A 56,647-nucleotide genomic window follows, 5' to 3' on the forward strand; every position below is an offset into this window, starting at 1 on the left:
ACCAGTGGATGTTCCTCAAGATGCTGGAAAAAGGGATCATCTACCAGAAGACCGGCACCGTGAACTGGGACCCGGTGGACCAGACCGTGCTGGCCAACGAACAGGTGGTGGACGGCCGCGGCTGGCGTTCGGGCGCGCTGATCGAGAAGCGCGAGATCCCGATGTACTACGTGCGCATCACCGAGTACGCGGACGAGCTGCTGGACTACGTCGACAACAAGCTGCCGGGCTGGCCGGAGCGCGTGCGCGTGATGCAGGCCAACTGGATCGGCAAGTCGACCGGCGTGCGCTTCGCCTTCCCGCACGATATCAAGGACGCGTCGGGTGAACCCATCAACGACGGCAAGCTGTACGTCTTCACCACCCGCGCCGACACCATCATGGGCGTGACCTTCTGCGCCGTGGCGGCCGAACACCCGCTGGCCCAGCACGCCGCACAGAACAACCCGGAACTGCAGGCCTTCATCGCCGAGTGCAAGCTGGGCTCCGTCATCGAAGCCGACATGGCGACGATGGAGAAGAAGGGCATGCCGACCGGTCTCACCGTCACCCATCCGATTACCGGCGAACAGCTGCCGGTCTGGGTCGGCAACTACGTCCTGATGACCTACGGCGACGGCGCCGTGATGGGCGTGCCGGGCCACGACGAACGCGATTTCGGCTTCGCGAAAAAATACGATCTGCCGATCAAGCAGGTGGTCGCTGTCGAAGGCCAGGAATTCTCGCTCGAGGGCTGGCAGGAGTGGTACGGCGACAAAGAGAACGGCCGCACCATCAACTCCGGCAAGTACGACGGTCTCGATTACATCGCCGCCGTCAACGCGGTGGCGGGCGACCTTGCCGCGCAAGAACTGGGCGACAAGAAGGTGACCTTCCGCCTGCGCGACTGGGGCATCTCGCGCCAGCGCTACTGGGGTACCCCGATCCCGATGATCCACTGCGGCGACTGCGGCGCGGTGCCCGTGCCCGAGCAAGACCTTCCGGTCGTGCTGCCGGAGCACCTGGTCCCGGACGGCACCGGTAACCCGCTGAACAAGGACGAAGCCTTCCTGGCCTGCTCCTGCCCGAAGTGCGGCAAGCCGGCGCGCCGCGAGACCGACACGATGGATACGTTCATCGATTCGTCCTGGTACTACATGCGCTATACCTCGCCGGGTTCGAACGACGCGATGGTCGACGCGCGCAACGATTACTGGATGCCGATGGACCAGTACATCGGCGGCATCGAGCACGCGGTCATGCACCTGCTGTACGCGCGCTTCTGGACCAAGGTGATGCGGGACTTCGGCCTGTTGAAGTTCGACGAGCCCTTCGTCAACCTGCTCACGCAAGGCATGGTGCTCAACGAGACCTACTATCGCGAAGACGCGTCCGGCAAGAAGACCTGGTTCAATCCAGCCGATGTCGAGCTCACTTTTGATGACAAGGGCCGTCCGCAGAGCGCCGTGCTGAAATCGGACGGCCAGCCGGTGAACATCGGCGGCACCGAGAAGATGTCGAAGTCGAAGAACAACGGCATCGACCCGCAGGCCCAGATCGAGCAGTACGGCGCCGACACCGCGCGCCTGTTCACCATGTTCGCCTCGCCGCCGGAACAGACCCTGGAGTGGTCGAACAGCGGCGTCGAAGGCGCGAGCCGCTTCCTGCGCCGCGTCTGGGCCTATGGCTACGCGCAGCGCGAGCGTATCGCCGCGGCCCTGGCCGGCCAGAAGCAAGGTTCCTTGGACGACGCGCAGAAAACCCTGCGCCGCGAAGTGCACAAGGTGCTGCAGCAGGCCGACTACGACCTGAAGCGCATCCAGTACAACACCGTGGTGTCGGCCTGCATGAAGATGCTGAACACGCTGGAATCGAGCAAGCTGGCCGAAGGCGTCGCATCCGACGCCGTCATCGCCGAAGGCTTCTCGATCTTCCTGCGCCTCTTGAACCCGGTGGCGCCGCACATCACCCACGCGCTGTGGCAGGAGCTGGGCTATGCCGCCGTCTACGGCGACATCCTCAACGTGCAGTGGCCCGAGGTCGACCCGCAAGCGCTGGAGCAGTCCGAGATCGAGATGATGATCCAGGTGAACGGCAAGCTGCGCGGCTCGGTCAAGGTGGCCAAGGATGCCGACAAGGCGAGTATCGAAGCGGCCGCGCTGGCCGAGGAATCGGTGCAGAAGTTCATCGAAGGCACGCCGAAGAAAGTCATCGTCGTCCCCGGCAAACTCGTCAACATCGTGGTGTAAGCGATGAAGACCATCGTGGTGCGCCTCCTCATGGCGGTCCTGGCGGCGGCAATCCTCGCGGGTTGCGGCTTCCAGCTGCGCGGCTCGAACGGCCAGTACAACATGCCCTTCAAGAGCATCTACCTGGCCTTCCCCGAGACCTCGCCGCTGGGCACGGAGCTCAAGCGCAACCTGCGCGCGGGCGATTCCGTGCGCATCGAGGACGATGCGTCGAAGGCGGAAGCGCTGTTCGACGTGCTGGGCGAATCGCGCGGCAAGGCGATCCTGTCGCTGAACAGCCTGGGCCGGGTGCGCGAATACGCGCTGAGCTACACGCTGGTGTTCCGCGTACGTGACGCCAACAACAAGGAGCTGCTGGGACCGACCGAGATCACCCTGCGCCGCAACATCGCCTTCGACGAATCGCAGGTGCTGGCCAAGGAATCGGAAGAAGCGCTGCTGTACCGCGACATGCAGGCCGACCTGGTGCAGCAGATCCTGCGCCGCCTCGCGGCCATCAAACCAGCCTGAGACAGAGTTATGCAACTGCGGCCTGAGGCCCTCGACGGCCACCTGGCCAAGGGCCTCGCGCCCTTGTACGTGATTACCAGCGACGAGCACCTGCTCGCGCTGGAAGCGGCCGACCGCATCCGCAAGACGGCGCGCGCCCAGGGTTACACCGAGCGCGACGTGCTCACGGTCGAGCGCAGCTTCAAGTGGGGCGAGCTGCTGGCGGCGAACCAGGCCATGTCCCTGTTCGGCGACAAGAAGCTGATCGAGCTGCGCATCCCTGGCGGCAAGCCGGGCAAGGACGGCAGCGCCGCCCTGCAGGCCTACGCCAAGGACCTCAGCCCCGACAACCTCACCCTGATCACCCTGCCGAAACTCGACTGGCAGACCGCCAAGGCCTCGTGGGTGGCGGCGCTGCAGGCGGCGGCGGTCTATATCGAGATCCCGAACGTCGAGCGTCCCGCCTTGCCGGGCTGGATCGGCACGCGCCTGGCAAGCCAGGGGCAGAGCGCCGAGCGCCAGAGCCTGGATTTCATCGCCGACCGCGTCGAGGGCAACCTGCTGGCGGCGCACCAGGAAATCCAGAAGCTCGGCCTGCTGTACGAACCGGGCAAGCTGAGCTTCGAGCAGGTGCACGACGCGGTGCTGAACGTGGCGCGCTACGACGTGTTCAAGCTGTCCGAGGCGATGCTGCACGGCGACCCGGCGCGCCTGGCGCGCATGCTCGACGGACTGAAAGGCGAGGGCGAGGCGCTGCCGCTGGTTTTGTGGGCCGTCAGTGAAGAAATCCGCACGCTGCTAAAATTGAAATCCGGGATGGCGCAGGGCCGTCCGCTGGGCGCGCTGCTGAAGGAATACCGCATCTGGGGGCCGCGCGAGCGGATGATGGAACCGGCGCTGCGGCGCGTCTCCAGCGCCACGCTGGAAGCGGCGCTGCAGGAGGCGGCGCAGGTGGACCGGATGGTCAAGGGGCTGCGTGCCAAGGCGTTCGCTGGAGATGCCTGGGATGCGATGCTTCAATTAGCGCTCCGTGTTGCACGGTAGGGTGGGCGGGTCTCCCGCCCACGCGTTCAACTACACCGTGACTTGATGCACCTCGGCCATTCCCCCGCTGGCTGAACGCGTGGGCGGCGGAGCCGCCCACCCTACGAAAATCGCACTACGGGAACGACGACGATGGACATCACCGAACAACTGCACTCCATGGGCCGCAAGGCCCGTGCCGCTTCACGCGCCATGGCGCGCGCCGACGGCGCCACGCGCAACCGCGCGCTGCTCCTGATCGCCGAGGCCATCGAGCGCGACGCCGACGTGCTGCGCGCCGCTAACCAGCAGGACATGGAAGCGGCCCGCGCCGGCGGCCTGGAACCGGCAATGCTGGACCGCCTGGCACTGTCCGACGGCGCCATCAAGACCATGGTCGAGGGCCTGCGCCAGATCGTCACCTTGGCCGATCCGGTCGGCGAGATCACCAACATGAAGTCGCGTCCGAGCGGCATCCAGGTCGGCCAGATGCGCGTGCCGCTGGGCGTCATCGGCATCATCTACGAAGCCCGCCCGAACGTGACGGTGGATGCGGCCGGCCTGTGCATCAAGAGCGGCAACGCGGCGATCCTGCGCGGCGGCTCGGAAGCGATCCACTGCAACCGCGCGCTGGCCAGGCTGGTGTCCGAGGGCCTGCAGGGCGCCGGCCTGCCGCTGGATGCGGTGCAGGTGGTCGACACGACCGACCGCGCCGCGGTCGGCGCAATGATCACGATGCCGCAGTACGTGGACGTGATCGTCCCGCGCGGGGGGAAAAGCCTGATCGCGCGCCTGATGGACGAGTCCACGGTCCCGATGATCAAGCACCTGGACGGGATCTGCCACGTCTACATCGACGACAAGGCCGACATCGCCAAGGCGCTGCCGGTGGCCTTCAACGCCAAGTGCCACCGCTACGGCACCTGCAACACCATGGAAACGCTGCTGGTCGCCCGGTCGGTCGCGCCCGTCGTGCTGCCGCAGCTGGCGGAGCTCTACAAGACGAAAGAGGTCGAGCTGCGCGCGGACCATGAGGCGCATGCGATCCTTGCCGGCTACCCGTATCTGGCGCACGCCACCGAACAGGACTGGAGCACCGAATACCTGGCGCCGATCCTGGCGATCCGCGTGGTGGAAGGGCTGGATGGGGCGATCGACCACATCAACACCTGGTCGTCGAAGCACACCGAATCGATCATCACCGAAGACTACAGCGCCGCGCTGCGCTTCCTGCGCGAGGTCGATTCGGCCTCGGTGATGGTGAACGCCTCGACCCGCTTCGCCGACGGCTTCGAATACGGGCTGGGCGCGGAGATCGGCATCTCGAACGACAAGCTGCACGCGCGCGGTCCGGTCGGGCTGGAAGGACTCACTTCGCTGAAGTACGTGGTGTTCGGGCACGGCGAAGTCCGGGCATAACAAAAGGAAACGCATGTACCTCTGGATCAAGGCCCTGCACATCGTCTTCATCGCGTCCTGGTTCGCCGGGCTGTTCTACCTGCCGCGCATTTTCGTGAACCTGGCCCAGGAAACCAATCCGGCGGCGCTCGAGCGCCTGCTGGGCATGGGCCGCCGGCTGTACCGCTTCACCACGATCCTGATGGTGCCGGCACTGGTGCTGGGCGTCTGGCTGTGGCTGGGCTACGGCATCCGGGGCGGCTGGCTGCACGCGAAGCTCGCGCTGGTGGTTTTGGCGATCGGCTACCATCATGCCTGTGGATCCTTGCTGAAGAAATTCGAACGCGGTGTCAACGCGCGCAGCCACAAGTGGTACCGCTACTTCAATGAAGTGCCGGTGCTGCTGTTGCTGGCGATCGTGATCCTGGTCGTCGTGAAGCCATTCTGAGCGGCTTTACCCGGCATTGAAGCCGCCGGTGCGGACCGGCGGCGCATAACATTTTTATTAACGGACAAAGGGTACCCCTCATGGCCTCATATTTCTGCCCATGCCCGCGCGGCATGGAAGCGGCACTTGCCGAAGAACTGGGCGAAATCGCCCAGCACAGCACCACGATGAAGGTGCACAACCAGGTGCCGGGCGGTGTGCACTGCTCAGGCTCACTGGTCGATTCCTACCGCATCAACCTGCATTCGCGCATTGCGTCGCGGGTGCTGATGCGCATGGGCCAGCGCAGCTACAACAACGAGAACGACATCTACGACCTGGTGCTCGAGCAACCCTGGGAAGACTGGTTTGGCGTCAGCCACACCATCCGGGTCGACGTCACCGCGGTGAAGTCCCCGCTGAAGAGCCTCGAATTCACCACGCTGAAGATCAAGGACGCCATCTGCGACCGCTTCCGCGACCAGTTCAACAAGCGTCCCTCGGTCGACACCCGCGAGCCGGACATGCGCATCGTCGGCTTCCTCGACCAGCGCAACTTCATCATCTACCTCGACACCTCGGGCGAAGCGCTGTTCAAGCGCGGCTGGCGTGAAGAGACCGGCGACGCGCCCCTGCGCGAGAACCTGGCGGCCGGCATGCTGCGCGTGTCCGGCTGGAAGCCGGGCGTGCCGCTGTTCGACCCGATGTGCGGATCCGGCACCATCCTGGTCGAAGCGGCGCAGATGGTACAGGGCATCCCGCCGGGTGCGCGCCGCCGGTTCGCCTTCGAGAAGTTCGCCGACTTCGACCGCGAGGCCTGGGCGGCGATGAAGGCCGAGATCAAGCCGAACCCGCTGCCGAGCGAACCCACCATCTTCGGTTCCGACATCTCGGGCGACATGGTCGCGATGACCCGGCACAACCTGAAGATCGCCGGCATCCTGTTCGAGGTGCCGCTCAAGCAGATCGAGGCCCAGCATGTGTCGCCGCCGACCGAGCAAGCAGGCGTCCTGCTGACCAACCCGCCCTACGGCGAGCGGATCGGCGTGCGCGGCGACTCCACCGTGCCGCAGGACGAGATGGCGGTGTCCTTCTACTCGGCGCTCGGCACCACGCTCAAGCAGCGCTTCGCCGGCTGGACCGTGTTCCTGTTCACCGCCGACCTGACCCTGCCCAAGCTGCTGCGCCTGAAGGAATCGCGCAAGACCCCGTTCTTCAATGGCGCGCTCGAATGCCGCCTGTTCCGCTTCGACATGGTGGCGGGCTTCAATCGCCGCGAGGAAGCAAAACCAAAACAGGAGCAATAAGCCCTCCATGCTGCCGCCGACCGACCCCGACGACCTGCCCAAGGATCCGGTCATCCCGGTTCCGCTGCCCCCGCCCCACAAGATCGCGATGCTGACCGCGGGCGGACTGGCCACGCTGCTGGCCGGGCTGTCGATGCTGGGGCCGTTCTCGATCGACGCCTACCTGCCGGCCTTCCCGCAGATCCGCGCCGAGCTGAACGCGTCGGCGGTGGAGGTGCAGCAGACCCTGACCGCCTACATGCTGGCCTTCGCCGGCATGGTGCTGTGGCATGGTGCGCTGTCCGATGCGTTTGGAAGGCGCAACGTGGTCCTGTTCGCGCTGGTCGTGTTCGCGATCGGCACCTTCGGCTGCGCGGCGGCCAGCTCGGTGCATTACCTGTGGGTGTTCCGCATCATGCAGGGGGTGTCGGCGGGGGCGGGCGTGGTGGTGGGGCGCGCCATCATCCGCGACCTGTATTCGGACGCCGAGGCGGCGCGCCTGCTGTCGATGGTGACGATGATCTTCTCGATCGCGCCGGCCATCGCGCCGGTGGTGGGCGGCTGGATCGTGAGCTTCTTCGACTGGCGCGCGATCTTCCTGGCGCTGTGCGTGTACACCGTGGCGCTGGGCTGGTTCTCGTGGAAGCACCTGCCCGAGACGGTGCCGAAGGAGCGGCGCCAGCCGTTCAACCCGCGCTTCCTGGCCCAGAGCTACGGCGCCATCTTCAGCTCCTTCCTGTTCCACATGAAGGCGGGCGTGGTGGCGCTCAACTTCGCCGGCCTGTTCCTGTACATCGCGTCGGCGCCGGTGCTGCTGCCCGAGCACCTGGGCCTGGGACCGTCGCAGTTCGCCTGGCTGTTCGTGCCGACCGTGAGCGGGATCTTCCTGGGCGCGCTGGCGGCCAACCGCATGGCCGGCAAGATGACCTTCGCGCGCCAGATCCGGGTCGGCTTCTTCTTCATGCTGGGCGCGATCACCTTCAACGTGGCCTACCACAGCTTCCTGCCGCCCGCGCTCCCGTGGAGCGTGGCGCACATGTTCTTCTTCACCTTCGGCAGCTCGATCATCGCGCCGGGCGCCACCCTGCTGGCGCTCGACCTGTTCCCGCACATCCGCGGCACCGTGGCCTCGTGCCAGTCTTTTGTTACCACGCTGATGGGCGCGATCGTGGCCGGCGTGATTTCGCCGATGCTGTCGCACTCGGTGCTGGCGCTGGCGCTCGGCCAGGCCGGCTTCGCCTTGCTGGCACTGGCCTGCTGGGCAACGGCGCGCCGCTACCGACGCCAGAAGATCCGCGACGGGCATCCGATGCCTTGACTGTCGCGTTCACGCTATTCAACGTGGAATTCGATTGTTCACCATCACTAGGGGGTTAGCAAGACACCGTAGGAATGCCCTGTCCACTGATCAGATTGACCCCAATCCAGCACCGATACCCCGTCCCTGCTGCGTTGGCGTCCTTGACTGTGTACATGCACTGGACAGCACCCTTGTTCCGCTCTCGGTCATCCTTCTCGGGACTGCATTTTTCATGAGCATCAGGGCCAATCGATTCGAATATTTCCTTTGCCGCTAGCCCTTTGACGACGACGGACAATTTTCGATCCTTCGCTGTGGGGGCTTCGCCATAGGCCACGGTCTCGCCGGAAAAGATCTTGTAACGGCTGTCCTGGAGCGGCTGCCACGTACCCAGCGTATCGGCGGCCAAGGCCAACGAAACAACTCCACCTGCGGCAAGAACGGCCGCAATTGTTTTTTTCATATCATCCTCGCAGACCTACGTGGAAATGGTCGTTGTGACCGATGAGGGGCTTCACGAAAGGTATTTTCGGATCGTTGAAGTAGACAACAGTAACTGGCGCGAAGGTGCGGAACAACCCGATCAGCTTTTCAGTGGCCTCCTGGTCATACTCCTTGTCGCCCCACCGTACAGGCAGATGCAAACCATCTTTTCGGAGCGCACGCACGTCGACCTGAAGCCCGTCCAGATGGGATTTGTGTTCATCATCATCAAACTTGTCGGCCCGGCTGATATTCCCCACACCGAAGCGGCGCTTATCGATGGCCTGCCACGCCAGACCTACGCGCAGGATTGCCGTCATCATGATCGGGTGCGCGTACTGGTATCCGCCTCTATCCGGTTTCCCGTCCATCAGGCCATAGGTGTAGTAGCCAGCTTCCATCGGCGCCTGCGGCAGCATGTAGAAGCCGCGCTTGTCCTGGGTAGGCCGGAGCGGGTCCGGTTTTTCATCGGGCACGGTCGCCTCCATCAAGCGCATGACTTGTTGCAGGACAGGTCCCAGCCGCCTGCAGTATTGCCGCCCATGCCACCGCCAATCTTCTGCTGCGCGTACTTCCATTTCACCTTGGCGAACTGCAGGCCGATGCGGTCACAAAGAATGCTTCCCTCGGTCACCATCTGCTCCATGTTGGTGATCAACACATTCTCCAGTTCGAGTTCGTAATACTTCACCCGGTTTCCGTCGCCATCGGCCCGCATGAATTCCATCTTCGCCTTGGGAATGGTTTTACCCGACGAGCAGGTCTGCATCAGTACGGGCGAAGCGAGGTCAACGTGCTTGACGATCGACAGCGTATGGTATTCACTGCGTCCGGTTGTGCGTCCTCCAGCAGCAGAACCTGATGCGATCGTGGGCTGCACGACGCCCCACTGCGCCGAACTGATCTCGATCCATTGCTGATGTTTGGAATCCGCTGATTCGCCCTTGATGCCGTCGATTTGCAGATATACATCGATCGCCATGTCTTCTCTCCGATTGGTTAACGACATCGGCCATTCTTCCTTGGTGCGTTCAGTGACCGATTGGGGACGCGCAACAGAGGCCGTGATTGCTCACAAGCGATCGAGCAGATTCAGATGATGACGTGGCATAGTTCGGTTTGGCACGCCTCAATCTCGGTGCAGCGTGCAAGTGGCGGCGCAGCTGCAGCACTGCAGTATTGGATGCTGTGTGTCGCTCTGCTGACGTTTGGCGAGATCTTCTTCGGATAGCTGCGCGCCGATCACCCTAGATGAAATAAAATTTCATACATGCATGCATATATGAAATAATCTTCCGATTGTTTCGGAATCGTCTGATTACGCCTCTACCTTTAGAGCGACGTCTCGACAACACTTTTTACAGAAAGTATTGTTCCCGATCAGAAATGTCTATATGCTAAGATAAGTTTTTCATGCCCAGAACAAACCCTGAAACATTGTTCTGTTTGGTAGATAAATGAGCAAGACTGTGTGGCATCCCGTCCTGGGCTGCCTCGGACAACCCTCGACAAGCGGCCACGTTTGAGACCATGCAAGCTTCGGATCAAGATATCCGCAATCGTCTGCTGATTGCCCGTCTGCCGGCAATGCCGCAGATCCTCGTGCGTCTCATCGAACACCTGCAGGCCGACGACCTCGGCATGCCGGAACTGGCCGCCCTGATTTCGAAGGACGCCGGCATGACGGGAAAGCTGCTGGCGGTCGCCAACAGCTCCGCCTACCAGCGCCACACCCGCAACGTCAACCTCGAGCAGTCGCTGGTCGCCCTCGGCACCGACATGATCAAGACGCTGGTCATCAGCGATTCGGTGTTCCAGACCTTTAACAACTTCCCGCATTCCGGCAGCACCGACCTGCGCGCCTTCTGGAAGAATTCGCTGAGCACGGCCGTGATCGCGAAGGAAATCGCGCGTGCGGTCGAGTACCCGCACCTGGAAGAAGCCTACCTGGCGGGCCTGCTGCACAACGTCGGCCGCCTGGCGCTGCTGGCCACCGCCCCCAAGGAATACGCCTTCAACTTCACCGCGCGCGATGACGAAGACCTGTGCGCCGTCGAACAGCGCACGCTGCAGATCACCCACGCCGAAGCCGGCGCCTGGCTGATCGAGCGCTGGCAGCTCGACTCCTTCCTGGCAGACGCGGTGCTGTACCACCACGAGCCGAGCGAACGCCTGGAGTCGGCCCATCCCCTGATCCGCATCGTGCGCCTGGCCCACGTGCTGACCAGCCATGCGGACGACGAGCAGGCCGTCGCGCAGGCCGCTGCCCTGTGCGGCATCGACGGCGAGCAGGCCGGCCAGATGCTGGCCGGCGCCGCGCGCCAGGTCGACAAGGCCGCCGCCCATCTCGGCATCGACCTGGCCGGCGCCGACGACATCCCGGCGCCGCCGGCCTATGCGCCCCCGAGCCTCGACCCGGTGCAGCAGCGCCTGTCCGAAGAAGTGCGCAACATGGTGCTGGTGTCGGAAGTAGGCCAGAGCTTCGCGCGCCAGCAAGGCGAATCCGGCCTGCTGGAAGCGATGACGCGCTCGGCGCGCATCCTGTTCGACTTCGGCAATGCCGTGGTGTTGCTCGAGAACCCGACCGGCCACGCCCTGGTGGGCGCGCCGGTTCCTGGCAGCCAGCGCATCGCCGAATTCGCCGTGCCGCTTGCCAAGGGCGGCGCGATCGCCAAGAGCGCGCTGGAGCGCCGTCCGGCCTTCATTGGCGGCGATGCGGACGCCATGCGCGCCGACGGCTCGCTGGGCCTGGCCGAAGAACAGCTGCTGCGCATGCTCGGCACCGAGAGCATGGTGTGCGTGCCGCTGGTCGCCGGCGCGCGCTGCCTGGGCGTCCTGATCGGCGGCATCGCCGCCTGGCAGGTCCCGTATTGCCAGCGGCGCGAACGCTTCATGCAGTCCTTCGGGGCGCAGGCCGCCGCCGCGCTGGAGAACATGCTGTCCGAGCGCGGTCACGCGCGCCGCCAGCTTGCCCACGTGGCCGAGGAATACCGCGAAGCCTCGCGCCGCGTGGTGCACGAAGTGAACAATCCGCTGTCGATCATCAAGAACTACCTGAGTGTCCTCGACAGCAAGCTGGCGCGCCAGGAACCGGTCAGCACCGAGATGTCGATCCTGAACGAAGAGATCGACCGCGTCGGGCAGCTGGTCAGCAGCCTGGCCGACATCAAGCCGATCGAAGCGGGCCCGCGCCCGACCGACGTCGTCAAGGTGGTCGACGAAGTACAGCGCCTGTTCCGCAGCACCGGCTTCGTCCCCAGCACGGTGGACATCCATGTCATCATGCACGACGAGGCCACCCGCATCGAGGGCGACGCCGACGTGCTCAAACAGATCCTGGTGAACCTCGTGAAGAACGCCATCGAAGCCCTCGGCACGAGCGGCGGACGGGTCGAGATCGTCAACCGCGGCCACGTGAACCGCGAGCGCCAGCTGTATCTGGAGCTTAGCGTCAGCGACAACGGCCCCGGCCTGTCGCGCGAGGTGCTGGCCCACCTGTTCTCGCCGGTGAAGAGCACCAAGGACGGCGCCCACCATGGCCTGGGCCTGTCGATCGTGCATAGCCTGGTCAAGAAGCTGGGCGGCCACATCGCCTGCCGCAGCGGCCGCAGCGGCACCGCATTCGAAATCCTCCTGCCGGCCTGGTCCGGCGCCGGCACCGCCGCCGGCACGTCGCTTGGTAACCCTGTAGCACTGCCGGCGCGCGCGCTGGGCTCCGCATAAAGTCATGATGAACGCGCACAACGCCATGTTTTCCGGCGAGCCGGCTCCCGCATTCGCTCCGGCATTGGAAACCGATAACCAGCCGCGCCTGCTGCTGGTCGACGACGAACCGCGCCTGCTCTCGTCGCTGTACGAGCTCTTGAGGGACCGCGGCTATTCCCTGACCACCGCCAGCTCCGGCAGCGAGGCCCTGGCCCACCTGTCGCGCATGCGCTTCGACCTGGTCCTGCTGGATTTGCGCCTGCCCGACATCGGCGGCCACGAGATCATGGACTTCATCAACGAGCGCGGCATCGACGCCGACGTGATCGTGATGAGCGGCGAAGTCGGCATCGAGGCGGCGATCGGCGCGCTCAAGCGCGGCGCCTACGACTACCTGCGCAAGCCCTACGCACGCGAAGAGCTGCTGGCCACCGTCGCCAACGCGCTCAAGGGCCGCCACCTGGCGCTCGAGAACCAGCGCATGGCGAACCAGCTGGACGCCTCCGAGAAAATGTACCGCTACCTGGTCGACTCCTCGCCGGACATCATCTACACCCTGAACCACGAAGGCCGTTTCACGTTCGTGAACGACCGCGCCTACCAGCTGCTCGGCTACTCCCGGGATGAATTGTTGGGCAAGCACTATTCGGTGCTGGTCCACGAAGAAGACCTGGAACGCGCGCGCTACGTGTTCAACGAGCGCCGCGTCGACGAACGCGCCTCGCGCAACGTCGAGCTGCGCCTGAAGTGCAGGAACGGCGCCGGCAACAGCGCCGAGCGCACCTTCAACAACACGCTGATGACGATCTCGCTCAACGCGATCGGCATGCACGTGCCCGACCAGGAAGTGAAGAAGCTCGAATTCTTCGGCACCTACGGCGTGGCGCGCGACATCACCGATCGCAAGCGCGCGGAAGAAGTCATCTCCTACCAGGCCTACCACGACATCCTGACCGACCTGCCGAATCGCATCCTGTTCAAGGATCGCCTCGGGTTGGCCGTGATCCAGGCCAAGCGCAAGAAGACCGAGCTGGCGGTGATGTTCATCGACCTGGACCGCTTCAAGCTGGTCAACGATACATTGGGGCACGTGAAGGGCGACGAGCTGCTGCAGCAGGCCGCCACCCGACTGAAGACCTGCTTGCGCAAGGGCGACACGCTGGCGCGCCAGGGCGGCGACGAATTCACCATCGTGCTGCCGGAACTGCGCGACCGCGACGACGCGCGCATGGTGGCCGACAAGTTCCTCGAGACCCTGCAGCAGCCGTTCGACCTGGACGGCCACGAAGTGCACATCTCGGCCTCGATCGGCATCGCGATCTATCCGACCGACGGCGAATCGATCGACGAGCTGCTGCGCCACGCCGACATCGCCATGTACCAGGTCAAGGCACAGGGCAAGAACGGCCACAGCTTCTACCATACCTCGATGCTGGACATCTCGCACCAGAAGATCGCGCTCGAGCAGGCACTGCGTCGCGCGCTCGAGCAGCACGAGCTGGAGATGTACTACCAGCCGCAGATCGACGCGCTCACCGGGCGCATCGTCGGCGCCGAGGCGCTGATGCGCTGGAACCACCCGACCCGCGGCGTGCTGTCGGCCGGCGAGTTCCTGCCCTTCGCCGAAGAGAACGGCCTGATGCTGCCGATCTCGGACTGGATGATCGGCGCGCTGTGCCGCGACATGCTTCAGTGGAACGCTTCCGGCACCGACCACGTGCGCCTGTCGCTCAACCTGTCGCCGCAATACCTCGACCGCGGCGACTTCTTCGAGAAGATGCGCAACGCCCTGGTGCGCTACGGGATCGCGCCGGGCCAGATCGAAGTCGAGATCACCGAGAACATCTGCATCCGCAACCCGCAATACGCGATCGAGCAGCTCAACAAGCTGTGCCAGCTGGGGGTGTCGATCGCGATCGACGACTTCGGCACCGGCTATTCGTCGCTGTCCTACCTGCACCGCTTCCCGATCCACACCGTCAAGATCGACCAGTCCTTCGTGAAGGAGATCCACGAAGAGGGCGGCCACTATCCGGTGATCCTGGCGATCATCTCGATCGCGCGCGGCCTGGGCCTGAACCTGATCGCGGAAGGCGTCGAGACCGAGGAGCAGGCGCGCTACCTGCGCGCCAACGGCTGCATGACGATGCAGGGCTACCTGTACTACCGCCCGATCCCGCTGGGCGAATTCATGAAGTCGCTGCGCACCCAGCCGACCTTGTTCGGCCTGCGCGCCATCCAGGCGTAAGCCCAGGCCATCATGCTCGACATCCCGGCCCAATCCGGCGACCTCGAAGGCCGTCACACTGCAGAATTCCTGCGTGTAAAAGGGATGGCCGAGCGCGGCGTGCCGACCGCCCAGCACAGCCTGGGCTTCATGTACGCCAGCGGCCAGGGCGTGCCGCAGAACTACGAGCTGGCGGTGGCCTGGTACCGCATGGCGGCCAGCGCCGACCTGGAACTGGCGCAATACAACCTCGGCGTGATGTACCAGAAGGGCCAGGGCGTGGCCCAGGACTACGGCCAGGCCGCCTACTGGTACGGCCGCGCCGCAAGCCAAGGCTACGCGCCGGCGCAGTACAACCTGGGATGGCTGTATGCCAAGGGCCAGGGCGTGTCGAACGACGTGGGGCAGGCGCTGCACTGGTTCAACCAGGCGGCAAGCCAGGGCGAGCCGGGCGCGCAGCACAACCTCGGCATGATGTACGAGACCGGCAAGGGCGTGCCCCAGGACCAGGATGCGGCGACCGAGTGGTACCGCCGCGCCGCAAGCCAGGGCTATGCGCGCTCGCAGTTCAGCCTCGCGCTGCGCACCGGCGGCAGCGAGGCGGTCGACTGGTTTCGCAAGGCCGCCGAGCAGGGCTACGCGCCGGCCCAGTTCAACCTCGGCCTGCGCTACGACAAGGGCCAGGACGTCGAGCAGGACAGCGCGCGCGCGATCCTGTGGTACGGCCGCGCCGCCGAGCAGGGTCACGCCAGCTCGCAGTTCAACCTCGCCCTCATCCATGACAGCGGCCACGGCGTGCCGCGTGACGAAGCGCTGGCGCTGGGCTGGTACCGGCGCGCGGCCGAACAGGGCCACGCCGGCGCCCAGGACAACCTCGGCGTGCGCTACGAGCACGGGCAGGGCGTCGAACGCGACCCGGTGCAAGCCGCGCACTGGTACCGCCAGGCTGCCGAGCAGGGCATGCCCTCGGCCCAGTACCACCTGGGCCAGCTGTTCGATGCCGGCAGCGGCGTGCCGGCCGATCCCGCCCAGGCGGCGCACTGGTACCGCAAGGCGGCCGAGCAGGGCCACCTGCGCGCCCAGTTCGACCTCGGTCTGCGCTATGAGGGCGGCGTCGGCGTGGCGCGCGACGAGGCCCAGGCGCTGGAATGGTACCGGCGCGCGGCTACCCAGGATTACGCGCCGGCGCAGTACATGGTGGGCGTGCTGCTGGATCGCGCCGAGCATGCCGATCCACGCGAGGCCACCGACTGGTTCCACAAGGCCGCCGACCAGGGGCATGCGCTGGCGCAGTTCGAGCTGGGCCTGCGCCACGACTGCGGCAAGGGCATCGAGCGCGATTACGAAGCGGCGCATTTCTGGTACCTGTGCGCGGCGCGCCAGGGGCATGCGCGCGCGCAGTTCAACCTCGGCGTGATGTATTCGGCAGGGCAGGGCGTGCAACGCGACCTGGTCGAGGCGTATGGATGGCTGCAGCGTGCCGGCGGTGCCGGCGTGGCGGCGTCGTCGGGCTACCTGAAGAAGATTGCCGCGCGCATGGAGCCGCAAATGCTGGCGCAGGCGCAGGGGTTTTCGTAACCCGCTATCCCTGTTCATCCCGGATTTGAACGCGTGGGCGGGAGACCCGCCCACCCTACGTATGCATCCATTTCCTCTGGCGTCAGCTCAGCGATTCCTGTAGGGTGGGCGGCTGTGCCGCCCACGCGTTCAACCAGCGCAAGATCGGACGGGACGCATACATACAACAAACCCAGTCCACGAGACGCCCATGAAAAAACTCGCCCTGCCCCTCCTGCTCGGTCTCGCAGCCGCCGCAGCCCTGCCTTCCCACGCCGCCGCACCCGCCACGAAGCAAACCGCACCGTTCAAATTCGACCGCAAGGCCTACAGCATCGACCACAAGAAATTCGTGCTGTCCAACGGCCTGACCCTGCTGGTCCACACCGACCACAGCGTGCCGGTGGTCGGCGTGAACATGTGGTACCACGTCGGATCGCGCAACGAGAAGCGCGGCAAGACCGGCTTCGCCCACCTGTTCGAGCACTTCTTCTTCAACGGTTCCGAGAACTACCCGCACGGCTTCCGCGAGGCGATGGACGACCTCGGCGCGAACAACCGCAACGGCACCACCAACACCGACCGCACCAACTTCTTCGAAGACGTGCCGGTGTCGGCGCTCGAGCGCACCCTGTTCCTGGAATCGGACCGCATGGGCTTCCTCGCCAACTACATCTCGAAGGAGATGCTGGAGCGCGAGCGCGGCGTGGTGTCGAACGAGAAGCGCCAGGGCGAGAACCAGCCGTATGGCCGCGTGCGGATGGAAATCTCGGCCAAGATGTACCCATACTCGCACCCGTATTCGTGGTCGACGATCGGCTACATGGAAGACCTGCAGGCCGCCTCGCTGGACGACATCAAGGAGTGGTACCGCACCTACTACGGCCCGAACAACGCGGTGATCTCGCTGGCCGGCGACATCACGCCGGAACGCGCCTATGAACTGGTGAACAAGTACTTCGGCGCGATCCCGCCGGGCCCGCCACTGCCGCGTACCGAGAAGTGGATCCCGCAACTGGACCGCAACATCCGCGACGAGATGGAAGACCACGTGCCGCAAGTGCGCATCTACCGCAGCTGGCACACCTCGTCGTGGAAGGATGCCGACACCCAGCGCCTGAACCTGCTGGCCGGCGTGCTGGCCGGTTCCAAGAACGCGCGCCTGGACAAGCGCCTGGTGTACGAGAAGGGCATGGCCACCGGCGTCTCGGCCTATGTGAACGATGCGGAGCTGGGTGGCACCTTCAACCTGTCGGTCACCGTCAAGCCGGGCGTCGACCCGGTGGAAGTGGAACGCGAGATGGATCGCGTGGTGGCCGAGCTGCTCGAGAAGGGCCCGCTTGATGCTGAACTCAAGCGCGTGAAGACCCGCGACCTGGCCGACTTCGCACGCAGCCTGGAGCGCGTGGGCGGCATGGGCGGCCGTAACGACGTGCTGGCCGAAAGCCAGACCTACGGCGGCAAGCCGGACGCCTACCTCGACCGCCTCGAGCTGTTCGCCACCAGCAGCCCGGCGGACGTCAAGCTCGTGGCCAACCGCTGGCTGCGCGCCAACCACTACACGATGACGGTGAGGCCAACCGCCAAGCTGGCCGCGGCCAAGTCCACCCTGGACCGCAAGCAGCTGCCAGGCCTGGGCGAGGCCCCGGACGTCAAGTTCCCGGCGCTGCAGCGCGCCCAGCTGAAGAACGGCCTGAAGGTCGTGCTGCTCGAACGCCACACCGCGCCGATCGTCAACGTCTCGCTGGCGGTCGACGCCGGCGCGGCGTCGGACAGCACCGCCAAGGCCGGCGCCGCCTCGCTGGCCCTCGACCTGCTGGACAAGGGCACCAGGAACCGCGATGCCTTCGCCCTGTCGGATGCGCTGGAAAACCTGGGTGCGCGCCTGTACACCGGCACTTCGCAGGACCAGTCGCTGGTGCGCCTGCAGGCCACCAGCGCCAACCTGGCGCCGTCGCTCAACCTGATGGCCGAAGCCGCGCTGGCCCCGAGCTTCCCGCAAGACCAGTTCGCGCTGTCGAAGAGCCGCCGCATCGCCGGCATCGCCCAGGAAAAGGCGCAGCCGAACAGCCTGGCGCTGCGCCTCGTGCCCGCGGTGCTTTACGGCGCCGACCACGCCTACGGCAAGCCGGCGTCCGGCTTCGAAGGCAGCGTGCAAAGCCTGACCCGCGACGACCTGATGGCATGGCACGGCACCTGGTTCAAGCCGGGCAGCGCCACCATCGTCGTGGCCGGCGACACCACCATGGACAAGCTGCTGCCGGCGCTGGAAGCGAGCTTCGGCAAGTGGCAGCAGGGCACGGCGCCAGCCAAGAAGATGGCCACCGTCCCTGCCACCAGGGGCAAGCGCCTGATCCTGGTCGACAAGCCGGATGCGCCGCAGTCCACGATCGTCGCGACCCACGTCTCGCAGGCCTATGGCCAGCCGGAAGACCTGGCGATGGAACCGGTGATCACCAACTTCGGCGGCATGGCGACCTCGCGCCTGAACCGCAACCTGCGACTGGACAAGCATTGGAGCTACGGCACCAGCGCGCGCCTGTCAGAAGTGCGCGGCCAGCGTCCCTTCGTCATCATCGCGCCGGTGCAGACCGACAAGACGATCGAGGCGATGCGCGAAGTGCAGAAGGAACTGCGCGGCGTCGCGGGCGAGCGTCCGCTGGTAGGCAAGGAATACGAAAGCATCATGCGCAGCATGACGGCGCGCCTGCCGGGCCGCTACTCGACCCTCGCCGCGCTCGAATCGGCCGGGCTCGAAACCGTCAACCTGGGGCTGGCGGACGACTACTGGAGCAAGTACGCGTCGAACGTACGCGCCTTGAGCCAGGAGCAGCTGGCGGCAGCGTCGGGCAAGTTCATCAAGCCGGATGAGGCGGTGTGGATGGTGATCGGTGATCTGCGCAAGATCGAGGCGGGGGTGCGCTCGCTGGGTTGGGGTGAGGTGACCGTGGTCGACGCGGACGGCAAGCCGATTCGCTGATCGACTCCCTCTTGTTGTCCTGGAAAGCCCGGTCATTTGACCGGGCTTTTTTCATCTTGTCCCGCGATTGAACCGTCAGCGCGCCTGCATACGCCATCCGCACGTCCTGTGCATAGGTGCGCGATAGTATACTGTATGCCCATACAGTCCGAGGCGCGCGATGGAACTCAACGACAAACTGGAAATCCTGGCCGACGCCGCGAAATACGACGCGTCCTGCGCCAGCAGTGGCGCGCCGAAACGTTCGTCCGAAGACAAGGACGGCTTCGGCGCCACCACCGGCATGGGCATCTGCCACAGCTACACGCCGGACGGCCGCTGTGTATCGCTGCTCAAGATCCTGCTCACGAATTTCTGCATCTACGACTGCCAGTACTGCATCAACCGCCGCACGTCCAACGTGCCGCGCGCCCGCTTCTCGGTGGAAGAGGTGGTCAAGCTTACCCACGATTTCTACGTCCGCAACTACATCGACGGCCTGTTCCTGAGCTCGGGCATCATCCAGTCGGCCGACTACACCATGGAGCAGCTGGTGGCCGTGGCGCGCCAGCTGCGTGAAGTGCACAAGTTCCGCGGCTACATCCACCTCAAGACCATCCCGGACGCCGACCCGCTGCTGATCGAAGAAGCGGGCCGCTGGGCGGATCGCCTGTCGGTGAACATCGAGCTGCCGACCCACGACAGCGTGACCCGCCTGGCGCCCGAAAAGAACGTCCACACCATCAAGCTGGCGATGGGCTCGATCCGGCGCAAGCTGGACGAAAAGGCCGAGGAGCCGAAGGCGCCCAGCTTCGCCCCGGCCGGCCAGAGCACGCAGATGATCGTCGGCGCCGACGCCAGCGACGACCACACCATCCTGAACACGGCCGAGACGCTGTACGGCAGCTACAAGCTCAAACGCGTGTACTACTCGGCCTTCAGCCCGATTCCGCAAAGCCCGAAGAGCGTGCCGGCCGCGCCGCCCCCGCTGTTGCGCGAGCACCGCCTGTACCAGGCCGACTTCCTGCTGCGCGGCTACGGCTTCACGGCGGGCGAACTGATGCCGCAGTCGGGCAACCTGGCGCTCGACGTCGATCCCAAGCTGGGCTGGGCGCTGTCGAACCGCGAGCACTTCCCGCTCGACCTGAACCGCGCCGACGAGACCATGATCGCGCGCGTGCCGGGCATCGGCATCCGCAATGCCAAGCGCATCGTGGAGCTGCGGCGCCTGCGCCGCATCCGCTGGGAAGACCTGTCGCGCCTGCGCTGCAGCATGAAGAAGCTGGCGCCCTTCATCGTCACGGCCGACTACAAGCCCGTGCAAGGCGCGGCCAGCTCGCACCTGCTGCGGCGCCACCTGGCCGATGCGCCCGAGCAGATGAACCTGTGGCCGGAGCTGCAGGCGGCATGATCCAGGCGCCGCAGGTGGCCGACTTCGGTGCATGGCGCACGGCCGCGCGCGACCTGTTGCGCGCCGGCGTGCCGCCCGAAGCGGTCAACTGGGGCACGCCAGACGGAGGCGACCTGTTCTCGGGTGTGCCCCCGGCTGCGGGGCCGGACGATCATGGCGGCACCCCGATGCAGCAAACCCAATCGCCAAGACACGCTGCGCCACGCCTGCCGCGCGCGCTGCTGGAGATGCTGCAGAAAGCCGCGTGCTTCCGCGCCCCCGACCGCTGGGCTTTTCTTTACCGCGTGCTGTGGCGCTGGACCCAGGGCGAGCACGACGTGCAGTCGCCCGCCGATCCGGACGGCAGTCGCCTGCACGGCATGGTCAAGGCGGTGCGCCGCGAGGAGCACGACATGCATGCCTACATCCGATTCCGCGAGCGTCCGCTCGATGTCGGCGACCCGCGCTTCGTGGCCTGGTTCGAGCCGCACCACGACGTGTTGCCCCAGGTGGCCCAACACTTCGTGGCCCGCATGGGCAAGGTCAGCTGGATGATCGCCACGCCCGAGGCCAGCGTGCTGTGGGACGGCCAGTCGCTGCACAATACCGGCCCCCTGATGTCGAGCGCGGCCGACCTCGACGATGCCGGCGAAGCCCTGTGGCTCACCTATTACCGCAGCATCTTCAACCCGGCGCGCGTCAACGCCCAGCTGATGCAGAGCCACATCCCGTCGCGCTTCTGGAAGAACCTGCCGGAGGGCGCGATCGTGCCCGCCATGGTCAGCCAGGCCGAACTCGGCGCGCGCAAGATCGGCCAGGTGGAGGCGGTGGGCCGCAAGGGCGGCGCCACGATCCCGATCACCGCCGAGAAGGCGCAGCCGGACCGCGAGCAGCCCTCGAAGCTCGACGAATGCCGGCGTTGCGAGCTGTGGCAGTACGCCACCCAGGCGGTGGGCGGGGAGGGAGCAAAACACTCGCCCATCATGGTCGTGGGCGAGCAGCCGGGCGACCAGGAAGACCTGGCCGGCAAGCCCTTTGTGGGCCCGGCAGGCAAGCTGCTCGACCGCGTGTTCGCCCAGGCCGACGTCGACCGCAAGACGATCTACCTGACCAACGCCGTCAAGCACTTCAAATGGGAACCGAAAGGCAAGCGCCGCATCCACAAGACCCCGGCCCAGCGCGAGGTCGAGGCTTGCCACTACTGGCTGGAAAAGGAGCTGGCCGCGGTCAAGCCCAAGGTCATCGTGGCGATGGGCTCCACCGCCCTGAAGTCCGTCATGCGCAAGGGGACGGTCGCGCTGAAGGACTTCCTCGGCAAGCCGGTGCGCGTCGACGGCTGCTGGGTGGTGACGATCTACCACCCCTCCTACGTGCTGCGGGTGCCGGACGAAGCGGCCAAGCAGGAAGCCTTTTCGGTGATGGTCAAGGGGCTGAAGCTGGCGCACGAATTGCTCGAACGGCCAGATGCGCCCGAGCCGGAATGAATTGCCGGATTTGCTGAACTGTTGTGCAAGTGACGCACCAGCGTAAAAATCTCATTGTCGAATACTTCACAATCGCGTGAATATTCACTTTTCTCTCGTAATATTTCCGTACGGCATCAACTGCTGAGCTTTTGCTGAGTTGAGCGCCGCGATTGCGGACGGCGCCCTGCCTCCCTACGGACTGACGAGATACCATGATTTCCACATTACGCCGGCTGCTGCCGGCTCCCCTGTTGCTGCTGGCCCTGCCTGCCGCCCATGCCGGCGGCCAGGAAGCCGCTCCGGCTGCCACCGTCACCGGCATCGTCACCTTAACGTCCCAGTACGTCTCGCGCGGCATGCGCCAGAGCTGGGGCAAGCCCGCGCTGCAGGCGGGCCTCGATGCCGCGCATCCGAGCGGCTGGTCGCTCGGCACCTGGGCCTCGAGCGTCAGCGACCGCTTCATCGAGGGTGGCCGCCTCGAGTGGGACGTCTACGGCGGCTATGCCGGCACCATCGGGGCGGTGGGCTACAGCTTGACGGCCATGCATTACCGCTACCCGGGCGCCCGCATCGGCGCGACCGGTACGAAGTACGACTACACCGAACTGGTGCCCGGGCTGAGCTTCGGGCCCGCCTACGTGAAGTACTACCGCACGGTATCGCGCGATTTCTTCGGCATCACGGATGCGCGCGGCACCGGCTATCTCGACGTCGGCCTCAACCACGACCTGGGCGGCGGCACCACGCTCAACCTGCACCTGGGTGACGGCCGCGTCGCGGGCGCGGGCAACGACATGTGGGACTGGCGCGACGCGAAAGCGGGCGTCACCCGAAGCTTTGACGGCGGCTGGAGCATCGCCGCAGCCTACACCCGGGCCTGGGGCGCCACCGATGCCTACGACCGCTATACCACCGGCGTGCCGCGCGCAGACGGCAGCGTCGCCCATTCCAATCCCGCCAAGGGCACGCTTGCCGTGAGCCTGGCTCGCACATTCTGAAACACGGAGACCTTATGCTTGAAACGACGCAGCCGCGCCGCATGCGCGGCCTGACCCTTTCGCTCACCGCCAAGATCTGCGCCACCGCCACCGCGCTGGTGGTGCTCAGCCTCGGCGCCACTTCCACCTTCATCGGCATCGAAAGCAGCACCTCGTCGCAGGAAGCGGCGATGGCGCAGGCGCGCACCGCCACGCGCGAAGCCGCGGCATCGCTGCAGGGGCGCATCGGCGCCGGCCTGGCGCAGGTGCAGGCGATGTCGACCTCGATGGAAGCCGTGCGCGGCTCCGAGTTGCCGCTGGCGCGCGAGCAGGTCAACAGCATGGTCAAGGCCTCGCTGCTGGCGAGTGCCGACTTCGTCGGCACCTCAGTGGCCTTCGAGCCGGACGCATTCGACGGCAAGGACGCAGAGTACGCCGGCAAGTCGCCCGAATACGACGCCACCGGCCGCTTCATGCCCTACTGGAACCGCGGTGCGGACGGCGCCGTGCGCGCGGAACCGATCGTGTTCACCACGACGCCCGGCGCCAACGACTGGTACGACGTGCCGAAGGCAACCCGCAAGCCGCACTTCACCGAGCCCTACATGTACCCGATCAACGGCAAGAACGAGCTGATCGCCTCGCTCGCCGCGCCGATCATCGTGAATGGCCAGTTCATGGGCGTGACCACCGCCGATTTCATGCTGGTCGGCCTGGGCAAGATCCTGGCCGGGATGCAGCGTGTCGAAGGCGGCACGCTGGCGCTGGTATCGAACGGCGGCCTGTATGCGAGCCACGCCGACCACGCGCGCAACGGCAAGAAGGCGGACGACCTGCCGGCCGCGGCGCTCGAGGCGGTGCGCCAGGGTAAGCCCTACGAATTCATCGAAAGCGGCAAGATCCACCTGCTGCAGCCGCTGCGCTTCCACCCCGACATGGGCGCCTGGTCGATCTCGCTGACCTTCCCGGAAAGCGTCGCCACCGCCTCGTCGCGCGCGTTGGTCGGCTACGCGCTGATGGTGTCGGTGGTGTGCGCCATCATCGCCGCCTTCGTGATGGTGTCAGTGCTGCGCCGCCTGACCCGCCCGCTGCGCGTGCTCGGCGCCGCCATGACCGACCTCTCGAGCGGCAACGCGGACCTGAGCGCCCGCCTGGCCGTGAAGGGCAAGGACGAGCTGGCGCAGATCGCCAGTGGCTTCAACGGCTTCGTCGCCAAGATCCAGGACGTGCTGGCGCGTGTGCGTAGCAGCTCGGATGCGGTGGCGGTGGCCTCGAACGAGATCCGCCAGGGCAATACCGACCTGTCGGTGCGCACCGAGCAGCAGGCCAGCGCGCTGGAAGAGACTGCAGCGTCGATGGAAGAGCTGACCGGCACCGTGAAGCAGAACGCCGACAACGCGCGCCAGGCCAACCAGCTGGCCGGGTCGGCCAGCGAGATCGCCCTGCGCGGCGGCGACGTGGTGGCCCAGGTGGTGACGACCATGGCCTCGATCAGCGACTCGTCGAAGAAGGTGGTCGACATCATCGGCGTCATCGACGGCATCGCCTTCCAGACCAATATCCTGGCGCTGAACGCCGCCGTCGAAGCGGCGCGTGCCGGCGAGCAGGGCCGCGGCTTCGCGGTCGTGGCGACCGAGGTGCGCAACCTGGCGCAGCGCAGCGCTGCGGCGGCAAAGGAAATCAAGGCCCTGATCGGCGACTCCGTGGACAAGGTCAGCATGGGCACCATGCTGGTCGAGGAAGCCGGCAAGACGATGGGCGAGGTGGTGTCCAGCGTGCGCCGCGTGAGCGACATCGTGGCCGAGATCAGCGCCGCGAGCGCGGAGCAGAGCACCGGCATCGGCCAGGTCAACCAGGCCATCGTGCAGATGGACGGCGTGACCCAGCAGAATGCGGCGCTGGTCGAGGAAGCGGCGGCCGCGGCGGAAAGCCTGCAGCAGCAGGCGGCCACCCTGGTCGCGCTGGTCGGGCAGTTCCAGGTCGAGGAAAGCACTCGCCCGCAACCCGGTGCACGCCGGGTCGCAACTGCGGCACCGGCGCAGGCGAGGCTGGGCATGCAGGCGGCATGAAATCGCAGGGCGCCGCAGGGTTTAAGTAAGGGCTCATATTGACGAGCTAAGCTTGCCGGACAATCAACAACAAGGATGTCCCGATGCTGAAACTTGCGATCCTGCCGGCGCTGTGCCTGGCCCTGTGCGCGGCGCCCTCATTGGCCCAGACCAACGATGCGCCGGCCGCGCCTGCGGTGGTGGCTGCATCCGCCGACGCGGCGCCGGCCTCGCCCGAACAGATCCTTGTGGTCGGCCAGAAGCCCGGCCCCGGCATGTGGAAGGTGTCGAAGGGCGATCACGTGCTGTGGATCTTCGGCGACTACGCGCCGCTGCCCATCAAGATGCAATGGCGCTCGCACGAAGTCGACGCCGTCATCGCACGTTCGCAGGAATACCTGGCGCCTCCCAGCGCCAGCGCCCAGGTGGGCTACCTGAAGGGGGCGCTGCTGCTGCCTTCGCTCATCGGCATCAACAAGATCCCCGACGGCGCCACGCTGCGCGAGGTGCTGCCGCCGGACGTCTACGCGCGCTGGCAGCCGATGAAGGCGAAGTACCTGCCCAAGAACGACGAGCGCGAGCGCCCGGTGTTCGTAGCGGGGCAGCTGTTCAGCGCTGCCCTGGCGCAGGCTGGACTGACCACCAGGACGGGTGTACGCAAGCAGATCGAGAAGATGGTCGACGAGAAGAAGCTGAAGGTGACCAGGCCCAGGATCGATCTCCCGATGGATAACGCGCGGCGCATGATCAAGGACTTCAAGAAGTCGCCGGTCGAGGACGCGCAATGCCTGAACTCGACGATCGTCCGGCTGGAAACGGACATCGATGCGATGCGCGTGCGCGCCAACGCCTGGGCCAAGGGCGACATCGACGGCATCCGCAAGCTCGACTTCGTCGACCAGGAAGAAAACTGCCGCGAGGTGGTCTTCAACAGCCCCGCGGTACGCGACGATCCGGCCTTCCAGTCGATACGGCCGCGCCTGAAGGCGCTGTGGCTGGCCGCGGCGGAGAGCGCGCTGGAGCGCAATGCCTCGACCTTCGCGCTGCTGCCCATGCGCGACATCCTCGATCCGAAGGGACCAGTGGCGGCGCTGGCGGCGAAGGGCTATACGGTCGAGCAGCCGGAATAAGCCTCGCGATGCTCGATGCAGCGCCAAGCATGGCCAATACAAGCGACGCGCGTCCCCTGGAAATTTGTCAAAGCCCGGCAAACGCGCGTAGAATGCTGGCAACGCGGGTGTAGCTCAATGGTAGAGCAGAAGCTTCCCAAGCTTACGACGAGGGTTCGATTCCCTTCACCCGCTCCAGTCTTCATGCCTTCTCCCGAGCATCACACCCCCCAGCGGCCAGTGCCAGTCGCACCAGGCGCGTCGTCGCATCGTCCGGGCACGGCCTGTCCGTGAAACCCAGGCGCTGCGCAAGCCGGCGCATGGGCATGTTCAGGGCCAGGACATAACCCTCCATGCATCGCAATCCCTGTGCCCTGGCGTGTGCGATCAGTATCCCCAACAGGCGACTCGCCAGGCCGAGCCCGTGCCAGTCATCGGCGACTGTAACTGCAAACTCGCAGGTATCGCTGCCGGGATCGCCAACATAGCGGGCGCCCGCGACGATGTCTTCGGCGGCGCCTTCGCCGCTGACTGCGACCAGCGCGACATCGCGGCCCGGCACGGGATGCGTTGCCGCTTCCAGCATGGCCGGGGGCAGTTCGCGCATCGCCATCATGAAGCGCGTGTAGCGCGAATCAGCCGACAGGCGCTGGAAGGCATCCTGCATCTCGGCCCCGTCTTGCGCCCGGACCTCGCGCAACACAACTTCGCGGCCGTCGCGCAGCTTCGCCAGCACCGGCAGCGTCATTGCTGCGTCGTTTTGCATGGTATTGATGATCTCAGGCAGAACCGTCTTTTTTTCCGCCGCGCGGGAACACGCGCACCGTATCCCCGTCCCCCTGCGGGTCGTGTCCGCGCCAGCCATTCCTGACCCATTGTGCGGAACGTTCGTCGATGTCGACCGAGCCGTGACGCCGCATGATGTCCTGCGCCTTCAGGCGCCGCTCATCGGTGTCGACATCGACGGTCAGGACATAGCTGCCGCGCCTGACCGCTTCCGCATAGACGTTGCTGTAGGTGCGTTTGTCGTCCATGCTGAACAAGGACCGGAAGAAGTTTTCGATGCTGCCGCTGAGCGTTGCCTTGTCTTCCGTCTGGATCGCGGGATCTGCCTTCGCGGCCAGCTCGTGGTCGGGGTTGAGTTGCACCTCGCTGCGAACAAAACCGGAAGCCAGGAGTTCATGCTTCGCACTCCGGGCATGCGCCAGATCGTCATACAGGCCGATGATGACCAGTTCCATGGATGTGCTCCTCTTCCTTGCAACATCACTGCCGCTTGCGCTGGCGCGCAATGGCCTGTAGCTGCGCAATGGCGATCGCCAGTTCCGATTGCGCCTTGGCGTAGTCGATCTTGTCGCCCCTGTTGCGCAAGGTTTCTTCTGCCTGCTTCCTGGCTTCGTTCGCGCTGGCTTCGTCCAGGTCGTGCCCGCGGATGGCGGTTTCCGCCAGCACGGTCACTTCGTCGGGCTGGACTTCCAGCAGACCGCCGGCGACAAACACGAATTCCTCGTCCGTCCGTCCCGGTAGCTTGATGCGCACGGCGCCCGGGCGGATCCGCGTGATCAAGGGAGTGTGCATGGGGAAGATACCGAGCTCGCCGCTCTGGCCGGGCAGGACGACGAACTCCGCATCGCCGTCGAAAATTTCTTCCTCGGCGGAAACGACGCTCACGTGCATGGTATTGGAAGTGGCCATGATTGTTCTCGCAGGTGGCTTATGGGATCAGACCGCCGCCGCGCCGGAGACGATCTCGGAGAGTTCCTTCGTGATCGCCGCCTGGCGGGTCTTGTTGTAGACCAGCTTGAGGTCGTCGATGACGCTGCCCGCGTTGTCGCTCGCCGCCTTCATCGCCACCCTGCGCGCCGAATGCTCGGACGCCAGGTTTTCGGCGACCGCGTGGTAGATCAGTGCCTCGACGTAGCGCACCAGCAGCTCGTCGATCACGTCGGCTGCGTCCGGCTCGTAGATGTAATCCCACGAATGGGCGCCCCGGTCGGCTTTCACCTTGTCCGGGCCCAGCGGAAGCAGCTGTTCGGTGACCGGTTCCTGGCTCATCGAATTGATGAACTTGGTGTAGCACAGGTAAACGACGTCGATCTCCCCGTTCTGGTAGCTGTCGAGCAGTACCTTGATTGCGCCGGTCATCCGTTCGAGATGCGGCGTGTCGCCGAGTTGCACGACCTGCGCGACCACCCTGGCGCCAATGCGGTTCAGGAAGCCCAGGCCCCGGCTGCCGATCGTGACCATGTCGCTCCCGACACCGTGCGCTTCGAAATCGCGCAGTTTCTGCATCACCATGCGCAGGATGTTGGTGTTCATGGCGCCGCACAGGCCCTTGTCGGTGGTCACCACGATGAAGCCGACCCGCTTGACCTCGTTTCGCTTGAGCAGGAAGGGGTGGCTGTAGTCGGGGTTCGCTTCCGAAAGGTGTCCGGCGATATTGCGGATCTTCGTGCTGTATGGGCGCGCTGCGCGCATCCTTTCCTGCGCCTTGCGCATCTTGGACGTGGCGACCATTTCCATCGCCCTGGTAATCTTGCGGGTACTTTCCACGCTTTTGATCTTGTCGCGTATTTCCTTGCCTCCGGCCATGATTGCTGCCTCCCTTATTGATGTCGATGCGGATGTGGATCAGGACCACAGCCCGGATGCCAGCAGCTGCTCGGCTTCGTCGAACATGCTCTTCGCCGGCAGCATGTCGGCGCGCGCGAACCGGATCAACGAGAACGCGCGCATCCGCGGCGGCAACGTCGGCAGGCGGGCAATGTGGAATTCGAGCGCGTCGCCGGCCTGCCCGCCGTCCTGCTCCTGCACCACGTTCATCCGGTCCAGCCGCAGCCGCTTGGTCACGACCGACAAATGCCGCCCGGGTTGGGCGTACACCGCGCAGACATGCTCCAGCTCGCGGTCCAGGGCGTCTTCGCGCAGGCCCAGCTCGGCCAGGCCGCGCGCGTTCTCCTCGACCTGCGTCTCCAGGCGTCCCAGCTCGGCGAGGTCGGCCGCCACGTCGCCGCCGATCAGGGCGCGGATGCCCTGGCCCTGACGCTCCAGTAATTGCAGCCGCGTTTTCAGCAGCGCACGCTCGCGCTCGAGCGCAGTGCGGCGCGAGCTGTCGGCGGCGGTGCGCGCCAGTCCGGCCAGCGCGAGCTCGTCCAGCAGGCGCCCCACGATCTCGCATCGAAGTTCGGCGTCGGTGCGTCCGCACATTCTCACCTGGTGGTCGCTGAAGCCCACCGTTGTTTGCGGTACATCGCGGCGCAGGGTTTCCCCCTCCATCCGGGCGCCCAGGATGTGGCGTTCGCTCAGTTCCATCCCCAGCACCGCGACCGCTTCCGGCGCATCGTCATGCTGTTCGAAATAGTCGCGCAGGCTGGCCGAGCGGCTGATGGTCGCGGCCACGTCGTCCGGCGCGGCGAAGTAGGCGTGCATGTAGGGGTCATGACTCCAGGCGGCGCCGCTGGCCTCGCGCGGCGCCGGCAGCGCATCGACCAGCCCGCGTACGTAATCGAGCGAGGTCGCGACTGCCGGCGCCAGGCGCTTCTGGCAATGCCGCGCCAGGCGCAGCTGCGGATGCAAGCCCATGACGCGCTCGATCGTCGCATCCACGCGTTGCCTGTCCTGCCTGTCCTGCGCCGGAGGTGGACCCGCCGTGCGCCTTACCCTGTTAAGGAATCCCATCTGCGCACCCTGTTCAGCTGTACCGCTCGTTGACGATATGGACGTGGATCTTCCGGTTTTTCCAGAACATGTCCTGCACGCGCGGCAGGAGGCTGCTCAGGGCTTCCGGCGGCGCGTCCTTGAAGCGCAACAGCACCGCCGGCCGGGAACCGTCGCCGGGCATGTGTTCCAGTTCGTCGAATGGCGGGAAGCCATACTTGACCAGGAAGGCCTTGATGTCCTCGTCGGAGGTTCCGGCTTCCACATTCCCCATGATCAAATCAGCCATGACAAGTCTCCTTCAGGCCATGATGTTGACGCCACCGTCGACGTACATGGTCTCCCCGGACAGCCGCCGCGCGTAGGGCGTGGACAGGAAGGCGCAGGTGAAACCGACGTCCATGATGTCGACCAGTTCGCCAAGCGGCGCGCGCTCGGCCGCTTCGGTGAGCAACAGGTCGAAGTCCTTCAGGCCGGAACCGGCGCGCGTCTTGAGCGGCCCCGGCGACATGGCGTGCACCCGGATATGCTGTGGTCCGAGTTCGTACGCCAGGTAGCGCGCGCAGGCCTCCAGCGCCGCCTTGACCGGTCCCATCAGGTTGTAATTGGGCACCACCTTGTTGGCGCCGTGGTAGCTCATCGTGAACATGGTGCCGCCTTCCTTCATCAGCGGTGCGGCCAGGCGCGCCATGCGAACAAAGGAATGGCAGGAAATGTCCATCGCCTGCGCAAAGCCCGCGGCGCTGCTGTTGAGCAGGCCGCCCTGCAGGTCTTCCTTCGGCGCCCAGGCGATCGAGTGTACGAAGATGTCGAGCTGTCCCCATTGCTGTTCGATCTGGGTGAACACGGCCTCGATGTCGCTTGGTTTGGTAACGTCGAGCGTCGTGAAGATCGGGGCGCCGAGGCTGCGGGCAAGCGGCTCGACATAGCTCCTGGTTTTCTCGCCGGTATAGGTAATGGCGAGTTCCGCGCCCAGCTCATGGAAGGCCTTGGCGCAACCCCATGCGATGGAATGCTCGTTGGCGATTCCCGAGACCAGTGCCTTCTTGCCCTCCAGTATCGGGCGGTAGCGATCATTCGTCATGATGAGACCCTTACGGAAAAGTCGTCGATGTTCATGTGCGGCACCCGGCTAGGGACCTCCAGTTCGGCTTCGGTGGCCGCGAGCACCTCGTCCACCGTCACGCCGGGCGCCGTCTCCAACAGGGTGGCGCGGCCGCCGGCAAACCCGATGACCGCCAGTTCCGTGACCAGGAGGTCGATCGGGCGCAGCGAGGTCAGCGGCAGCGTGCATTGCCGGACGATCTTGGGCTTGCCCTTGGCGGTATGCTGCATGGCGATGATGACGCGCTTGGCGCCGGTCACCAGGTCCATGGCGCCGCCCATGCCGGGAACCATTTTCCCGGGAATCATCCAGTTCGCCAGCTGGCCGGCCTGGTCGACCTGCAGGCCGCCGAGCACCGTGAGGTCGAGGTGGCCTCCCCGGATCAGGCCGAACGAAAAGGCGCTGTCGAAAGCGGCCGCGCCCGGCAGCGCGGTGACGGGCTGGCCGCCGGCGTCGGTGAGGTAGCTCAGCGCCATGCCCGGTTCGGGAATCGGCCCGGTGCCGATCAGGCCGTTCTCGGACTGGAAGTAGATGTGCATATCGCGCGGAACATAATTGGCAACCTGGGTCGGAATGCCGACGCCGAGGTTGGCCAGCATCCCGGGGCGCAATTCCTGCGCAATGCGTTTGGCAATCAGGGTGGGAGCGTCCATGGTCGGCCTCCTTCAGTCGTGGGCAACGACGACATCGACCAGCACCGCCGGCGTCACGACATGGTCCGGCGAGATCATTCCCACCGGGACGATATGGGCCGCATCCACGATCACGGTCTTTGCCGCCATCGCGATCACGGGATTGAAATTGCGTGCGGTCAGGGCGTAGACCAGGTTGCCGTGGTAATCGGACAGAAAGGCCTCGACCAGCGCGAAATCGGCGCCGAGGGCCGTCTCCAGCAGGTAGGACGCGCCGTCGACGTCGAACTTGCGCTTGCCCTCCTCGACGGCGGTGCCGACCCCGGTCGGCGTCAGGATGCCGCCCAGCCCATAGCCGGCGGCGCGCACCCGCTCGATCAGGGTCCCCTGCGGTACCAGCTCGACTTCCATTTCGCCGGCGATCATCTTGCGCTGGGTTTCCGGATTGAGTCCGATGTGGCTGACGATCGCCTTGCGTACGGCCCCGGCCGTGACCAGCTTGCCGATGCCGCGGCCGGGTGTTGCGGTGTCGTTGGCGATGACGGTGAGCTCGCGCTTGCCCTGGCGCGTCAGTTCGTCGATCAGGCGTTCCGGTGTGCCGACACCCATGAAGCCGCCGATCATGAGGCTGGCGCCATCCGGGATCATGGCGACGGTTTGCTCGAGGCTGACGGTTTTCATGCCGCCCCCCTTGCGATTACGTCGCGCGTATGGCGGGCAATCATGAGTTCTTCATTCGTCGGAATCACCCAGACGGACAGCTTGCTGCCCGCCGTGCTGATGCACGGCCCGCCTTCCGCATTGGCGGCCGGGTCCAGCTCCACCCCGAGCCAGCGCGCCTCGCGGCAGACGCGTTCGCGGATCGCCGCAGAATGCTCGCCGATGCCGGCGGTGAACACCAGCGCATCGACCCCTCCTGTTGCGGCGGCCAGCGACCCGAGTTCGCGCCCGATCCGGTAGACGAAGAGCTCGACCGCGAAACGCGCACGCGCGTCGTCGCTGTCGAGCAGCACCCGCATGTCGCTCGAGATGCCCGACACGCCGAGCAGGCCCGACTGCTTGTAGATCAGGGTTTCGACGGCGCGCGTGTCCATCTTGAGGTGGTCCATCAGGAACAGGATCACGCCCGGGTCCAGGTTGCCGCAGCGGCTGCCCATCGGCAGGCCGTCGACGGCGGTGAAGCCCATGGTGCTGGCCGTGCTCTTGCCGCCCGCGAGCGCGCACAGGCTCGAGCCGTTGCCGAGGTGGGCGACCAGCGTGGCGCCGGCCGCGCCTTGTGCCGTGTAGGCGGGCAAGACCGACGCGATGTATTCGTAGGACAGGCCATGAAACCCGTAGCGCCGCACCCCCAGCCCGGTGATCGACTCGGGCAGCGCGTAGGCTTGCGCCACTTCGGGCTGCGAGCGGTGGAACGCGGTATCGAAGCAGGCCACCTGCGGCACGTCCGGCCGCGCCTGGGCCAGGAGGCGGATCGGCGCCAGGTTGTTGGGCTGGTGCAGGGGCGCCAGCGGCGTCAGCTTGTCGAGCGCGTCGATCACCCCGGGAGTAATGGGTTCGGCCCGGGTGAATTGCACGCCGCCGTGCACGACGCGATGGCCGACCGCCACCAGCCGGTGTCCCGCGCCGTGCTGGCGCAGGAATTCCCCGATGTATTCGGTCGCGCCCGCGTGCCCGAAGCCGGGGTCGTCCCAGCGCTGCTCGCCGATCGGGGCGCCGCCGGCATCTTTCGCACTGAAGCGGGCCGCGTTGTACAGTCCCTCCACCTGGCCATAAAGAAGGAGCTCGGGCTCGAGGGGGCCGGCGTCGAACGCGCGGAACTTGATGCTCGACGAGCCGGCGTTGAGGACAAGGATAACGTCAGCCATGGCGTCACCTCAGGGGATTGCCGCTGTCGCGGCGTGCCTTGGCCACCAGCGCGGCCACCGCGCACGAGGCCAGCCTGGTCACCATCGAATCGGCGCGGCTGGTGAGGATGATCGGTACCCGTGCGCCGAGCACGATGCCGGCCGCATCCGCGCCGGCAAGGAAGGACAGGCTCTTGGCGAGCATGTTGCCGGCCTCCAGGTCCGGCACGATCAGCACGTTGGCGCGTCCGGCCACGGGCGAGGCGATCTTCTTGATTTTCGCCGCAGCGGGGTCGATGGCGTTGTCGAGCGCAAGCGGGCCGTCGACCAGGGCGCCGGTGATCTGGCCGCGGTCGACCATCTTGCACAGCGCGGCGGCCTCGATCGTGGATGGCACCTTCGGGTTGACCGTCTCCATTGCCGACAGCACCGCCACCCGCACTTCCTTGAACTGCAGTGCGTGCCCGAGGTCGATGGCGTTCTGCAGGATGTCCATCTTGTCTTCGAGAGTCGGGGCGATGTTGACGGCGGCGTCGCTGATGATCAGCGCGTCGGGGTGCCCCGGCACGTCCATGACGAAGCAATGGCTGACGCGGCGCGCGGTGCGCAGTCCGGTCTCGCGCTTGACCACGGCGCCCATCAGTTCGTCAGTATGCAGGCTGCCCTTCATCAATGCCTCGGCCTTGCCTTCGCGGACCAGCGCGACCGCCGCGGCCGCGGCCGCGTGGCTGTAGGCCGCCTCGACGATCGGCACATCGCCGAGCTGCAGGCCGTTTTCCGCCGCCACGGCCTCGATGCGCTCGCGCGGCCCGACCAGGATCGGCGCAATCAGGCCGACCCGCGCCGCTTCCAGCGCGCCGGCGAGCGAACTCTTGTCGCAGGGGTGGGCGACGGCAGTCGGCAGTGGCGGAAGGTCCCGGCAAAAGTCGATCAGCCGCTGGTATTTTTCGTGGTCTGGTTCCATGTCGGTCCTTTCAATGAAGGCGGGCGGCGCCCGACGGCGGCGGGGCCGGGACTCGCTTGTGGCGGGCGGGGTGGCCGGCCCCGCCATTGAGCATGTCGCGCAGCCGGTCGACCATGGCCAGTTGATCCTCCGTGGGCGGCGTCTCCTGGAGGCGCTCGTCCACCATCAGCTTGTCGAGCAGCTTCAGCAGCCGTTCGCGGTCCCTGGGATCGCGCAGCAGGTGCGGCAAAGTGGCGATGGCCTGCTCCGGTTCGTAGCGGGTAATGATCTCTTGCTCGCCGCGCAGGCGGCGCCACTGGTCGAGCGGCACGTCCGGCAGATACTCGGTGTAGGATTTCGCCAGTTCCTTGCGCTTGACCAGCCGCGCCAGCGGCAGCAGCTCGCCCTGGTGGGGCGCGCGCAGGCTGGCCAGGCGGGCGAATGCCTCTGCGTAACCGCCCTCGGCGATCGAACCCAGTGCTTCCTGGACGAAGGGCAGGGCGCGCGCGTCAAGCGTCTCCTCGACTCCCGGCTGCGGCTTCCTGTCCGCCAGGTAGAACGCGTACATGTTGGCGTACACGCCGAAGAAGCGGGCTTCGGTGGCGGCGTCGCGCACGCCCCGGTACAGGTCGAGCGAGGCGCTGACCAGCTGGGCGCCGGCGTTCTCCAGGCGGCGCAGCGGATCGCTCGCATCGAGCGGCTGGCGGTGTGCACGGACCGCCTGCGCCGCGGGCTCGAGCCATTTCATCCATGGATTCATGCTGGAGAACGCCCAGTTCTGCACGCGCAGCGGGTGGAAGCTGCGCAGCAGCTGCGCGCTCAGGTTGTTGGACATGGCCCGCACGAAAGGTTGCGCGAACAGCTCATAGGCACGCTGGTTGAAATCGGACAACGCTGCGACCGCTTCGAAGGGCTGTTCGTCGACCCGTCCGAGGCGGTTCAGGTGTGCACTGACATCCTCGAGCCGGCGCTCGTGGAAGGTGACCTCGTACTGGGGCTCTCCATCCCGGTCCTCGATGTCGGTGATCTCCATGGCGTACAGGCCCGGCGGCAGCAGCTCGACTTCGTTGAGTACCGACACCAGTTGCGTATATTCCTTCTTCGCCACCTTGCCGGAGACAAAAATGCCGAGATGGCCGACGTCGGCATGCAGCAGGCCGATGATCACCTGGCCACGCGCCTTGATTTCTTCGGTGCTGCCGTAGATGTCGGCCACCCAGTTGAATGCCTGCTCGGGCGGGGTGATGTTGTCGCCCATCGAAGCGAACAGGACGATCGGCATCTCGATATTGCGCAGGTCGAAGCCCTGGCCGCCCGCGCCCTTGACGTCGCCCGACCATAGCTTGTTGCCGATGAACAGATTGCGCGTGATGAATTCGATCTCTTCGGCGTTGAGCAGGTAGTAGGTGCCCCACCAGCGCTCGAAGTCCAGGTAGCGTGCCGGTTCGGTGTCGGCGTTCTTGTAGACCTTGTAATACTTGTCCCACAGCGTGTTGGCGGGATTCAGGCTCTCGAAGTTCTGCACCAGGTGGGCGCCGTCGAAGATGCCGTTGCCGAGATCGGCGGTGAACGAGGACAGCCAGGTGCCGCCCAGCATGCCGCCGGCATAGCGCATCGGGTTGTCGCCTTCGCCTTCGCTCCACGCGCCGCTCGTATAGGCCATCGGCGCGCCGTTGATGAGGATCGGTCCGGTATCCTCGGGACCGGACGCGGCCAGCATCATCGCCGCCCAGCCACCCTGGCAGTTGCCGACAATGACCGGTTTCTTGCTTTTCGGGTGCAGCGCGCGCACGTGTTTCACGAACTGCTGCTCGGCGGTGCACACGTCGAGCAGGGTCTGGCCCGGTTCGGGTTCGCGGAAGAAGCTGACGAAATACACCGGGTGGCCGGCGCGCATCGCCACCCCGGCCTGCGAATCGTCCTTGAAGCCGCCGATGCCGGGGCCGTGGCCGGCGCGCGGATCGATGATGAGATAGGGACGCCGCGCGGGGTCGGTGCTGACGCCGGGTGGCGGCGTGATGCGCAGCAGCGTGTAGTTCACCGGGCGCTCGAAGCTACGGCCGTCGAGCACGGTCTCGTAGTCGAAGTGGAGGACCGGTTCGGAACCTTTCGCTGCGCGCTCGAGAAAGTTGTCGCCGCGCTGGCGGATGGTGTCCCAGAACAGGATCGAACGCTGCATGGCGTCGACCGCGTAGTGCTGAAGGGACCAGGGATCGAAGATGGCCGGCCACCCGGCGCCCGGCCATCCGGCGGCCGGCTCGCCGACGGCCGACACCGCGGCGCCCTTGTCGTCGTCTTGCGCGCCCGTTGCCGCGCTCAGCGCCTCGCTCATTGCCGTTTGCACCCGCTGGCCGAATCCCTTCGCCGCGATGCTCATGCGCTTTTGATAGATCTGAGCGATGCTGGTGCCGATCTCATGGCTGCGTTCCAGGTACCTTGCTGTGTCCATGAAATAACCTCGAAAGTGGGATGGAAGAGCGTTTGCTCAGCCGGAGGGTGCTGTTGCGGCATCCTTCGCAGGACCACCCATTTTTCGCCCCATCGGTCCCTTCTGCAATGAGACCATCGTCCTATCCCGGGCAAGGTATGCTGGCGTCCTGTCCTTCTTCACTTACGAGGAATGCCCGCATGGAACATCCCTTCCGATCGCGCCGCCGCCTGCTGGCGTCGCTGCTTGCCTTGCCCGCAGGAATTGCGCTGCCGCTGGTGGCCGGCGCCCAGGCGCGCGCGGCGCCGCTCCTGACGCGCCCGGTTCCTTCATCGGGCGAAGCGCTGCCGCTGGTTGGCCTGGGCAGCTGGATCACGTTCAATGTCGGCAGGGACCCCGCCGCCCGCGCCGACTGCACCGCCGTGATGCGCGCGTTCTTCGCCGGCGGCGGTAGGCTCATCGATTCGTCGCCGATGTACGGCTCGGCGCAGGACGTGATCGGCGAAGCGCTCGCGCAGATCAAGCCCGCCCGGCCGTTCGCCGCCGACAAGGTGTGGACCGGCTCCGCAGGCGAAGGGCCCGCGCAGCTCGAGGCCTCGCGCCGCCTGTGGCGGGTGGCGCGCTTCGACCTGCTGCAGGTGCATAACCTCCTGGCGTGGGAGGCGCACCTACCCATGCTGCTGCGGATGAAGCGCGAAGGGCGCTTGCGCTACGTCGGCATCACCACCTCCGAGGGACGCCGGCATGGCGAGATCCTGAAGATCATGGCGAGCCAGCCGATCGACTTCGTGCAGGTCTCGTACAACGTGCTCGACCGGGAAGTCGAGCAGCGCATCTTGCCGCTGGCGCGCGAGCGGCGCATTGGCGTCATCGTCAACCGGCCGTTCCGGCAGGGAGACCTGACCCAGGCGCTGGCGGGCAAGCGCCTGCCCGGCTGGGCCGCCGACATCGGCTGCACCAGCTGGGCGCAGGTGCTGCTCAAGTTCATCGTCGCGCACCCGGCGGTGACCTGCGCGATCCCGGCCACGTCGAACGTCGCCCACGTGCGCGAGAACCTGCTGGCCGCGACCGGGCCCTTGCCCGACGACGCGCTGCGCCGCCGCATCGTCCAGGACGTCGAAAGGCTGGCATGAGCGAGTGGTGGACCTATTCGCTGTCGGATTTCCTGATGTTCTCGGCGCGCACCTACTACCGCCAGTTCGAACTGATGAACCACGAGTGGTGGCCCTTGCCGCTGCTGGCGCTGGGCGCCGGCGCGGTGGTCGTCGGCGGCATGGTGCACCGGCGCCTGGCCAGCGCACGGCTCGCGTTCGCGCTGCTGTGTGCGGCCTGGCTGTGGGTCGGCTGGGCTTACCAACTGCAGCGCTATGCCGACATCAACACCGGCGCGCCATACTTCGCCGCAGGGTTCTTCGTGCAGGCCGGCCTGCTGGCCTGGATGGCCTGGAAGGCGCCGGCGCCGCCGGCGCTGCTCACTCCCGCCGTGGGCATGGGATACCCCATTGCGCTGCTCACGCTGGCCGGCTACCCGCTGCTGGCGCCGTTCTACGGCCGCAGCTGGTGGCAGGCCGAGGTCTTCGGCTTCGCGCCCGACCCGACCGCCATGCTCACGCTCGGCGCCTTGCTGTTCTGGCGCGCGCCATGGCCGCTGTGGGTGATTCCGCTGCTGTGGTGTGCCTTGAGCACCGCGACGATGCTCGAGCTGCATGCCATGCGGCCGTGGTGGCCGGCGGCGGGCGCGCTGCTGGCGCTCGGCGCCGTGCTGTGGGGGAAGCTCAGGCGCTGAGCAGGTCGCCCGAGCGGAACGATTCGGTCCCGGCGATTTTGCAGACGTGCATGCCGCGCAGCAGGTGCCGGTGCGCAGTGCTCGCGAACAGCAGGCCGGCGTGCTGCGCCGACAGCGTGCTCACCTGGCCGCTGACGGGGTTGACGATGTCCGCCACCGGCTCGCCCGCTTCCACCAGTTCGCCCAGCCGCTTGTGGAACACCAGCACGCCGGCATGCGGCGCCGCCAGGGGCTCGACGGCGTTGAGCGGCGTCGCGCGGCAGGGCGTTTCGGGCAGCGGCGCCAGGGGGATATCGAGCACGCCGGCTTGCGCCAGGTACTGCAGGATGGCGGCGGCGTCCTGGCGCGCATAGTCGTAGCGCACGTCGTTTTCGCCGCGCAGTTCGACGGTGACGGCGATGCAGGCCGGCGGAATCGGCATGCCTTCGAAGTGGTCGGCCAGGTCCCACCACAGGCGGCTGCAGGCTTCGTCGAAGGCTTCGCCGCCCGAAACCTTGGCCACCAGCAAGACACGCGCGCCGAGCAGGGCCATCAGCGGCTCGACGCTTTCCACCAGCGGCGTGCCGGTGTACATGTGCATCAGCGCTTCGTTATCGCAGTGCAGGTCGAGCACGATGTCGGCGTCGATCGCCATCGTCAGCAGGGTCTTCTTGAGCGTTTCGGCGTCGTCCTTCGGCTCCCAGGTGCCGACCTGGCGGCGCGCCTCGTCGCGGACCAGGGCGACGTTGGCGTCGATGTCGCTGCCGAGCCGGCCCGCGAGCGATGTCTTCAGCGCGTCCGCGACGTGCATGTAGGCGCGGTTGAAGTTGGTGCCGGTCTTCAGGTCGTAGCGCCCGAAGGGCGTGCCGTGGACGACCTGCGACAGGCCGAGCGGATTGGCCGCCGGCACCAGGATGATCTCTCCCTTGATCCGGCCTTCGCCGTCCAGCCGTTCGAACTCCTGGCGCAGGCAGTGCGCCACCAGCATGGCAGGCACTTCGTCGGCATGGACGGCGGCCTGGATGTAGACCTTCTTGCCGCCGTCCTTGTCACGCGGACTGCCGTAGTGGAACGAGCTCAGGTGGGCGGTGGCGACGCTCTCGTCGACGGCGATCGGGTGTTTCATCGAATGCATGGGAAGGCTTCCTGTGCTCGGCAATAGGGAAAGCACGCTTGTAGTAAAGCATAATTATGCGCGATTCCTCCCGCAAGGCCCCGCACGCTGCGATGCTGCTGGCCTGGGCTATAATGACAGCCGTTTTTTCCTCTTACGCCAACTCCCCATGTCCTCTGATACGCCCACCAATGGCCCGGCGCGGCCCATGCTTTACGATCCGACCGAACACCGCATCCGCAGCTTCGTCACGCGGGCCGGCCGGCTGTCGACTGCGCAGGCGCGCGCGCTGGAGGAGCTCGGCCCGAAATACCTGATCGAGTACAAGCGCGAGCAGCTGGACCTGGAGCAAACCTTCGGCCGCAAGGCGCCTGTCGTGCTGGAGATCGGCTTCGGCATGGGCGACACCACCGCGCACATCGCGCGCCTGATGCCGGAAAAGGATTTCATCGGGGTCGAGGTGCACACCCCGGGCGTGGGCAGCCTGCTCAAGCAGATCGGCGAGCAGGGCATCGAGAACCTGCGCCTGGTCCAGCACGACGTCGTCGAAGTGCTGAACCACATGATCGCGGATGGCTCGCTGGCCGGCGTGCACGTGTTCTTCCCGGATCCGTGGCACAAGGCGCGCCACAACAAGCGCCGCCTGATCCAGCCGGCCTTCGTGAAGGTGTTGTGCGACAAGCTGGCGCCGGGCGGCTACCTGCATTGCGCCACCGACTGGGAAGACTACGCGGTGCAGATGCTGGACGTGCTGGGCAACGAACCCCTGCTACAGAACACGGCCGACGGCTATGCGCCGCAACCGGCATACCGTCCGCTGACCAAGTTCGAGAACCGCGGCCTCAAGCTGGGCCACGGCGTCTGGGACCTGGTGTTTACCAAAAAAGTAACCGGGACTGGTGCTGGGTTGTAACGCTTTTCGTAGGGTGGGCGGCTTTGCCGCCCACGCGTTCAAGCAGCCAAGGATTGGCCCTATCGCGTCTGTTCGGACTGAGTTTGAACGGGTCACGCGCCAGGCGGTAGCCAAGCCCGGGCCATCGCAGCCATGTCGAAACCTACATCATCTCGTTGATGATGGCGACAATCTCGTCGCCATACGACACCAGCTTCTTTTCGCCGACCCCGGACACGCCGCGCAGCGCATCGAGCGAGCCGGGTTTGACCTTGGCGATCTCGCGCAGCGTGGCGTCCTGGAACACCACATAGGCCGGCACGCCGTGCTCGCGCGCGGTGCCCATGCGCCAGGTGCGCAGGCGCTCGAAGATCACCTGCTCGGAGCGCGACAGTTCCAGTTCCTCGTAGCTGCCGGCAGCGCGCGACGACGGCCGCTTGGCCTTGACCGGCTTCTGGTACTGGCGCAGCTGCACCTTCTGCTCGCCCTTGAGCACGGGGCGCGCGGCGTCGGTGAGTTTGAGCGAGCTGAAAGCATCGTGGTCCACCGTGACGAAGCCCAGCGCGATCGCCTGGCGCACGATGGCGCGCCATTCCTGTTCGGGGCGGTCGGCGCCGACGCCGTAGACGGTAAGCTTGTCGTGGTGCCACTGGCTGATGCGCTCGGTCTGGGCGCCGCGCAGCACGTCGATCACGTGGCCGGCGGCAAAGCGTTGATCGACCCGGTAAATCGTCGACAGCAGCTTTTGCATCGGCACCGTGCCGTCGACCTGCACCGGCGGGATCAGGCAGGTGTCGCAGTTGCCGCAGGGGCCGGAGCGCTCGCCGAAATAGTCGAGCAGGCGCATGCGCCGGCAGGACAAGGTCTCACACAGCCCCAGCATGGCGTCGAGCTTCATCGACAGCACGCGTTTGAACGTTTCGTCAGCCTCGGATTCGTCGATCATGCGGCGCTGCAACACCACATCCTGCAGGCCATAGGCCATCCAGGCGCTGGCGGGCGCACCGTCGCGGCCGGCGCGGCCGGTCTCCTGGTAATAACCCTCGAGGCTCTTGGGGAGATCGAGGTGGCAGACGTAGCGCACGTCGGGCTTGTCGATGCCCATGCCGAAGGCGATGGTCGCCACCATCGTGATGTTGTCTTCGCGCAGGAAGCGCGACTGGTTCGCCGCGCGCTGGCTGTACTCCATGCCGGCGTGGTAGGGCAGGGCGCGGATGCCGTTCTCGTTCAGGAAGTCGGCGGTCTCCTCGACCTTCTTGCGCGACAGGCAGTAGACGATGCCGGAATCCTGCGGGTGCTCGCTGCTGATGAAATCGAGCAGCTGCTTGCGGCCGGTGGTCTTCTCGACGATGGAATAGCGGATGTTCGGTCGGTCGAACGACGAGACGAACTTGCGCGCATCATCCAGTTGCAGGCGGTGCGCGATCTCCTCGCGGGTCTGCAGGTCGGCGGTGGCGGTGAGGGCGATGCGCGGAATGCCCGGGTAACGCTCGTGCAGGACCGACAGGCGGATGTATTCCGGCCGGAAGTCGTGCCCCCATTGCGAGACGCAGTGCGCCTCGTCGATGGCGAACAGCGAGATCGGCGAGGCGTCGAACAGCTCGAGGCAGCGCTGGGTCAGCAGGCGCTCGGGCGCCACGTAGACCAGGTCGATCTCGCCGCTGCGCACCAGGCGCTCGATGCGCAGGGTTTCCTCGAAGGTTTGCGTGGAGTTGAGGAAGGCGGCGCGCACGCCGACTTCTTCGAGCGCATCGACCTGGTCCTGCATCAGCGCGATAAGCGGCGAGACGACCACGCCCACGCCGTCGCGCAGCAGCGCCGGGATCTGGTAGCACAGCGACTTGCCGCCGCCGGTGGGCATCAGGACGAGTGCGTCGCCGCCGCTGGCCACGTGCTCGACGATGTCGGCCTGCTGCCCGCGGAACGCCGGATAGCCGAAAACCGTCTCGAGGACGTGGAGGGCGCGCGCGCCGATATCGGATGTCATGCTTTTGCTTGCTTAATGTACTTGCTGATTGATTGCGTACTTGCTGATTGATTGCTTATTCGGCCCAGACGACCAGGTTGAAGTGCGCGGTCACCAGTACGAGGATACCGAATACGATACGGTACCAGGCGAAGATCGTGAAGTCGTGCGTGCTGATGTAGCGCAGGATCCAGCGCACGCAGAGGAAGGCCGCGATAAAGGCCGAAAAGAAGCCCAGGCCGAACAGCGGCAGGTCGGCCGCCGACAGCAGATCGCGCTCCTTGTAGACCGAATACACCGTGGCGCCCAGCATGGTTGGCATGGCGAGGAAGAACGAAAATTCGGTGGCCGCCTTGCGCGACAGGCCGAACAGCATGCCGCCAATGATGGTCGAGCCGGAACGGCTGGTGCCTGGGATCAGGGCGAACGACTGGGCCAGGCCGACCTTCAGCGCGTCGAGTGCGCTCATGTCGTCGACGGTCTCCACGCGCGCCTGCACCGCGCGCACGCGGTTGCGGCGCTCTACGTACAGGATCAGCAGGCCGCCGACCACCAGGGCAATGGCCACCGGCACCGGATGGAAAAGCAGTTCGGTGATCGCCGAGCTGAACAGCAGGCCGGCGACGGCGGCCGGCATGAAGGCGATCACGACATTGCGTGCGAAGCGCTGCTGGACCGGGTCGCTCCCGAGTCCCGTGAGCACGCGGGCGACGCGCTCGCGGTATTCCCAGACCACCGCCAGCATGGCGCCGGCCTGGATCACGATCTTGAAGACGACCGACTTGGGACCGGTGAAGTCGAGCAGGCTGCCCATGAGGATCAGGTGGCCGGTGGAGGAAATCGGAAGGAACTCGGTGAAGCCTTCGACCAGGCCCATGATGATCGCCTTGATGGCGAGAAGAATGTCCATGTAGGGGTAACAGTAAGCGTAAGGTGAGATCGGCCGGGTGCGGTGGTGACGGGATGTTCCGTGGAGGTGCGGCGGGGTCGAAGCTTATCATGATCACAACAAGTGGGGTCGCACCGGCTATGTCTGGTGCAAGATTGTACCGCGCCGGGGTTGCCGCAGGGTCAGCTCAAGAACATGCGCTTGAAATTCTCGCGTGCGCCACCGGCATCAACGCGTGCTACACTAAATCGCATGAGTATTCCTGACTCAACCGCATGAGCATCTTTGTTGTCCTGATCCTTGCTGCGCTCGCCTGGGCAGCGTTTCACGGTTGGCAAAGCCCAACCTCCTTGCGTTACCGGCCCTGCCAGGGCCGGGCCTGGCGCAGCACTTTTCCTACCGCTTCGCGGAAGGATATCCGCGATTTTCTGTCCGTCTTCGTGTCATCTTTTTCCTTCCGCGACAGCGAGCGGCTGCATTTCCGTCCCGACGACGAAGTGCTCGGCATTTACCGCGCGGTGAATCCGACGCGCTGGCTGCCCGACGCGCAGGAACTGGAAGCACTGGCGAAGGCGCTGCGCGAGCGCTACGGCCTGAAGCTCGACGACATCTGGCACGAAGGGCTGACGCTGGGCGGCTTGTTCCAGCGCGTGCAGCAGGCGCGCGGCAAGGCCCAGGCCGTTTAAGGTCCGCATACGGGCAGCAGGGGAGCGCGCGCCGTCGTCGTGAAAAGAAAGAGGCAGGCTTGCTGGCGGCGCATGCCGGACAACGACGCGCGCCAGGATGACAGCCAAGCGGTCGCTCAGCCGCGCACCTGGCGCCCGCCAAACCGCGTTCAGGCGCGTTTACGGCGCAGCATGATCCCCATCATGCCCAGGCCGAGCAGGGCCATCGTTGCCGGTTCCGGGACCGCGGCGGCATCCTCCGTGCGCAGTTCCGCGTTGTCGATGGCCAGCGCATTGAACTCGCTGAAGTCGAACCAGCCATAGCGGTTGCCGCCTACGGTGGCGATCGCGGCCCCGCTCAGTGTCCAGGAGTTGATCAGCGTTTCCGACGCATCGAGGATGCGCATGTCGACCGCGAGCGTGCCGCCGTTGTCGTAAAAGTGGTGCTGGAAGGTATACCAGCCGCTGGCCGAGATGGCGATCGGGCCGCGGTCCGGGTTTTTCGCGTATGCGCTGCCGGGCTGGCTGTTGTTGCTGGCGCTGAAGACGAAGCGGTTCGTGCCCGCGCCAGGACCGCTTGCGTCGTTGTAGAACCCGCCGTTGAAGACAAAATCCTGCTGGTGGAAACCAGTGGCGCGATTGATGGCCGAAGAGAAATCGAAGCGTGTGTTGTTGGCCCACCCGCCCCCGACATTCAGATAGATGTCGAGGGACGTGGAATACTCCTGGAATGTTGTCGGCACGCCGTTACCTGCGCCGTAGTTGTAGCCGCCCCAGGTTGTGAAGCTGCCGGAGACCGCAGTCGCATGGAATGCGCCGTCGCTCGAGGCGATCCCGCCTGTCCCGGAGGGGACCCTGGTCACGCCGGTCCAGCCGGCAGTGTCCGTTTCGAAGCCATTGTAGTAGAGCTGGCCCGCCGTGGCGGATCCGCCGAACAGCATGCCTCCTGCCAGCACGGCCGGAACCATCATCTTCGAGAATGTCCGGGCAAGCCCGCATTTCGTTGAAGTCATTTTGTCTCCCTTGGTCTCTGATTTTTCCGTGACTAGGAACACCGTCGCCACGGCAACGGAAGGCCAAGCATGAATCGGGCCACGCAGCCTGTCACTGGAGAACATGGAAGAAGCGTTGCATGGGTGTAAGAAAGTCCGACAGGGCTTGCCGAAACGGCAGAGTCAGGGCGCGGTCGCGCGTTCCAGCGCATCCAGCCAGCGAATCGCCTGCTCGCGGCTGCTCCCGCACATCTCGCTCGATGGCTGCAATCCGCCGCAAAACGCGGGGCGCTCGGGCCGGCCGAAGATGCGACAGCGCTGGTTTTCGTCCAGCTGCACGCAGCGCACGCCGGCCGGCTTGCCGTTTGGCATGCCGGGAATCGGGCTGGTGATCGAGGGCGCGGTGCAGCAGGCGCCGCAGTTGTCTCTGCACTGCATGGCGGTAACAGGGAACGGAAAGAGGAGGGCGGGAGTATACCGCCGCACAGCCCGAAGCGGGCGCGTCGCCCGCGGTTTTCCTGCTACGTTGTATTCATTGCGCACCCACAGCAGGAGATCCCATGTCCAGTCCCCTCAAACCCCTGAACCGCCAGGTCGTGGTAATCACCGGCGCGTCGAGCGGCATCGGCCTGGCCACTGCGCAGGAAGCGGGCAAGCAGGGCGCGAAGCTCGTGCTGGCCGCGCGCGGGGCCGACGTGCTCGAGGCGGTCGTCGAGGGGCTGGTCGACAATGGATTCGACGCGATTGCCGTCGTGGCCGACGTGTCGCGGCGCGCCGACGTTGAGCGCATCGCCCAGGTCGCGGTCGAGCGCTACGGCCGCATCGATACCTGGATCAATAATGCCGGCGGCACCATCTACGGGCGCCTCGACCAGGTGTGCGAGGAAGACAGCCGGCGCCTGTTCGACATCAATTTCTGGGGCATGGTGCACGGCTCGCTGGTCGCGCTGCCGCACCTGAGGCGCCAGGGCGGCGCCCTGATCAACCTCGGCAGCGAGGCATCCGAGGTGGCGATCCCGATGCAGGGGATGTATTCGGCCAGCAAGCATGCGGTGAAAGGCTTCACCGATGCGCTGCGCATCGAAGTTGAGCAGGTCGACGGCGATCCGGTGTCGATCACGCTGATCGAGCCAACCGCCGTCGACACGCCGCTGCCCCAGCATGCACGCAACTACATGGACCGGGAACCGAAGCTGCCTGCGCCCCAGGTCGATCCGCACGAGGTGGCAGCGGCCATCCTGCATGCCGCCGTGGTGCCAATGCGCACCATGCGGGTCGGCGTCATGGCCGAGCTCGACGTGCTGGTGGAGAAAATCGCGCCCGGCCTGGCCGATCGTTTGGCGGTGTTCCAGGTGCCGCGCCAGCAGCAGGACATCCCGCCGCGCAACCCCGACGGCGCGCTCTACGCATCGCGCGCCAACGGGCGTATTTACGGCCCCTCATGAGCTAACGGAATGGCGTAAATACCTGTTTATATTGACAGTTTCGGAACGCAAGGATTGCTTGACTGCCTTGCAAGCCCCGTCTATATTCTGTGGTTCTTCAGTTGGTTTCTAGGCGGAAACATGGAATGTCCACTCGACAGCAAGCCGCGGTGGGAGCGCCGGAAGGATGCCCGTCCCCAGGAGCTCCTTGCTGCCGCCATTGACCTGTTCGTCGAGCGCGGCTTCGCCGCTACCCGCCTGGAAGACGTGGCGCGCCGCGCCGGTGTCTCCAAGGGGACGCTTTACCTGTACTACACCAACAAGGAAGAACTGTTCAAGGCCGTGGTGCGCGAAAGCATCTTTCCCTTCCTCGGCAAGGCCGAGCTGTCGGTCGCCGAATTCGAGGGCCACAGCGCCGACCTGCTGCGCGACGTGGTCATGAACTGGTCGCGCCAGATCGGCCAGAGCAAGGCCTCCGGCCTGGGCAAGCTGATGCTCGCGGAAGCCGTGAATTTCCCGGAACTGGCGAAGTTTTACCGCGATGAAGTCATGCGCCGCACTGTGCAAATGATTTCGAGCATACTCGAGCGCGGCGTCAGCCGGGGCGACTTCCGCAATGTCGATATCCCGCGGATGACCCAGGTGCTGATCGCTCCCATGATGATGCTCAACGTGTGGCGGCACTCGGCCGTGGCGCCCTGCGACTGCAGCGAGCTCCAGCCCCAGGCCTTTCTCGAGAACCTGCTCGACCTCACCTTACACGGCCTGCTTCCTCGGGAGAGCGCCTGACAAAGCCCATCGCTGCGTTGCATCGTCTTGCCGTACTAGCGTACTGTCTTCGCCGATGCGCCTTGCCATGGGCTTCGTCAGACGCTCTCCAGCCTGAGTTGCCGTTTGCGCCATTGCACCCTTATTTTGGCGTTCAACCCCTCCAAACTGCAGACTGTCGCAATTTCCCCCGGACTCAGCCAGCCCATCGCTAAGATGTGCGTCCTGAGGCCGTTCAACGATAAAATATCGGATTATTTATTTTTCCACTGAGAACGCAGATGAATATCGAACAAGCCCGCTTCAACATGATCGAACAGCAGATCCGCCCATGGAACGTGCTCGACCAGGACGTTCTGGACCTGCTGCACATCGTCAAGCGCGAAGGGTTCGTGCCGTCCGCATACGAGAACCTGGCGTTCGCGGACGTCGAGATCCCGCTGCCGGGTGGCGAAGCGATGTTCAACCCGAAGGTCGAAGCGCGCATCGTGCAGGAACTGGCAGTCAAGAAGCATGAGAACGTCCTCGAAATCGGCACCGGTTCGGGCTACATGGCGGCACTGCTGGCGCACAAGGCGCGCCACGTGACCACCGTCGAGATCCGGCCGGAAGCCGCGAAGCTGGCGCAGGAAAACCTGGCCCGCGCCGGCGTCACCAACGTGACGGTCGAAGAGGGCAATGGCGCGAGCGGATGGGACAAGGGCGCGCCCTACGACGTGATCCTGGTGTCGGGCGGCCTGCCGGTGCTGCCGGACGCGCTGATCCAGCAGGTGAAGGTGGGCGGCCGCCTGGGCGTGATCCTGGGCGATGCGCCGGCGATGAGCTTCAACGTCATCACCCGTACCTCGGAAACCGGCTACGACACGGTCAAGATCTTCGAGACCAATGTCAAGCCGCTGACCGGTGCGCTGACGCCGTCGCGCTTCCAGTTCTGAGGCCGCGATGCAGCACATGACCGCACCCGAGCTGGCGGCCCGGCTTGCAGACCCGGCAGCCGAGCAGCCGCTGTTGCTGGACGTGCGCGAGAACTGGGAATTCGCCACCTGCCACATCGCAGGCTCGACCCAGATCCCGATGCACCTGGTGCCGATCCGCGCAGGCGAACTCCCGGATGACCGGGAAATCGTGTGCATCTGCCACCACGGGGCACGCAGCATGCAGGTGGCTGCCTTCCTCGAACGGAACGGGTTTGACAAGGTAATAAATTTGACGGGCGGGGTACACGCCTGGGCCGTACAGGTCGATCCTTCGATGCCGAAGTACTGACTTGCGAAGTAATACTCGTCCTTAACTTTTGATGACTCCTGTGGAGAATGTAATGCAGAAACCCCTGCGCAAATCCTTTCTAGCCATGCTGGTTGCCGGCGCGGTCTTTTCGCTGAACGCCGGCGCGGCCGACCTGCTCCAGGTGTACCAGCAGGCGCTCGCCAACGATGCGACTTACGCAAGTGCGCGCGCGTCGGCGGCTGCCGGCCGGGAGCGGATTCCGCAGGGGCGTGCAGGACTTCTCCCGGTGGTTGGCATCACCGGCAGCCATGTCAGGAACGAACGCGACGATTCGCCCTGGAACGAGGGAGCGGTCATCGGCACCGATCCTGCCACCGGCGCCCCGATTCGCGTGCTGGGAGGCGGCTCGACCCTGACCACGACCTCCTACACCATCGCCCTGACCCAGCCGCTGTTCCGCTGGGATCGCTGGGAAACCTACCAGCAGAGCAAGCTGCAGCAATCCGTCTCCGAGGCGCAGTTCGCCCAGGCCCAGCAAGACCTGATCACCCGCGTGGCGCAAGCCTACTTCGACGTGCTGGCGGCCCAGGACAAGCTGGAATCGACCCGCGCCCAGAAGACCGCGGTGACCGAGCAGCTGGCATCGGCCAAGCGCAACTTCGAGGTCGGCACCCAGACCATCACCGACACCCACGAAGCGCAGGCGGCCTATGACCTGGTGATCGCCCAGGAATTCGCGGCGGTGAACGACCTCGACAACAAGCGCAACACGCTGCAATCCATCATCGGCGCCGCGCCAAGCAGCCTGGCGCCGCTGAAACCCGGCATCACGCTGACGGCGCCGGCCCCGGCCAATCCCGATCCGTGGGTGTCGTCGGCCGAAGCCCAGAACTATGGCGTCACCGTGTCGCAACTGCAGGTGGAACTGGCCAGGCGCGAGATCTCGAAAACCCGCGCCGGCCATTATCCGACCCTCGACCTCGTGGCCAGCTCCCAGCGCACCGACATTCACGGCCGCCTGAACGGTTCCGGGCTCGGTACCAACAAGGGCATCGGCGTGCAGTTCACGGTGCCGATCTTCAACGGCTTCGGCGTCACCAGCCGCGTGCGCGAAACCATCGCGCTCGAAGACAAGGCGCGCAACGACCTCGAGGCGACCCGCCGCCAGGCCGCCTTGCAGGCGCGCCAGGCCTTCCTCGGCGTGAACAGCGGCATGGCCCAGGTCAAGGCGCTGGAAGCGGCGGAAGTGTCGAGCCAGTCGGCGCTGGAATCGAACAAGCTCGGTTACCAGGTGGGCGTGCGCATCAACATCGACGTGCTGAACGCGCAGCGCCAGCTGTACCAGACCCGCACCGACCTGTCGCGCGCCCGTTACGACACCATCCTGAACGGCCTGCGCCTGAAGGCGGCTGCCGGCTCGCTGAAAGAGGCGGATCTGGCGGCGGTGAACAACCTGCTGCAGCCGTAAGCAGCCCAAAGCCGCGCAGGCCCGGCCTGCGGCGTCGAAATGTGAAAAAGCCCGAACCTTGCTGGTTCGGGCTTTTTGCTTTTTATCACCCGCTAAGTCATTGATTTCAAGAATAAATAGTTGGCGCACGACAAGTCGCGCCCAGGCGGGTTTTTTTGCAAAACTGATAAACTGACAACGGTAAGCACTTCCCCTATGGCTGAGTCGGCAGAGTCCGCCTCCCTTGTTGCCGTCGGTGCGGGAGTCAGAAATTCTCATCATCCCCCTAAGGAAAAACAACATGCAAAAGAACATCGCGATTGTCGGCGCCGGTTTTTCCGGGGCCGTCATTGCCAACCAGCTCGCCAAGGCGGGCTACACCGTCGAGATCTTCGAATCGCGTCCGCACATCGCGGGTAACTGCCATTCGGAGCGTGACGCCGAAACCGGCGTCATGGTGCACGTCTACGGTCCGCACATCTTCCACACCGATATCGAGCGCGTCTGGGAATTCGTCAACGGCTACAGCCGCTTCATGCCCTATGTGAACCGCGTCAAGGCGATCACCAACAATAGCGTGTACACGCTGCCGATCAACCTGTTGACCATCAACCAGTTCTTCGGCAAGACCTTCCGCCCTGCCGAGGCCCAGGAATTCCTGGCGTCGCTGGGCGACAAGTCGATCGAGAACCCGGTGACGTTCGAGGACCAGGCGCTGCGCTTCGTCGGCAAGGAGCTGTATGAGGCCTTCTTCAAGACCTATACCGTCAAGCAGTGGGGCATGCAGCCGACCGAACTGCCGGCCAGCATCCTCAAGCGCCTGCCGGTGCGCTTCAACTACGACGACAACTACTTCGCCCACAAGTACCAGGGCATGCCGGAAAACGGCTACACCGAACTGGTCGAGAAGATCATGGACGTGCCGGGCATCACCCTGCACTTGAACACCAAATTCGATCCTGCCAACAAGGGCGATTACGCGCACGTGTTCTACAGCGGCCCGATCGACGCCTGGTTCAAGCATTCCGAAGGCCGCCTGCCGTACCGTACGCTCGACTTCGAAGTGTTCCGCGATACCGGCGACTACCAGGGCAATGCCGTCATCAACTATTGCGACAATGCCCAACCCTACACCCGCATCACCGAGCACAAGCACTTCTCGCCTTGGGAAAAGCACGAGAAGACCTTGATGTACAAGGAATTCAGCCGCCAGTGCGAAGAGAATGACATTCCCTACTACCCGATCCGCCAGGCGCGCGACAAGGAGCAGCTCGAGCGCTACGTGAACGTGGCGCGCGAAGAGCCGAACGTGACGTTTGTCGGCCGCCTCGGCACCTACCGCTACCTGGACATGGACGTGACCATCAACGAGGCGCTGGCCACGGCAGACAAGTTCCTCGAAAGCGCCAAGAGCAATGCGCGCATGCCGGCCTTCGTGATCGATCCGCTGGCGTAATCTGTATTCGATCGGCCAGGACCGAAAAAGAACGGCGCCCGATCGGGCGCCGTCGCTAATGCGTCAATGCGCGCTTATGCCTTGCGGCGGCGGCGCATGAGGCCCAGCGCGCCGAGGCCGAGCAGTGCCAGCGAACCAGGTTCTGGAACGTCGCTTCCGGGAGGCTGTGCGAGCACGCTGTAGCTCCAGGACTGGCCCAAGCCCGATGAGTTGAAGGTGAATGTGCCATTCAACACGCTGCCTTCTGCGATCTGGGTGCCGGTCAGTGCCACATTGCCGATGTGCTGGTAGCCGAGTACGCCCTCGCCGCGGTTGACATCGCGGGCTTCAAGATTGGTCCAGGTAGCGCCGGTGACGGTAATCTCGAAACCGGAAGGGAAGTAGTAGTCGGTATACGAGCTCCAGTTCCAGGTGCCGACGCCGCCACCGAGACTCGAGCCATTCCACAAGAAGTGCGAGCCGCCGCCGACGAGGGTGCCGCCGTCGCCGGCGAGTTCGCCATTGCCCGTCGAGGTGTGGAATCCGGTATTGGTTTTCTCGAAGCCGCTGTATTGCCAGGTATTGGTGGCCGCCGTATACGAAATCGTCGCGGCGGAAGCGCCCATCGTGGCGGCACCGAGTGCCAGGGCCAGCGCTGCATTCAACATCAATTTGTTCATCTTCAGGGTCCTTGTTGGCTTGATTATTATTTATTCAGCCAGGCCGAATTTGCCTGTGCCGAGCGTCTCGCTAGTCCGTACCAGAACTGAGCAAGGAGCATGCCAACAAAAAGAGTTCCTGCAACTTCAAGGACTTGCGATTAAGAAAAACAAATTGACTTGCGGAATGTAAATATTCTCGACAAGCCTTATGCGCTCAGCCCGGCGCCAGCCGCATTGTCCTTGCGCTCGATGAGTTCGACCTTGTAGCCATCCGGATCGGTGATGAAGGCGATCACGGTGGTGCCGCCCTTGACCGGGCCCGGCTCGCGCGTGATGTTGCCGCCTGCGGCGCGCACGCCCTCGCAGGTGGCGTGGATGTCGTCGGCCGAGATGGCGATGTGGCCGTAGGCCGTGCCCATGTCGTAGCTGTCGACGCCGTAGTTGTAGGTGAGCTCGAGTTCGGCGTGGTCCGGGTTGCTGCCGTAGCCGAGGAAGGCGAGCTTGTACTTGTACTCGGGGTTGTCGCTGGTGCGCAGCAGTTTCATGCCGAGCACGGTGGTGTAGAAGTCGATGGAGCGCTGCAGGTCGCCGACGCGGAGCATGGTGTGGAGGATGCGCATGGGGGTGTCTTTCAGGTGGAACGGAAAGCGGCCATTTTATGCGTTGGGCGCGGATCTTGCAGAGCAGGGTCTGCGCGGCTGTGCATGGGCTGGTTGAACGCGTGGGCGGCGCAAAAGGCGCTGGCGGCTCGCACTGCCGGGCGGAGCCGCCCACCCTACGGATAGCGGACGCTCACCGTTTCCGGTGACATCCATGCGCGCTTAGTTTTCCAGCCGGGAGCTCATCGTGATGGTGGCGTTGAGCAGCTTCGACACCGGGCAGTTTTCCTTGGCCGTGTTGGCTGCCTTGTCGAAGGCTTCCTGGCTGGCGCCCGGGATCTTCGCCACCAGGTCGAGGTGCACCGCGGTGATCGAGAAGCCGCCTTCGACCTTTTCCATCGACACGGTGGCGGTGGTGCGCAGCTCCTCCGCGGTCATGCCGGCCTGGCCGAGCTGGCCCGACAGCGCCATCGTGAAGCAGCCGGCGTGGGCGGCGCCGATCAGTTCCTCGGGGTTGGTGCCGGGACCGTCTTCGAAGCGGGTGTTGAAGCCGTACTGGGCTTCCTTGAGCACGCCGCTCGCGGTCGAGACCGCACCCTTGCCGTCCTTCAGGCCGCCGCTCCAGACGGCGCTGCCATTGCGTTTGATGGTCATCTTTTTCCTCTCAAAGGTTGTTCTTGTCGGATTTGTCGTTGGTGGTGTCGTGCCGGCGCATCGATTGATTCGCGTCCGGCTGCGGCTTGGCCTGGCCGGTCGCCCCTGCCGCCGGATCGATGGCGTTTTCGAGACCGTCCGGGTTGGTGCCGTAGCAATCGGTGTTCTGCAGGCCCTGCGCCATGTCCGAGGCGGCTTGCTTCATGACGCCGCGCGGCGCCTGGTCTTGCGCGTCAGGGGTCTCGTCGCGCTCGTGCGGCTGGCGCTTGACGCCATCGTTTTCGATCGGCGCCTTCGTGTTGACGAAGCGGTCTTTGGTTTCGGTAACCATGTTGATCCTCCTTGTATTCCAGTTAAACATCATCCTAGCCGGGGCCTGCTGAAGCAGTCGCGCAATTGGAACCGTGACAATGCGAGATGCTTTTTTGCAACCAACCCGATAACATGGCGGCTTCGACCACATCGCCGGACCCACCGTGACCACCGAAGCCCTCGCAAGCCACCAGCACTTCGATACGTGCAAGAACTGCGGCACCGCTACCCGCGGCAACTATTGCCACCAATGCGGCCAGGCGGCCCACGTGCACGTGCCCAGCGCGCGCGAATTCCTGCACGAGTTCCTCGGTCACTATGTCGCGCTGGAAGGCAAGCTGTGGAAGTCGCTGGCGCTGCTGCTGTTCAAGCCGGGCTTCCTCAGCCGCGAATACATCGAGGGCCGGCGCGTGCGCTACCTCGAGCCGCTGCGCCTGTACCTGAGCTTCAGCATCCTGTTCTTTGCACTGGTCAAGTTCAGCGGGGTCGAGCTGTTCGAACCGGATGCCGTCGCCGCGCCCCCGGCGCACAGCGCCCCGGCGCCCGAACGCAAGGGCAATACCGAGCTTGGCGTGGTCACGGCTGGGCAGAGCGAGACCTTCGACGAATTCAGGCTGCGCATGGTCAAATGGGCCGCCGCGCTCGATCCGGTATTCGGCAGCAAGCTCGACCGCTTCACCAGCCAGCCGGTCGCTGTGCAGCAGGACGCCATCAAGCGTGCCTTCTTCGGCTACGCGCCGTATGCGATCTTCGCGCTCATGCCGGTGTTCGCCGGCTACCTCAAGCTGCTTTACCTCGGTAGCGGACGCCGCTATGGCGAGCATTTCCTGTTCGCGCTGCACACCAACGCCTTCGCTTTCTTCATGCTCGGCGTGCTGGTCCTGCTGCCGAAGGACTGGGATTTCATCCGCTTCCTGCTGAACGTGTGGCTGGCCTTCTATCTGCCGACCGCCATGCGCCGGGTGTATGGCGGCGGACGCATGGCAACCGGGCTGCGCTGGCTGGTGCTGATGACACTCCATCTGCTGAGCATCGTCCTGGCGATCGTGCTGGCGGTGGGACAGGCCCTGTTAGCCTAAAACTTGCGGGCTGATGCTCGCCGCCCTTATACTGTTTATTTGTACAGTTATCGGCGCGCGCCCATGGGCCTCCGTATAGCAGCCGCAGGGATAATCGGTTAATCTCCCAAGTCCTAACCCAACCGCTCCAGACCATGTCAGTGTCGCCCGAAAAGCAACAAATCATCGCGCTCGTGGTGCGGCAGAACACCCCCGGCATCGAAGCGCCGGCCCGGCAGCTCACGGAGTTCCTGGCCGGGGAAGGCTACCGCGTGGTGTTCGAGACCGATACCGCAGCGCATTTTGCCACCCTCGGCATCGACGGCATCGACGCCATGAGCGTGGCCGAGATCGGCGAGCAGGCCAGCTACGCGGTGGTCATGGGCGGCGACGGCACCATGCTCGGCATCGCGCGCCAGCTCGCCCCATACGACATTCCGCTCATCGGCATCAACTCCGGCCGCCTGGGCTTCATCACCGACATTCCGCTCGAGCGCATGGTGCCGGCGCTGCACGAGATCCTGCAGGGCCAGGGCCAGATCGAGGAACGCACGCTGCTGGAAGCGCGCGTGGTGCGCGACGGCGACGAGATCTTCTGCGCGCTCGCCTTCAACGACGTGGTGGTGGCGCGCGGCACCGGCGCAGGCATGGTCGAGCTCAAACTCATCGTGGACGGCGAGTTCATGTACAACCAGCGCGCCGATGGCCTGATCGTCTCGACGCCCACCGGCTCGACCGCCTATGCCTTGTCGGCCGGCGGCCCGCTGCTGCATCCGCGCGTGCAGGGCATCATCCTGGTGCCGATCGCGCCGCATGCGCTGTCGAACCGGCCGATCGTGGTGCCCGAGTCGAGCGAGATCGTGGTGGAGCTGGTGGCGGGGCGCGACATCAGCGTGAATTTCGACATGCAGACCTTCACCAGCCTGCAGCTGGGCGACCGCATCGTCATCTCGCGTTCGCCGCACACGATCACCTTCCTGCATCCACGCGGCTGGAGCTACTACCACACGCTGCGCGAAAAGCTGCACTGGAACGAATACCCGACCAACGAAGGCAAGCTCACCTGAGCCGCCGCCGTGGATACGCAAAACAGGAGACCCGATTTTTCATGCTGCGCACACTTACCATCCGTGACTTCGTCATTGTCGACACGATCGAACTCGAGTTCTCGAACGGCTTCACGGTGTTCACCGGCGAGACCGGCGCCGGCAAGTCGATCCTGATCGACGCGCTGCAACTGGCGCTGGGCGGGCGCGGCGACGCAAGCATGGTGCGCGAAGGGACGGCCAAGGCCGACATCACGGCCGATTTCGCGGTGACCGATGCCGCTGCCGCCTGGCTGGCGCAGAATGAATTCAGCGTCGAGGAGGGCGGGGCGCTGCTGCGCCGCGTGATCGACAACGCCGGCCGCTCCAAGGCCTACATCAACGGCATCAGCGCCACCGCGGCGCAGCTGCGCGAACTGGGCGAGATGCTGGTCGACATCCACGGCCAGCACGCCCACCAGTCGCTGCTCAAGAGCGACGCCCAGCGCGCGCTGCTCGACAACCAGATCGCCGTGCGCGACGCTGCCGCCCTCGAGGAAGTGCAGGCCGTGGCGCTCGCCTACAAGGCGTGGAAGGCCCTGGTGCGCCAGCGCGAGGAATTCGAGAACGATGCGCGCAACGTGCTGCTTGAACGCGAGCGCCTGGAGTGGCAGGTGAGCGAGCTGGACAAGCTGGCGCCGAAAGCCGGCGAATGGGGCGAGATCAGCAACGAGCACAGCCGCCTGTCGCATGCGGCCAGCCTGCTCGAAGGCGCGCAAGAGGCGCTGCAAGCCATCTCCGAGGCCGATCACCCGATCCTGTCGCAGCTTTCGTCGCTCAATACCAAGCTGGGCAAGCTGGTGAGTGTCGACGGCGAACTGCAGTCCGTGCTCGACTGCATGGAGCCGGCCCGCATCCAGCTGCAGGAAGCGGTCTACGCGCTGAACAACTACATCGACAAGGTCGAACTCGATCCTGGCCGCCTGCGCGAAGTCGACGCACGCATGGAAGCGCTGCACAGCGCCGCGCGCAAATACCACGTCACACCGGAAGAACTGCACGAGGAGCACGC

At 65.3% G+C, this 56,647-nt stretch carries 52 protein-coding genes, 1 tRNA gene and 1 pseudogene (2 of these 54 running past the window's edge); 30 read left to right on the plus strand and 24 right to left on the minus strand.

The genetic code is table 11. The features are described from left to right. The 7 genes and pseudogenes from leuS to AC56LU_RS04010 all read left to right on the plus strand — a co-directional run. On the plus strand, window positions 1-2,228 hold the 3' portion of the coding sequence (leuS, locus tag AC56LU_RS03980; RefSeq protein WP_497174308.1) for a leucine--tRNA ligase. The gene continues 415 nt to the left of window position 1, outside the view; only the last 2,228 of its 2,643 coding nucleotides appear in the window; its start codon lies beyond the left edge, outside the window; the stop codon is at window positions 2,226-2,228. 3 nt (window positions 2,229-2,231) lie between these two features. Beyond that, complete coding sequence (locus AC56LU_RS03985; protein WP_497174309.1) at window positions 2,232-2,738, plus strand: LPS-assembly lipoprotein LptE; 507 nt, start codon at window positions 2,232-2,234, stop codon at window positions 2,736-2,738. Between the two features lie 9 nt (window positions 2,739-2,747). Continuing rightward, a complete protein-coding gene (holA, locus tag AC56LU_RS03990; RefSeq protein WP_497174310.1) occupies window positions 2,748-3,761 on the plus strand; it encodes a DNA polymerase III subunit delta in 1,014 nt (337 codons plus the stop codon). A gap of 81 nt (window positions 3,762-3,842) precedes the next feature. Then, a pseudogene (locus AC56LU_RS03995) lies at window positions 3,843-5,159 on the plus strand (glutamate-5-semialdehyde dehydrogenase); the annotation flags it as partial. Between the two features lie 13 nt (window positions 5,160-5,172). Further along, complete coding sequence (locus AC56LU_RS04000; protein ID WP_497174311.1) at window positions 5,173-5,586, plus strand: CopD family protein; 414 nt, start codon at window positions 5,173-5,175, stop codon at window positions 5,584-5,586. Between the two features lie 80 nt (window positions 5,587-5,666). Further along, window positions 5,667-6,872: a THUMP domain-containing class I SAM-dependent RNA methyltransferase gene (locus AC56LU_RS04005; protein ID WP_497174312.1), complete on the plus strand. Its 1,206-nt coding sequence runs from the start codon at window positions 5,667-5,669 to the stop codon at window positions 6,870-6,872. 7 nt (window positions 6,873-6,879) lie between these two features. Continuing rightward, window positions 6,880-8,169 (plus strand): multidrug effflux MFS transporter, encoded by a 1,290-nt coding sequence (locus tag AC56LU_RS04010; protein WP_497174313.1) that lies wholly within the window; start codon window positions 6,880-6,882, stop codon window positions 8,167-8,169. A 55-nt stretch (window positions 8,170-8,224) separates the two neighbouring features. On the opposite strand, the gene AC56LU_RS04015 is transcribed toward AC56LU_RS04010, so the two are convergent. From AC56LU_RS04015 to AC56LU_RS04025, 3 genes are read right to left on the minus strand one after another with little or no spacing between them, the layout of a single operon-like run. Beyond that, entirely contained in the window at window positions 8,225-8,614 is a 390-nt protein-coding gene (locus AC56LU_RS04015) for a hypothetical protein (protein ID WP_497174314.1), read from the minus strand. A gap of 1 nt (window position 8,615) precedes the next feature. Continuing rightward, the gene (locus AC56LU_RS04020; RefSeq protein ID WP_497174315.1) at window positions 8,616-9,131 is read right to left on the minus strand and encodes a hypothetical protein; all 516 of its coding nucleotides are present in this window, start codon (window positions 9,129-9,131) and stop codon (window positions 8,616-8,618) included. Then, entirely contained in the window at window positions 9,122-9,616 is a 495-nt protein-coding gene (locus tag AC56LU_RS04025; RefSeq protein ID WP_497174316.1) for an Hcp family type VI secretion system effector, read from the minus strand. Before AC56LU_RS04025 ends, AC56LU_RS04020 begins: the two co-directional genes overlap by 10 nt. Before the next feature lie 605 nt (window positions 9,617-10,221). On the opposite strand from AC56LU_RS04025, the gene AC56LU_RS04030 reads away from it, so the two are divergent. The 10 genes from AC56LU_RS04030 to AC56LU_RS04075 all read left to right on the plus strand — a co-directional run bounded on the left by AC56LU_RS04030 (window position 10,222) and on the right by AC56LU_RS04075 (window position 26,270). Continuing rightward, on the plus strand, window positions 10,222-12,357 hold the full coding sequence (locus tag AC56LU_RS04030; RefSeq protein WP_497174711.1) for an HDOD domain-containing protein: 2,136 nt from the start codon (window positions 10,222-10,224) through the stop codon (window positions 12,355-12,357). A 7-nt stretch (window positions 12,358-12,364) separates the two neighbouring features. Continuing rightward, window positions 12,365-14,587, plus strand: coding sequence for a putative bifunctional diguanylate cyclase/phosphodiesterase (locus AC56LU_RS04035; protein ID WP_497174712.1), 2,223 nt, complete (start codon window positions 12,365-12,367; stop codon window positions 14,585-14,587). Between the two features lie 12 nt (window positions 14,588-14,599). Further along, window positions 14,600-16,144, plus strand: coding sequence for an SEL1-like repeat protein (locus AC56LU_RS04040; protein ID WP_497174317.1), 1,545 nt, complete (start codon window positions 14,600-14,602; stop codon window positions 16,142-16,144). Window positions 16,145-16,334: 190 nt separating this feature from the next. Then, window positions 16,335-19,103 carry a M16 family metallopeptidase gene (locus AC56LU_RS04045; RefSeq protein ID WP_497174318.1) on the plus strand — a complete coding sequence of 923 codons (2,769 nt, stop codon included), beginning with the start codon at window positions 16,335-16,337 and terminating at the stop codon, window positions 19,101-19,103. Between the two features lie 160 nt (window positions 19,104-19,263). Next, on the plus strand, window positions 19,264-20,493 hold the full coding sequence (locus AC56LU_RS04050; RefSeq protein WP_497174319.1) for a putative DNA modification/repair radical SAM protein: 1,230 nt from the start codon (window positions 19,264-19,266) through the stop codon (window positions 20,491-20,493). Beyond that, window positions 20,490-21,956 carry a UdgX family uracil-DNA binding protein gene (locus AC56LU_RS04055; protein ID WP_497174713.1) on the plus strand — a complete coding sequence of 489 codons (1,467 nt, stop codon included), beginning with the start codon at window positions 20,490-20,492 and terminating at the stop codon, window positions 21,954-21,956. The genes AC56LU_RS04050 and AC56LU_RS04055 overlap by 4 nt, the downstream gene beginning before the upstream one ends. Before the next feature lie 194 nt (window positions 21,957-22,150). Further along, entirely contained in the window at window positions 22,151-22,936 is a 786-nt protein-coding gene (locus AC56LU_RS04060) for a TorF family putative porin (protein WP_497174320.1), read from the plus strand. A gap of 14 nt (window positions 22,937-22,950) precedes the next feature. Beyond that, window positions 22,951-24,984, plus strand: coding sequence for a methyl-accepting chemotaxis protein (locus AC56LU_RS04065; protein ID WP_497174321.1), 2,034 nt, complete (start codon window positions 22,951-22,953; stop codon window positions 24,982-24,984). Between the two features lie 83 nt (window positions 24,985-25,067). Next, a complete protein-coding gene (locus AC56LU_RS04070; protein WP_497174322.1) occupies window positions 25,068-26,093 on the plus strand; it encodes a TraB/GumN family protein in 1,026 nt (341 codons plus the stop codon). Window positions 26,094-26,196: 103 nt separating this feature from the next. Next, window positions 26,197-26,270: transfer RNA gene (locus AC56LU_RS04075), tRNA-Gly, on the plus strand. Between the two features lie 4 nt (window positions 26,271-26,274). Here the strand turns inward: AC56LU_RS04075 and AC56LU_RS04080 are convergent. The 12 genes from AC56LU_RS04080 to AC56LU_RS04135 form a co-directional block, all read right to left on the minus strand. After that, window positions 26,275-26,838 (minus strand): GNAT family N-acetyltransferase, encoded by a 564-nt coding sequence (locus AC56LU_RS04080; RefSeq protein WP_497174323.1) that lies wholly within the window; start codon window positions 26,836-26,838, stop codon window positions 26,275-26,277. A gap of 13 nt (window positions 26,839-26,851) precedes the next feature. Beyond that, entirely contained in the window at window positions 26,852-27,313 is a 462-nt protein-coding gene (locus tag AC56LU_RS04085; RefSeq protein ID WP_497174324.1) for a hypothetical protein, read from the minus strand. A gap of 25 nt (window positions 27,314-27,338) precedes the next feature. After that, window positions 27,339-27,767, minus strand: a complete 429-nt coding sequence (locus AC56LU_RS04090) for a F0F1 ATP synthase subunit epsilon (RefSeq protein WP_497174325.1) — start codon at window positions 27,765-27,767, stop codon at window positions 27,339-27,341. 27 nt (window positions 27,768-27,794) lie between these two features. Further along, a complete protein-coding gene (atpG, locus tag AC56LU_RS04095; protein ID WP_497174326.1) occupies window positions 27,795-28,664 on the minus strand; it encodes a F0F1 ATP synthase subunit gamma in 870 nt (289 codons plus the stop codon). 39 nt (window positions 28,665-28,703) lie between these two features. Further along, window positions 28,704-29,678 carry a hypothetical protein gene (locus tag AC56LU_RS04100; protein ID WP_497174327.1) on the minus strand — a complete coding sequence of 325 codons (975 nt, stop codon included), beginning with the start codon at window positions 29,676-29,678 and terminating at the stop codon, window positions 28,704-28,706. An 85-nt stretch (window positions 29,679-29,763) separates the two neighbouring features. Continuing rightward, a complete protein-coding gene (locus AC56LU_RS04105) occupies window positions 29,764-30,018 on the minus strand; it encodes an RNA-binding protein (RefSeq protein WP_497174328.1) in 255 nt (84 codons plus the stop codon). Between the two features lie 12 nt (window positions 30,019-30,030). Continuing rightward, window positions 30,031-30,813 carry an enoyl-ACP reductase FabI gene (gene fabI, locus AC56LU_RS04110; protein ID WP_497174329.1) on the minus strand — a complete coding sequence of 261 codons (783 nt, stop codon included), beginning with the start codon at window positions 30,811-30,813 and terminating at the stop codon, window positions 30,031-30,033. After that, entirely contained in the window at window positions 30,810-31,487 is a 678-nt protein-coding gene (locus tag AC56LU_RS04115; RefSeq protein WP_497174330.1) for a 3-oxoacid CoA-transferase subunit B, read from the minus strand. Before AC56LU_RS04115 ends, fabI begins: the two co-directional genes overlap by 4 nt. A 12-nt stretch (window positions 31,488-31,499) precedes the next feature. After that, window positions 31,500-32,147 carry a 3-oxoacid CoA-transferase subunit A gene (locus AC56LU_RS04120; protein WP_497174331.1) on the minus strand — a complete coding sequence of 216 codons (648 nt, stop codon included), beginning with the start codon at window positions 32,145-32,147 and terminating at the stop codon, window positions 31,500-31,502. Next, window positions 32,144-33,331 (minus strand): acetate/propionate family kinase, encoded by a 1,188-nt coding sequence (locus AC56LU_RS04125; RefSeq protein ID WP_497174332.1) that lies wholly within the window; start codon window positions 33,329-33,331, stop codon window positions 32,144-32,146. The genes AC56LU_RS04120 and AC56LU_RS04125 overlap by 4 nt, the downstream gene beginning before the upstream one ends. A gap of 4 nt (window positions 33,332-33,335) precedes the next feature. After that, complete coding sequence (locus tag AC56LU_RS04130; RefSeq protein WP_497174333.1) at window positions 33,336-34,274, minus strand: phosphate acetyltransferase; 939 nt, start codon at window positions 34,272-34,274, stop codon at window positions 33,336-33,338. A gap of 10 nt (window positions 34,275-34,284) precedes the next feature. Then, the gene (locus AC56LU_RS04135) at window positions 34,285-36,702 is read right to left on the minus strand and encodes a DUF3141 domain-containing protein (RefSeq protein ID WP_497174334.1); all 2,418 of its coding nucleotides are present in this window, start codon (window positions 36,700-36,702) and stop codon (window positions 34,285-34,287) included. Window positions 36,703-36,881: 179 nt separating this feature from the next. Between AC56LU_RS04135 and AC56LU_RS04140 the strand changes: the two genes are divergently transcribed. After that, the gene (locus AC56LU_RS04140) at window positions 36,882-37,814 is read left to right on the plus strand and encodes an aldo/keto reductase (RefSeq protein ID WP_497174335.1); all 933 of its coding nucleotides are present in this window, start codon (window positions 36,882-36,884) and stop codon (window positions 37,812-37,814) included. Beyond that, window positions 37,811-38,467, plus strand: a complete 657-nt coding sequence (locus tag AC56LU_RS04145) for a DUF6064 family protein (protein ID WP_497174336.1) — start codon at window positions 37,811-37,813, stop codon at window positions 38,465-38,467. Before AC56LU_RS04140 ends, AC56LU_RS04145 begins: the two co-directional genes overlap by 4 nt. Here the strand turns inward: AC56LU_RS04145 and AC56LU_RS04150 are convergent. After that, window positions 38,457-39,581: a succinylglutamate desuccinylase/aspartoacylase family protein gene (locus AC56LU_RS04150; protein WP_497174337.1), complete on the minus strand. Its 1,125-nt coding sequence runs from the start codon at window positions 39,579-39,581 to the stop codon at window positions 38,457-38,459. The genes AC56LU_RS04145 and AC56LU_RS04150 overlap by 11 nt on opposite strands. Before the next feature lie 187 nt (window positions 39,582-39,768). Here AC56LU_RS04150 and trmB point away from each other — a divergent pair, with 187 nt between their 5' ends. Further along, on the plus strand, window positions 39,769-40,473 hold the full coding sequence (trmB, locus tag AC56LU_RS04155) for a tRNA (guanosine(46)-N7)-methyltransferase TrmB (protein WP_497174338.1): 705 nt from the start codon (window positions 39,769-39,771) through the stop codon (window positions 40,471-40,473). A gap of 142 nt (window positions 40,474-40,615) precedes the next feature. Here the strand turns inward: trmB and recQ are convergent, their stop codons facing one another. Continuing rightward, the gene (recQ, locus tag AC56LU_RS04160; protein ID WP_497174339.1) at window positions 40,616-42,439 is read right to left on the minus strand and encodes a DNA helicase RecQ; all 1,824 of its coding nucleotides are present in this window, start codon (window positions 42,437-42,439) and stop codon (window positions 40,616-40,618) included. Between the two features lie 55 nt (window positions 42,440-42,494). Beyond that, window positions 42,495-43,328 (minus strand): undecaprenyl-diphosphate phosphatase, encoded by an 834-nt coding sequence (locus tag AC56LU_RS04165; RefSeq protein ID WP_497174340.1) that lies wholly within the window; start codon window positions 43,326-43,328, stop codon window positions 42,495-42,497. A gap of 254 nt (window positions 43,329-43,582) precedes the next feature. On the opposite strand from AC56LU_RS04165, the gene AC56LU_RS04170 reads away from it, so the two are divergent. Further along, complete coding sequence (locus tag AC56LU_RS04170; protein WP_497174341.1) at window positions 43,583-43,993, plus strand: hypothetical protein; 411 nt, start codon at window positions 43,583-43,585, stop codon at window positions 43,991-43,993. Window positions 43,994-44,142: 149 nt separating this feature from the next. Here the strand turns inward: AC56LU_RS04170 and AC56LU_RS04175 are convergent, their stop codons facing one another. Together AC56LU_RS04175 and AC56LU_RS04180 are read right to left on the minus strand one after the other, a co-directional pair. Continuing rightward, entirely contained in the window at window positions 44,143-45,090 is a 948-nt protein-coding gene (locus AC56LU_RS04175) for a PEP-CTERM sorting domain-containing protein (protein WP_497174342.1), read from the minus strand. Window positions 45,091-45,147: 57 nt separating this feature from the next. Continuing rightward, complete coding sequence (locus AC56LU_RS04180) at window positions 45,148-45,402, minus strand: YkgJ family cysteine cluster protein (RefSeq protein WP_497174343.1); 255 nt, start codon at window positions 45,400-45,402, stop codon at window positions 45,148-45,150. Between the two features lie 122 nt (window positions 45,403-45,524). Here AC56LU_RS04180 and AC56LU_RS04185 point away from each other — a divergent pair, with 122 nt between their 5' ends. The 6 genes from AC56LU_RS04185 (at window position 45,525) to glf (ending at window position 51,286) form a co-directional block, all read left to right on the plus strand. Continuing rightward, entirely contained in the window at window positions 45,525-46,409 is an 885-nt protein-coding gene (locus tag AC56LU_RS04185; RefSeq protein ID WP_497174344.1) for an SDR family oxidoreductase, read from the plus strand. Window positions 46,410-46,529: 120 nt separating this feature from the next. Further along, window positions 46,530-47,177, plus strand: coding sequence for a TetR/AcrR family transcriptional regulator (locus AC56LU_RS04190; protein WP_497174345.1), 648 nt, complete (start codon window positions 46,530-46,532; stop codon window positions 47,175-47,177). 260 nt (window positions 47,178-47,437) lie between these two features. After that, window positions 47,438-48,091: a protein-L-isoaspartate O-methyltransferase family protein gene (locus AC56LU_RS04195; protein WP_497174346.1), complete on the plus strand. Its 654-nt coding sequence runs from the start codon at window positions 47,438-47,440 to the stop codon at window positions 48,089-48,091. Window positions 48,092-48,098: 7 nt separating this feature from the next. Then, window positions 48,099-48,422 carry a rhodanese-like domain-containing protein gene (locus tag AC56LU_RS04200; RefSeq protein ID WP_497174347.1) on the plus strand — a complete coding sequence of 108 codons (324 nt, stop codon included), beginning with the start codon at window positions 48,099-48,101 and terminating at the stop codon, window positions 48,420-48,422. A 52-nt stretch (window positions 48,423-48,474) separates the two neighbouring features. Continuing rightward, entirely contained in the window at window positions 48,475-49,851 is a 1,377-nt protein-coding gene (locus tag AC56LU_RS04205) for a TolC family outer membrane protein (protein WP_497174348.1), read from the plus strand. A 280-nt stretch (window positions 49,852-50,131) separates the two neighbouring features. Continuing rightward, window positions 50,132-51,286: a UDP-galactopyranose mutase gene (glf, locus tag AC56LU_RS04210; protein WP_497174349.1), complete on the plus strand. Its 1,155-nt coding sequence runs from the start codon at window positions 50,132-50,134 to the stop codon at window positions 51,284-51,286. 74 nt (window positions 51,287-51,360) lie between these two features. Here glf and AC56LU_RS04215 read toward each other — a convergent pair whose 3' ends face one another. The 4 genes from AC56LU_RS04215 to AC56LU_RS04230 form a co-directional block, all read right to left on the minus strand. Then, on the minus strand, window positions 51,361-51,945 hold the full coding sequence (locus AC56LU_RS04215) for a PEP-CTERM sorting domain-containing protein (protein WP_497174350.1): 585 nt from the start codon (window positions 51,943-51,945) through the stop codon (window positions 51,361-51,363). 188 nt (window positions 51,946-52,133) lie between these two features. Continuing rightward, a complete protein-coding gene (gene gloA, locus AC56LU_RS04220) occupies window positions 52,134-52,547 on the minus strand; it encodes a lactoylglutathione lyase (protein ID WP_497174351.1) in 414 nt (137 codons plus the stop codon). A 201-nt stretch (window positions 52,548-52,748) separates the two neighbouring features. Continuing rightward, window positions 52,749-53,180, minus strand: coding sequence for an OsmC family protein (locus AC56LU_RS04225; RefSeq protein ID WP_497174352.1), 432 nt, complete (start codon window positions 53,178-53,180; stop codon window positions 52,749-52,751). 10 nt (window positions 53,181-53,190) lie between these two features. Then, on the minus strand, window positions 53,191-53,511 hold the full coding sequence (locus AC56LU_RS04230) for a hypothetical protein (RefSeq protein WP_497174353.1): 321 nt from the start codon (window positions 53,509-53,511) through the stop codon (window positions 53,191-53,193). Window positions 53,512-53,656: 145 nt separating this feature from the next. Here AC56LU_RS04230 and AC56LU_RS04235 point away from each other — a divergent pair, with 145 nt between their 5' ends. The 3 genes from AC56LU_RS04235 to recN all read left to right on the plus strand — a co-directional run. Further along, window positions 53,657-54,571, plus strand: coding sequence for a DUF3667 domain-containing protein (locus tag AC56LU_RS04235; RefSeq protein ID WP_497174354.1), 915 nt, complete (start codon window positions 53,657-53,659; stop codon window positions 54,569-54,571). A 134-nt stretch (window positions 54,572-54,705) separates the two neighbouring features. Next, window positions 54,706-55,617, plus strand: a complete 912-nt coding sequence (locus AC56LU_RS04240; RefSeq protein WP_497174355.1) for an NAD kinase — start codon at window positions 54,706-54,708, stop codon at window positions 55,615-55,617. A 41-nt stretch (window positions 55,618-55,658) separates the two neighbouring features. Then, a protein-coding gene (recN, locus tag AC56LU_RS04245; protein ID WP_497174356.1) for a DNA repair protein RecN crosses the window boundary here: on the plus strand, window positions 55,659-56,647 show its 5' portion. 676 nt of this gene lie beyond the right edge of the window; 989 of the gene's 1,665 nt are visible here — the first part of the coding sequence; its start codon is at window positions 55,659-55,661; its stop codon lies off the right edge, out of view.

Source organism: Telluria sp. PB2R4, from assembly GCF_059685695.1.

Coding starts and splice junctions, on each gene's coding strand:
- AC56LU_RS04170 (WP_497174341.1), top strand. CDS start 43,583: ATGAGCATCTTTGTTGTCCTGATCCTTGCTGCGCTCGCCTGGGCAGCG.
- AC56LU_RS04195 (WP_497174346.1), top strand. CDS start 47,438: ATGAATATCGAACAAGCCCGCTTCAACATGATCGAACAGCAGATCCGC.
- AC56LU_RS04135 (WP_497174334.1), bottom strand. CDS start 36,702: ATGGACACAGCAAGGTACCTGGAACGCAGCCATGAGATCGGCACCAGC.
- AC56LU_RS04175 (WP_497174342.1), bottom strand. CDS start 45,090: ATGTTCTCCAGTGACAGGCTGCGTGGCCCGATTCATGCTTGGCCTTCC.
- AC56LU_RS04010 (WP_497174313.1), top strand. CDS start 6,880: ATGCTGCCGCCGACCGACCCCGACGACCTGCCCAAGGATCCGGTCATC.
- gloA (WP_497174351.1), bottom strand. CDS start 52,547: ATGCGCATCCTCCACACCATGCTCCGCGTCGGCGACCTGCAGCGCTCC.
- fabI (WP_497174329.1), bottom strand. CDS start 30,813: ATGACGAATGATCGCTACCGCCCGATACTGGAGGGCAAGAAGGCACTG.
- AC56LU_RS04090 (WP_497174325.1), bottom strand. CDS start 27,767: ATGGCCACTTCCAATACCATGCACGTGAGCGTCGTTTCCGCCGAGGAA.
- AC56LU_RS04180 (WP_497174343.1), bottom strand. CDS start 45,402: ATGCAGTGCAGAGACAACTGCGGCGCCTGCTGCACCGCGCCCTCGATC.
- holA (WP_497174310.1), top strand. CDS start 2,748: ATGCAACTGCGGCCTGAGGCCCTCGACGGCCACCTGGCCAAGGGCCTC.
- AC56LU_RS04215 (WP_497174350.1), bottom strand. CDS start 51,945: ATGAACAAATTGATGTTGAATGCAGCGCTGGCCCTGGCACTCGGTGCC.
- AC56LU_RS04185 (WP_497174344.1), top strand. CDS start 45,525: ATGTCCAGTCCCCTCAAACCCCTGAACCGCCAGGTCGTGGTAATCACC.
- AC56LU_RS04225 (WP_497174352.1), bottom strand. CDS start 53,180: ATGACCATCAAACGCAATGGCAGCGCCGTCTGGAGCGGCGGCCTGAAG.
- AC56LU_RS04020 (WP_497174315.1), bottom strand. CDS start 9,131: ATGCGCTTGATGGAGGCGACCGTGCCCGATGAAAAACCGGACCCGCTC.
- AC56LU_RS04030 (WP_497174711.1), top strand. CDS start 10,222: ATGCCGCAGATCCTCGTGCGTCTCATCGAACACCTGCAGGCCGACGAC.
- AC56LU_RS04060 (WP_497174320.1), top strand. CDS start 22,151: ATGATTTCCACATTACGCCGGCTGCTGCCGGCTCCCCTGTTGCTGCTG.
- AC56LU_RS04050 (WP_497174319.1), top strand. CDS start 19,264: ATGGAACTCAACGACAAACTGGAAATCCTGGCCGACGCCGCGAAATAC.
- AC56LU_RS04230 (WP_497174353.1), bottom strand. CDS start 53,511: ATGGTTACCGAAACCAAAGACCGCTTCGTCAACACGAAGGCGCCGATC.
- AC56LU_RS04070 (WP_497174322.1), top strand. CDS start 25,068: ATGCTGAAACTTGCGATCCTGCCGGCGCTGTGCCTGGCCCTGTGCGCG.
- AC56LU_RS04140 (WP_497174335.1), top strand. CDS start 36,882: ATGGAACATCCCTTCCGATCGCGCCGCCGCCTGCTGGCGTCGCTGCTT.
- AC56LU_RS04035 (WP_497174712.1), top strand. CDS start 12,365: ATGAACGCGCACAACGCCATGTTTTCCGGCGAGCCGGCTCCCGCATTC.
- recQ (WP_497174339.1), bottom strand. CDS start 42,439: ATGACATCCGATATCGGCGCGCGCGCCCTCCACGTCCTCGAGACGGTT.
- AC56LU_RS04025 (WP_497174316.1), bottom strand. CDS start 9,616: ATGGCGATCGATGTATATCTGCAAATCGACGGCATCAAGGGCGAATCA.
- AC56LU_RS04150 (WP_497174337.1), bottom strand. CDS start 39,581: ATGCATTCGATGAAACACCCGATCGCCGTCGACGAGAGCGTCGCCACC.
- AC56LU_RS04120 (WP_497174331.1), bottom strand. CDS start 32,147: ATGAAAACCGTCAGCCTCGAGCAAACCGTCGCCATGATCCCGGATGGC.
- AC56LU_RS04000 (WP_497174311.1), top strand. CDS start 5,173: ATGTACCTCTGGATCAAGGCCCTGCACATCGTCTTCATCGCGTCCTGG.
- AC56LU_RS04130 (WP_497174333.1), bottom strand. CDS start 34,274: ATGGAACCAGACCACGAAAAATACCAGCGGCTGATCGACTTTTGCCGG.
- AC56LU_RS04145 (WP_497174336.1), top strand. CDS start 37,811: ATGAGCGAGTGGTGGACCTATTCGCTGTCGGATTTCCTGATGTTCTCG.
- trmB (WP_497174338.1), top strand. CDS start 39,769: ATGCTTTACGATCCGACCGAACACCGCATCCGCAGCTTCGTCACGCGG.
- AC56LU_RS04240 (WP_497174355.1), top strand. CDS start 54,706: ATGTCAGTGTCGCCCGAAAAGCAACAAATCATCGCGCTCGTGGTGCGG.
- AC56LU_RS03985 (WP_497174309.1), top strand. CDS start 2,232: ATGAAGACCATCGTGGTGCGCCTCCTCATGGCGGTCCTGGCGGCGGCA.
- AC56LU_RS04005 (WP_497174312.1), top strand. CDS start 5,667: ATGGCCTCATATTTCTGCCCATGCCCGCGCGGCATGGAAGCGGCACTT.
- AC56LU_RS04040 (WP_497174317.1), top strand. CDS start 14,600: ATGCTCGACATCCCGGCCCAATCCGGCGACCTCGAAGGCCGTCACACT.
- AC56LU_RS04105 (WP_497174328.1), bottom strand. CDS start 30,018: ATGGCTGATTTGATCATGGGGAATGTGGAAGCCGGAACCTCCGACGAG.
- atpG (WP_497174326.1), bottom strand. CDS start 28,664: ATGGCCGGAGGCAAGGAAATACGCGACAAGATCAAAAGCGTGGAAAGT.
- AC56LU_RS04200 (WP_497174347.1), top strand. CDS start 48,099: ATGCAGCACATGACCGCACCCGAGCTGGCGGCCCGGCTTGCAGACCCG.
- AC56LU_RS04045 (WP_497174318.1), top strand. CDS start 16,335: ATGAAAAAACTCGCCCTGCCCCTCCTGCTCGGTCTCGCAGCCGCCGCA.
- AC56LU_RS04055 (WP_497174713.1), top strand. CDS start 20,490: ATGATCCAGGCGCCGCAGGTGGCCGACTTCGGTGCATGGCGCACGGCC.
- AC56LU_RS04125 (WP_497174332.1), bottom strand. CDS start 33,331: ATGGCTGACGTTATCCTTGTCCTCAACGCCGGCTCGTCGAGCATCAAG.
- AC56LU_RS04065 (WP_497174321.1), top strand. CDS start 22,951: ATGCTTGAAACGACGCAGCCGCGCCGCATGCGCGGCCTGACCCTTTCG.
- AC56LU_RS04015 (WP_497174314.1), bottom strand. CDS start 8,614: ATGAAAAAAACAATTGCGGCCGTTCTTGCCGCAGGTGGAGTTGTTTCG.
- AC56LU_RS04085 (WP_497174324.1), bottom strand. CDS start 27,313: ATGGAACTGGTCATCATCGGCCTGTATGACGATCTGGCGCATGCCCGG.
- AC56LU_RS04115 (WP_497174330.1), bottom strand. CDS start 31,487: ATGGACGCTCCCACCCTGATTGCCAAACGCATTGCGCAGGAATTGCGC.
- glf (WP_497174349.1), top strand. CDS start 50,132: ATGCAAAAGAACATCGCGATTGTCGGCGCCGGTTTTTCCGGGGCCGTC.
- AC56LU_RS04165 (WP_497174340.1), bottom strand. CDS start 43,328: ATGGACATTCTTCTCGCCATCAAGGCGATCATCATGGGCCTGGTCGAA.
- AC56LU_RS04080 (WP_497174323.1), bottom strand. CDS start 26,838: ATGCAAAACGACGCAGCAATGACGCTGCCGGTGCTGGCGAAGCTGCGC.
- AC56LU_RS04205 (WP_497174348.1), top strand. CDS start 48,475: ATGCAGAAACCCCTGCGCAAATCCTTTCTAGCCATGCTGGTTGCCGGC.
- AC56LU_RS04190 (WP_497174345.1), top strand. CDS start 46,530: ATGGAATGTCCACTCGACAGCAAGCCGCGGTGGGAGCGCCGGAAGGAT.